The sequence below is a fragment of the Autumnicola tepida genome (genome assembly GCF_031846485.1).
GTDB lineage: Bacteria > Bacteroidota > Bacteroidia > Flavobacteriales > Flavobacteriaceae > Autumnicola > Autumnicola tepida.
Genome location: NZ_JAVRHQ010000018.1, coordinates 1 through 57,671 on the forward strand (window position 1 = coordinate 1; position 57,671 = coordinate 57,671).

Consider the following 57,671-nt stretch of genomic DNA (forward strand, 5'->3'; position numbering starts at 1 on the left):
ACTTCCCACTTTCCACTCCCCACTCCCCACTCTTCACTAAAAATCAGCTTTTTTCCTCCTTATTAAAATAAACCAGGTAATAATACATCTGTTTTTCTTCATCCCATCCTTTTTCCACGAATTTTTCAGCAGATTCCGGATTAACGAAATCCATTTTAATCTGGATATTGGTGTCTAAATTTATCACATTTTTGATTTTCTTACGGGCGGCAGTTACGGCAGTGTTGGCGATAGGAAAATCTGATAAATCTTCGATCTTATATTTCGGAGCTTTTTCAACTTTATAATTCTGGAATTCCGGTACCAGCTGCGGATTATCAATTACGGAATTCAGGAAGTTGCTTTCTTCAAACTTGTCATTTTTAGCGAAGTAATCCATACTCCGGTTCATAAACATGACTTCTTCTTTTTTATCTTCCGCAGGTAAAACCACGTCTTTAGCGAAATTCTTACAGAAGTTGAGGTAATTTTTGGTATTGAAGTTTTCATCTGCCAGCACATCTACGCCCAGAAAATTCTCCAGCCAGTATTTCGTATCATATCGGTTAGAATCCACTGAAAGGATCTTATAACCTTCAGCCCTGTTTTTATTAAAAATCAAGGCTCCTTTGTCCAGTTTGTTGAGGTTAATTCCCTGCTGTACGATCATATCCAGCACGCTTCCTTTTTCTTCAAACTGAAGAAAATCATGCTTTAATTCAGATTTAAAGATACCAATAGCAGGCATTTTCTCATTGTCCAGCTGCATGTTGTCAAAATAAACCACATATACTTCCCCGCTTTTGATGTGAGGGTGAGAAGATTGTTCGAATAACAAGGTTGTTATCTTTTTAGAAACTTCATGGATCCGGTCCGAACTATCAAAAACAGCGTTTGCGAAATTATAGAGTTCGTTGAATTCCAAATCTGCTTCATGAACAAAATGGTAATAGTTTTCTTCCTTTTCCCGGAAAGATTTCAGGAAAAATTCCTTGATAAGCGGTTTAATTTCATCTTCCAGGTTATAAGGACTGGCAGAAAGGAATATTCCCTCATTCCTGCTCTTGTTTCCTACTCGGTGAATGGAAAGCGATTCAATTTGGGCATTAAAAAGGTTGATCATTAAAAGTCGAAAGGTTAAAAGTTATAAGTGAAAAGTGAAAAATTAAGGCTGTAATTTAAAAAAAAGGTTCAGAGAATTTGTTGAAAACTTCAATTTACAAATGGGTTTTCCTTTTCTGCCAAACACAAATTGTAAATGTTTTTGAAAATTTTAGATGAAAACTATAAAGCTGCGTATAGATGCTGGAAAGGGCTTATGGCTAATTCCAGTTTTCATCAAAGGAGAGGTTGTCGTAATCGTCAATGTCAAAATCATCATCAAAATCGGCACTTCCTTCTTCCTCTTCAGCAACAAACTCTTTTTCCGGGGCATTGGCAGGAATCTGTCCGTGTACAAACATCAGGTTTGGGTAGTCTATAGTGTCTTCCGGTTCGGCAATTTCAGCTAATTCCACTAAAAAAGTCCACATATTAAAGAAGTCGTAAACATAGATCAATCTGGTGTCATCTTCAGAAAGTATACTATCCAGGCTGGTTTCGTTCATAAGGCGAACTTCCCCGCCCATGTCAAACTGAGAAAATTCTTCTCCCTGGTTCCAGTCTTCATCACTTGCATAAAAAGAAGCCATCTCTGTACCATCAAAACCAAAAGATTGTACGATGGTATTGTGGAGGTCTTCCAGGGTGCTGTCCTGCAGCAGCTCTATGTCTCTAAAAACGTCTTCCTCTGCATCAAGAATCACTCTAAATCTATAAACCATAGCTGTAAATTTTAGGTTGCAAAGTTACGAACTTTTGTAGTTTTTAGGGGCATGAAGGCATTCCATTAACATATAGAACTGTACTCCAAAAAACAGCGATGCAATAACCAGGTGCAAAGGCTGACTAAGGTAAGGGAAGTGGAAATTGAACATGGCTATACCGGTGGCGATCTCGCACAGGATCAAAAAGACAATCCAGTTAATTTTAGAAAAATTTAAACCGAATTTCCTGTTTTGCCACCAAAGTAAAAAATTAATCAGCAGGACGAGCAATGAAAAAGAACGATGAAAATAGAAGGTGAAATTTGGATTTTGAAGCCATAAATCTTCGGTGCCATATCCTAAGCTTCTTACCTGTTCATCTATAAAATGCCGTACCTGTGTGCCTATTGCTACCTGCACCAGGGTGAGAATTATGGCAAAAATGAGCAGATTTTTAAAACTGTTTTTGCTGAAGTGTTCCCTGTTTTTTTCAGAAGAAATATAGATGAGATAAAGCAGGATGGCAACAATAAGTAAAGCCATGAGCATGTGAATGGTGATTTTGGCCGGTGCTAAAACGGAGTATACCACAGTTGCCCCCAGCCACGCCTGAAAGCCCATAAGAAAAACAGTAAGCCAGGAAAGAAGGGGAATTCTTTTTTTTGACTTCCATTTCCGGAAAGACAAAACTGCCATTATCAGTACCGCGAAACCTGCCAGTGCGCCTGCCAACCTGTTAATATATTCTACCCAGGTATGGATTGGATTAAAAATAGCGTAATCATGTTTGGTGTAATTCTCCCAGTTTTCGGGATTATATTCTGCGGAAGAAGTAAAGTCTGATGCAGCCATTTTCAGGCTTTCATCCACAATAATTACCTGCCCTTCTCTGTATTCTTTTTGCGGCTGAAATAAAAGTTCAGATTCTTCAGTAGGAGGGATGTAATAGCCGAAGCATTTTGGCCAGTCCGGGCAGCCCATTCCGGAACCCGTCATTCTTACTACCGCCCCGGCAATGATCACCAGATAAACCAGGACGAGCGCTATTTTTACAGATTTTCGATACACTTTTTCAGCTGAAGTTTTAATTTTGCTCACTACTCACTGGTTTTAATCCCAGCTTTTCGCCTCTTTTCAGCATAAAGTTGCGGGCGGCATCATATTCGTTGGGAATTTCTCCTTCCAGAATAGCTTCCTTAATGGCGTCTTTAATAAGCCCCACTTCCCTCGAAGGTTTGAGGTTGAATGTTTCCATTATCTCTTCTCCACTTACCGGCGGCTGAAAATTGCGAATATGGTCTCGTTCTTCAACTTCTTTTATTTTTTGCCTTACAATTTTAAAGTTATTGTGGTAGCGGTTAAAACGCCTGGGATTCTTCGTGGTAATATCGGCTTCACACAACGTCATGAGGTCTTCAATATTATCACCGGCATCAAATACGAGGCGGCGTACTGCCGAATCTGTGGTATTATCATCTACAATGGCGATAGGGCGGGAGCTCATTAATACCATTTTTTGGACAAATTTCATTTTGTCATTTAACGGCAACCTCATTCGCTTAAATAGTTTAAAAACCATTTTGGCGCCTACAAATTCATGCCCGTGAAAAGTCCAGCCTATTTTCTTATGGAATTTCTTTGTTGGCGCTTTGCCAATGTCATGTAAGAGCGCAGCCCAACGCAGCCAGAGATCATCGGTATTTTCTGAAATATTATCCACAACTTCCAACGTATGCCAAAAGTTATCTTTATGCCGCTGGCCTTCAATTTCATCTATTCCTTCAAGAGCGGTAAGTTCCGGCAGGATTAGTTTTAAGAGTTTTGTTTTATGAAGCAGCGCAAAGCCTATGGAAGGTTTTTCTGAAAGAAGGATTTTATTCAGTTCTTCTACAATACGTTCTTTTGAAATGATCTTGATGCGGCTCCTGTTTTTCCTGATCGCGTCCAGGGATTCTTTTTCAATTTTGAAATTGAGCTGGGAGGCAAAACGTATTGCGCGAAGCATGCGCAGGGGATCGTCAGAATAGGTAACGTCCGGGTCCAGCGGTGTCCGGATGATTTGGGATTTCAAATCCTGAAATCCGCCAAACGGATCGAGAAGATCACCAAAATTTTCTTTATTCAGGCTAAGAGCAAGGGCATTAATGGTAAAATCGCGCCGGTTCTGGTCGTCTTGCAGGGAACCATTTTCCACAATGGGATTGCGGCTGTGTTCGCGATAGCTCTCTTTCCTGGCACCCACAAATTCAATTTCCATATTAAAGGCGCGCAGCATGGCTGTGCCATAATTTTTAAAAACCTGAACCTTTGGTTTATGAGGTAGCAATTCCGACACTTTTTTAGCAAGTTCAATGCCGCTTCCCACAGCAACCACATCGATGTCTTTGGGATCTCCCCGCTGTAAAAGGTGGTCTCTAACAAAACCGCCAATTACATAACTTTCTACTTCTAATTCTTCAGCAGCAAGGGAAATCACCTTGAAAATTTCGTGTTGTAAGGCTTCTTTATAATTTTTCACTACTTGGGATTCTTTTTAAAATTTAAACACGAATAACGAATATATGTTTGAAGAAACCTCCCAGGTTTTAAAGACCTGGGAGGTTTGCTTTCGCTTAAAATAAATTCGTGGTAAAAAAATTATTTTCTTACCACTTTTACCTTACCATCGTTGCTTAACTTAATAATTGCTGAGGGTTTAGCGGATTTTTTTGACTGCTGCAAATTTACTACATAGTCCACACCTTTTAAAATTTCCGGGCTGATTTGAGAGAAGGATTCCGGGGTTTTTTGTCCACTAATATTTGCCGAAGTAGAAACCAAAGGCCTCCTGAACCTTCTGGTCAATTCTTTGCAAAATTTATCCTTTGTCACCCTTATAGCAAGGGAATTATCTTCAGCGATAAGATTTTCAGCCACTCTAATGGGATCATCGTAAATAATGGTGGTAGGTTTACTGGCATACTTGAGAATGTCATAAGCAACTTCAGGGACATTTTCTATGTATTCATTCAGCATTTTAAAATCGGAAACCAGGCAAATAAGCGATTTGGATTCACTTCTTTTTTTCAGTTGAAAAACTTTATCTATGGCATCGGGATTTGTTGCATCGCACCCAATTCCCCAAACAGTATCAGTAGGGTAAAGTATTGTGCCGCCGCGTTTGAGAACTTTGATGGTTTCCTGTATTTCAGTTTTAAATTCGTCTTTCATTTAATACGTCTTTATATTCTTGCAGGGTTTCCCTGGCCATTTGTTTAGTGGTGAAATTTTTCAGCAGGTTCTTATGAGCCGCTTCAGTAAAAGTTTTTGCTGTTTCTTTATTTTCTAACATAAAGATGATCTGTTCAGCAAGCTTTTCAGCATTAAAAGCATCGGCTAAAAGCCCATTTTCCATATGGCTCACAATTTCGGGAATTCCGCCAACATTTGTGGAAACAATGGGAATTTTATGAAAAGCAGCTTCATAAATCACATTTGGTAAACCTTCACTTTTGGAAGTGAGGATTAAAACATCAAAAGCGGGCAAACAGGAAGAGGCGTCAGGTAGAAATCCATAGAAGTTTAGATGTTCTTCCAGCCTTAGTTCTTTCAGTTTTTTTTGAAGCCCCGGAGTTTCCCTGTCAAAACCACCAATTTGAACAAAATGCACATCTTTGCGGTCATTTTTATGGATGAGGTGGTGCGCCACTTTCAGGAAAGTTTCAAGATTTTTCGGCCAGGTATGATTAGCGATATTGCCTATAATTTTTTTCCCCTCAGGAATTTTTAAGGTTTTCCTTATTACTTCCGGTTTTAGAAGCTGTTTTTCCCGTTGCGGCCTGAAACCGTGATATATTTGCTTCAGTTTAAATTCCTCAACAATACCGGACATTACTTTTTTGCTTTCTTCTGAAACACACAAGATGCGCCGTATTTTAGGATAATTGTATTTGTATAGCGTGCTTTTCCTGTTTTTGATGGGAAAGGAAGTTTTTTTGCTGAAAATAAAAGGTGGGAGATTGGTGAATTTATCTGCAGCAATGGCCAGTGCAAGGGCTTTGGGATCATGAATATGTATAATATCAATATCTTCCTTTCTGCAAACCACCATTATTTTTAAGGCGTACCGAAAGTCGAAATTGGTAAAAACGGGAGAAGTGCAATGCCTGATATTTTGCTTTTGCAGGCTTTGCTCAAAAAGGTCACCTTTCCTGCACAATACAATATTGGTCGCTTCCGGATGGTGCTCAGCCATTTCCAGGCACAGGTTTTCGATATGTTTTTCCCCGCCGCCCCAACTTCTAACTGCAGATAAATGAAGGATTTTCATTAGGTCTTTCTCTTTTTCGTTGAAGCAATGGTTATATTTGCGAAGGTATAATAAATCTTTTCTGTAATTGAATTGAACGGCAAATGAGTGCCAAAATAGTTATTTAATCTGCCATTTTTGGAAGGTATGAGAGGATTAATTCCGCAACCTGAATTGGCCGGGTTTGCTTGCGCTTTGGATTTACTTATTTTACAGATTCACCGAAAATTGTAAGCCTTGAAAGATTATAGTGGTAAAAAAAAAGCTATAATTTCTGAAGCTTAAAGTTAATGCAAACTCAAAAAGGTAACTTTGCTGAAAATTTCGGGAAAAAATATGAAAGTAATCATAGATGAAGCATATTCTTCTAATAAAGAAGAAATTTTTAAGGCTCTTGACAACTTTGAAAAGGAAGGGCGCAAAATTGGTCCAGGCAAAAGAAATATTATTAAAGCAGTGTCCCTTGATGAGAAGGAATTGAACATCAAATCTTTTAAAGTTCCCAATGCTGTCAACAAAATTGCCTACCGCTTCTTCAGGAAATCAAAAGCCGAAAGATCCTTCTATTATGCTCAGGAACTTATAAATAGAGGAATAAATACCCCGGCTCCTGTAGCCTACGCCGAAGAAGTTACGCCAATGGTTTTATTGAAGAGCTTTTATGTGAGTGAACAGCTTCATTACGATTTGACCTTTAGAGATCTGGATACTGAAAAGGAGGGGCATGAAGAAATTCTGCGGGCTTTTACTCATTTTACTCATGAGCTACATGAAAAAAATATTGAATTTTTAGATCATTCCCCGGGAAATACCCTGATCCAAATTAAAAATGACAACTTTCAGTTTTATCTTGTTGATCTAAATAGGATGAATTTTAAAGAATTGAGCTATACCGAAAGACTCCGCAACTTTGAGCGGCTATCAAGAGAGAAGGCGGTGTACGAGATTATGGCTCATGAATATGCTAAAATCATCAACCAACCTGCTGCGGAAGTTTTTGAGCAGATGTGGCATTATAATCAGGTGTTTTTTGCTAAGCGAGTTAAAAAAACCAGGCTTAAAAATAGATTGAAGAGGAATTAGACTGCTTCAATTGACGATTGAAAAAATTAGAGAAATGATTTTTTCAGGTCAAGAATCATACATCTCTTCATTATTTTTTAAGAAATTCTTTCAAAATTTTACACTCTGCTGCTTATTTTTTGCGCTCATCTAAATTCTAAACCTTAAATTATTCGTTGTTCCACCTCTAATTTAACCTGATAATTTTCCCAAACCTTTTCCTGAATAACGTTAATTAATTTTATTATATCCTGTCCAGAAGCGTTATTGTAATTAACAATAAAACCTGCATGTTTTTCAGAGACTTGTGCGCCACCGATTGATAAGCCTTTAAGACCCAGTTCTTCTATCATGGTTCCAACATAATATCCCCTAGGCCTCTTAAATACACTACCTGCATTTGGAAAATCTTTTGGTTGTTTTGCCCATCGACTTTCTTTGATCCTCTCCATGTCCTGTTGGATTTTAGCAGGATCTCCGTTTTTTAAACGTAACCATACTTTCAGGATAATTTTATCTAAGTTTCGCTGAAAAAAGCTATTACGGTATTCGAACCCAATCTCTTCATTTAAAATTTCCTTTATCTGTAAATCTTTTAAATCTAAGTAGCGAACTTTTGTTAGTACATCCTTTATTTCAATTCCACTGGCTCCTGCATTCATTACAACAGCCCCTCCTAAAGAACTAGGTATATCATAAAATATTTCCAGACCCACAAGAGAATTAGCTTTTGCAAGTTCGCTAAGGGATTTCATATCTAACCCGGCTTCCGCTTCAACAATTGTTTCATCAATAATATTGGAGCTGGAAAAAGCCGGACCTATTATAATAAAATCTTCTTCATAAAATGGTTTTGACAGAATAACATTGAAACCTCCTCCCAGAATAACTTTTTTTCTATCAGCATAATTCCTGTAAATCGTCACAAAATCTTTTTCAGTTTCGGGGAAGAATGCTCTTCTACATCGTGATGCTACTCTATAACTGTTATAAAGCTTGAGTTCCTGATCATTAGTGATTATCATTGATTGTTCTTTACAATTAACCTTCAATATTTATTTCCACCCCTAATTTTTGCAATTTTTCCTGAAGATTGTTATAACCTCTAAGAGCCATTTCAACCTTGTTGATGGTGGATTCACCTTCGGCGAGTAAAGCTCCTAACACCAAGGCCATGCTTCCTCTTAAATCTGTAGAAACCACCGTTGCACTGACTGGGACGGTATTTTTGCTGCCCTTAGTAGTAATCTTACCTGTTTCCCAATCAACCTTGTCTGGATACATTTTTATTAGTTCTTCACAGTATTTTAATCTTTTCGGATACCGGTAATCAAATATTCTACTAATTCCATCTGCATGTAATCCTAAAAGGACATAAAATGGCTGCATATCAGATATAATACCAGGATGAGTTCCTGTGGCTAATTCAAATGGTTGTATAGCTCCGTTTACTAAACAATTGGGTGAAATATGTATATTCCGGCTATTTTTATAAAAATCAATTCCTGCTTCCTTGAGGTGCCGAAGTGGTATCTCCATTGTATTAAATGGAACATCTTCTATAGTGATATCTCCTTTGGACAACACTCCGTACACAATCCAGGTAAGGGCTTCAATTCTATCGGGCATTACCTGAAATATGGAACCTTGCAAATAATCTTTTCCCGTAACCTCTATAAAGCTATTCCCGATTACTTTAATCTTTACTCCAAGAGTTCTCAGAAATTTGATAAGGTCTTCTACCTCTGGCGATATATAGGCATTTTTGATTATTGTTGTTCCTTCAGCTATTGAAGAACAAATCAGTGCACTTTCAGTCCCACCTATAGTTGTGATAGGAAAATCAATTTCACCTGCTTTTAAACCCATTTTGGCACTAACTTCAATGTAGTCCTGTTTTTCGACAACTTTTGCACCCAATCGTTCCCAAACCATAATATGAAGATCATAGCCCCTATCACCAATCTTGCAACCTCCAGGATATGGTATTTTTGCATTACTCGATTTTTTTAACAATCCGGGTACCAATAGATAAGTGGTTCGAATTGGATAGTTATAATCATTGAGTAGTTTGTCTTCCAAAAGAGTAGGGTCAACAAGAACAGTTTCCTCTTTCCTGTTTACCTCTACCCGTCCACCACATGCTCTTATAAAATCGAATTTGTGGTTTGCATCCACAAGTTCAGTAGGAAAATTTTCTAGTCTCACCTCCTCATCCGCAATAAGGGATGCAGCTAATAACCGGGTAGCGGAGTTCTTTGCACCACTCACCTTAATTTTTCCCTGGGGCACTTGTTTTCCTTTTATTATTGCAGTGAGATTTTCCATTTAGAATTTAAAAATTTTAGAAATTAAAGAATTATTAATGCTTTTCTAGTTACTCTAACAGCTTAAAAAATCTAGAGTTTATTAAAATATTCTAATTTTTACAGGTATAAAAGCTGTTTTTTTACTTTATGATCAGTAACATCTTAATTTTTACTTAATCTTGATTCTATCCAAGATAATATGTAGTCCAGGATTTTATCATTTGCCATATCCAAACTTTGAAATGTGATGAACAGTTTATTCTCGTCTTTTTTAAACCGCTCCAACTTTAACTTAGTCAACCATAAATTTTTGTACGATCGAAAGTATGTTAATTGTGAAGACTTCTGGTGACGATAAGTGCCGTTTTTTATTTCTAAATGCTCAGATAATGAAGATATAAGAAATTGATTTTTATTTCTAAACCTGTGTTTTATGTTATTTCTAAGTAAAGTAGGATCCTTTTTAAAGAAGTTCATTAGGGTCGATTTTCTTACACTAACCGGAGTGTGAAAACGCCTGACATATTTATCCATTTGGGCTAATTTCGCGCTATTTTGTTGACGCTCCTTAAAACTGATTTTGCCGTTTTTTATAGGAATGTTTAAAAAAGTCAAAATTTCACGGTAGAATTTTCTTAATGTTCTATTTTCATTAAAATGTTGCCATTTACCTCTTATAATGGGTTCTCCATTAATAAAGAAATCATTTACCGATACTTCTTTCATGATAAAAAAATCATCATTTAAAATGATAAAGTGCTCAGATAAGTTGGGTATTCTAAATAACATAGAGATAATAGAGGACGAGTTGAAGGTGGGTAAATATTCTTCATATCCGTGAAAGATAACTTTATGATCAACCAGTTCTAAGTTTATACTTTTTTCCTGAGCTAAGGATTTTAGAGAATCGAAGGAGTCAGGCGACTGATTATCGGTAACTAAGAAAATATTCCTAATAAATGGAGCAAACTTAATTATAGACTTAATCGCAATGTCAATTTCCCCAATGGAATTATATCGTTTAAGGTGATTTTCAGAAGAGAAATTTATTTTCTTTTCAGAATAAGCATTGATTTTTCCCTGCCAGTTTTTGTCGTTTCCGTTGACCCAGGTTATAACGGCATCAACTTGAATATTTTCTACAGGTTCTGTCATTCGATAAGAGTTTAAATAGCTTCCTGGAATAAGAATTAATTTTTTCTATACTAAGTCTAATTTTCAGATTTTGAATGGCACAAAAAGTCTGTAAAATCTAACAAGTTAAAATAACTTCTCCATTTCAATGCTGAAAATTGCAAAATTAGTTTTCAATGTTTTATTGTAGGAGGTTTCCATTATGTTTTGAGCGATAAAAACCAAGTTTTCTTCTAACCTTGAATTTCCTAATTAAATTAAGAGGTTTCTTTTTCAGATGGGATCTATCGCTATTTAAAAAATCGATACAACTATTAATCACACGTTGGCTTGAATTACCATCGTAATAAGGGTGAGTAACATCAATATAATCCTGAATTGCTTCCATAAGAGGTTGCGGACTGTTTAAAGCTTTGGAAATGGCATCTTCAATTTCGACAACTTTAGTAATATTAATAAGGTGCTCTCCTGGCTTATTATTTTTAAAAGTTACTACAGGTTTTTTCTGAAGTATAAACTCGGTGATTGCAGAAGTTGTATCAGAAAACATAATATCTGCCTGTTTAAAGAGCGGTATTATATCTGTGGTGTCATAATAAGTAAGATTTTCATTTTGAATAGACTTGAAAATTTCTATCTTATCCTTAGCCAATTTTGGATGTAAAACGACCTTGAATTCCCATTTTCCTTTTTTAGATAATCTTTTTATTTCATTTATGACCTCTTCTACATATGTCAGGCTATATTTAGGGGAGAAGGTCGAAGAGATCAAAATTACAGGTTTTTCTGTAGAATTTTTCTCTATTGGGAATAAAGGATCTACTTTAGACCAACCTGTTTCTATAACCTCAAAATGTTTGTGTTTCTTCTGTAACTTCTTGAATGGTTCTGTGGTAGAAGGTCCTTGAGTGCAGTACAAGTCAAAAAATCCTCTAATTCTGAAATGACCTTTTTTGAAACTATGTTTGTTAGCCAAGAAACCATGAAAAATCTGAACTTTAATTCCAGGAATAAAATCGGCAATGCTGTCTGTAATACTTAAAACAATATGTGGCTGGTACCTAATGGCTTCCCGAATGTCCGGCACCACTTCTTTCTCATTACTAAATTTCCTCCTTGTTTCCTCCTCATCGGCAAACCATTTTACTTCATAACCTCTCCTGAGAATTTCCTCTTCCAGGGGTTCTCCTATAGGAAAAGCATAGGAATAACTAATGTAGATAAGGAAGCGGTAATTCATAGATCAAGATTTTTAAGAAAAGATTCCAGCTTTGGTTCTATTAGTTCCGGCTTGAATAATTTATAAAATTTGCGGTTTTTAGCCCTGATTTCCTTTTCTTTTTTATTCTGAAAAAGTTCCGGTTTGTAATCTTCCAGATGAACAGAAACTTTATCCTTATCATTACAGTAGATTCCCCAGTAATTCTTTTTTATAGAAGGAGAATGTATGGAGAAAGTAGGAATTGTAAGTGCTTTGGCAATGTTTGCCGCTCCACCTTCATTTCCTATAAAAATATCACAGTTGGCACAATTCGCGATAAAATCTTTGAGTTCACTGGCATAAAGCTTTAAAAAAATCTTTGATCTGGTTCCCGCAGAACAAAGATCATAAATGGCTAAGGCTTCTTTTTCCTGTGACGGAGAATAATTGAGCAAAATCTGACCATCCTTTACCTGTTTTACCACTGTATCCAGTATTTTGGCCATATAAGCAGGAGGATAACTTTTGTTCCCGGAGCTTCCCACAATTCCGCACATGATAAGAGAATTTTTATGGCAAATCCCGCCTTCTTCAAGATGATTAGCAGCTTTTTCTTTCTGAAATTGGTTCAGGTATATTTTTGGGCGGGCGTGCATAGGAAAATCCTTATGAAGCGCCTGCAGAAACTGCATCCGGTTTTCTATGGCAAGGCCCGCACAGGTCGCCGGATTTTTTATATGCTGAAATGTTTGTGTGTAGAAATGGCTGGTATAATTTTTCTGATAACTCAGCCTGGAAATTGCTCCTGAAAATAATGAAATGATCCCCGTGCTTATTTTGGAATATACATCTATAACATCTGTATAATTTTCCTGCCTGATGCGATTTACAAATTGAAGGAATTTTACCGGGTTTTTATTGAGTTTGGGGTTGTAGAGAATAAATTTATCAATAAAGGGATTGTTTTGAACAACCGGAAGGGTATGGGGCTGAATAAGATAATGCAGCTCTGCCTCAGGAAACTTTTTTCGAAGGGCTTCAAAGAGGATTGAGGATGTAAGCACATCCCCAATCATTTTCTGCTGTATTACGAGTAATTTCATCCCTTCCTAAATTCCTCGAAAGGAGGAACCTTTTAATTATTTTAGTAGCTGTTGTTTATTCTCCCCCTTAGGGGGAGTTAGAGGGGGCTCTTATACCGCAACATCATATTCTCTTAATGCTTCATTAAGAGAGGTTTTCTTATTGGTGCTTTCCTTCCTTTTTCCAATAATTAAAGCGCAGGGCACCTGGTACTCTCCCGCCGGAAATTTTTTAGTGTAGCTTCCCGGAATAACCACAGATCTTGCCGGAACATAACCTTTAAATTGTTTAGGCTCATCTCCCGTTACGTCAATAATCTTAGTAGAGCCGGTAAGCACCACGTTGGCTCCAAGCACAGCTTCCTTCTCAACCCTTATGCCTTCAACCACGATACTTCTTGAGCCAAGAAAAGCATTATCTTCAATAATAACCGGTGCGGCCTGCAAAGGTTCCAAAACACCACCAATTCCAACGCCGCCGCTTAAATGCACATTTTTGCCAATCTGGGCACAACTACCCACGGTGGCCCAGGTATCTACCATAGTGCCTTCATCTACGTAAGCACCAATATTCACATAGCTGGGCATCATGATCACGCCGCTGGAGATATAAGCGCCATGACGCGCCACAGCATTTGGTACCACCCGGATTCCTTTTTCTTTATAACCTTTTTTCAGGGGCATTTTATCGTGATATTCAAAAATTCCTGCTTCCAAAGTTTCCATCTTCTGAATGGGAAAATATAGTACCACGGCTTTTTTCACCCATTCATTTACCTGCCAGCCATCGGCAGTAGGCTGGGCTGTTCTAAGTTTTCCCTGGTCCAGCAGTTCTATTACCTCCCGGATAGCATCGGTAGTTTCTTTATTTTTTAGTAAGTCCCGGTTTTCCCAGGCTTCTGTTATTTTAGCTTCTAATTGGTCCATTCTGAAAATTTTTTAGCAAATATAACAGCTTATGTCCAATTTTTAGGGGCATAGGGATATAAACCTTACCTTTGCAGAAATTTCTAATATGCCTAGAATTTTAGCTTTGGATTATGGTGTAAAGCGAACGGGAGTTGCGGTTACAGATGAGATGCAGATTATCGCATCTGGCCTTACTACTGTGCCTACTAAAGAATTGCTGCCTTTTCTGGAAAAATATTTTCAGCAGGAAAATGTAGAATTAGTTTTGGTGGGAGAACCAAAGCAAATGAATTATTCAGCTTCAGAGAGTGAAGTTTTAATTCAGAAATTTTTGCAGCAATTCGCTGAAAAATTTCCGCAGATGGAGTTGAAGAGGGTAGATGAGCGTTTTACTTCAAAAATGGCATTTCAGAGTATGATAGATAGTGGAATGAAGAAGAAAAAAAGGCGAGATAAAGCCCTGGTAGACGAGATAAGCGCTACGATTATTTTACAAAGCTATCTTTATAAATGATTAATGATAAAGGCCTAAGGTTTAGTAGGGAAATTAATTGTTAATGCAGAAAGATCTAAAACTACGTTCAAAAGATTTTGCCCATTTGTGTGTAAAAATTGCTGTATCCCTGCCTGAATCTGCTTTGGGAAGGCATATTAAGCACCAGTTGATAAGATCCTCAACTTCAGTAGCGGCAAATTACAGAGCTGCAAGCCTGGCCCAGAGTAAAAAAGCTTTTATTTCAAAGTTAAGCATTGTTGTAGAAGAGGCTGATGAATGTGTTTTCTGGATGGAATTTCTTAAAGAAGAAGGTTTGGCAACAGGCATGGAATTTGAATCAACATTACAGGAAGGACGAGAATTAACTGCTATTTTCGTTTCTTCCCGCCGAACAGCAGAGAAAACAAATAACAGATAAGTATAGAAGGTTATTATAATAGACCTTTAACAATAAACATTAGAAGATGATTTTACCTATTGTAGCTTATGGAGATCCTGTTTTAAGGAAAAAAGCAAAGGACATTCCTGAAGATTACCCAAAACTGGATGAACTTGTGAACAGCATGTGGGACACCATGTACAATGCCTATGGAGTTGGCCTGGCCGCGCCACAGGTGGGACTGCCTTTAAGGATGTTTGTTATAGACCCCGCGCCTTTTGCAGAAGATGAAGAGCTGGATGAAGCTGAAAAGGAACAATTAAAGAACCTTCGCAGGGTCTTCATCAACCCTAAAATAATTGAAGAAGAAGGGGAAGAATGGGCTTTTAACGAGGGTTGCCTGAGCATTCCCGAAATAAGAGAAGACGTCTTCAGAAAACCTGATATAGTGATTGAATACCAGGATGCTGAATTCAACACCTACAAAGAAGAATACACAGGTTTAGCGGCGAGGGTTATTCAGCATGAATATGACCATATTGAAGGAATTTTGTTCACAGATAAGCTTTCCAGCCTTAAAAAGAGGATCATAAAAAGCAAATTGAGCCAAATCTCCAAAGGAAAAATTAAGATCGATTATAAGATGCGCTTTCCGGAGATGAAAAAAGGCAGATAATCATTTTGATAATTAAGGCAGGGATGAGATATTTGCCAGCCAAATTAAATAAACTATGGGCTTAGAAAAAATATTAGCAATTTCGGGAAAGCCGGGATTATATGAGATGAATGCGCAAACCCGGGGCGGATTTATTGCCACTTCTATCGTGGACGGAAAGAAAATTTCTGTAAACCTGCGCCACAATGTGAGCGTGCTTAGTGAGATTGCCATTTATACCTATACCGAGGAGGTGCCGCTAGGAGAGGTTCTCAATAAGATAAAGGAAAAGGAAGATGGGGGAGAGGCCATAGACCACAAATCTTCAAAAGCAGAATTGGAGCGTTATTTTGCTGAAGTTTTGCCAGATTATGATGTGGACAGGGTTTATGCGAGCGACATAAAGAAAATTATCCAGTGGTATAACCTGCTTGTTAAAAACGGGATGACCGATTTTTCTAAAAAGAGCAAAGAAGAGAAAGGCAAAGACGAAGAAGAATAGCCTTTTGAAATATTTCACCGGCCGGGCCTAAATTTGAATTTCCGCGAATGAATTCAAAGCTTTTGCCCGGCTCTTTCTTTTCTTCTTTCGGTAATACTTTTCTTCAAAAAATTATAAAACAGTTAATCGTCAGGAGTTGAATTTTTTCTTGATCCTGTCCAGCTTCCTTTTGCTCTCCCGGTTTTTAATTGTTTCCCGCTTGTCATAGATTTTTTTACCCTTTGCCAGCGTGATTTGTAGTTTTGCCAGTCCACGGTCATTTATGAACAATCTCAGTGGAATAATGGTTAACCCGGAATTCTTTACTTCTTTTTCCAGCTTTCGCAATTCCCGCCGCTGTAAAAGAAGCTTTCTTTCGCTCTTGGGATTATGGTTAAAATGAGTGGCGTGCGAATACTCTTCAACATGCATATTAATCACAAAAAGTTCGTGATTCTGGAATTCGCAAAAACTTTCGGCAATAGAAGCTTTTCCCTGTCGAATAGCTTTTATCTCGGTACCGGCCAGTTTTATTCCAGCCACATACTTATCGAGAAACTCATATTCAAACTTCGCTTTGCGGTTTTTTATGTTGATGGTATTCGAATTCTTCATAGACCTACAAAAATAGGAAGCTTTATTAAGAAAAGTGTATAATGTTTATTTAAAATTTGGCTATACTTCCAGGAGCTGATCAGAAAATCAATTCCCGACAAGTTTCTTTAAAAACTTATCTTTGCAGCATATTTTACTGGCTTATGAAGAATTTTATTTTCCTAATATCAATTTTGGCAATTCTGTGCAGTTGCAATAATACTTCAGAAGATCCGGAGGCGCAGAAAATTGTAGATAAAGCTATAGAAATTGCTGGCGGGGAGAATTATGAACGTGCCAGGATTGACTTTACTTTCAGGAATAAAACTTATAGAAGTACCCGAAATCACGGCGGAGAGTTTAGCCTGGAACGTACAGTTGTGGATTCTATGGGAACAGAAACTCGGGACGTACTTTCCAATACCGGTCTAAAAAGATTTAGGAATGATACGGCGGTTAAAGTAGCCGATTCCCTGATCAATGCTGTGAGCAACAGCGTAAATTCCGTACACTATTTTTTGCAGCTCCCGTTTGGCCTCAATGCTCCTGCAGCCAATAAAAAGCTGGTTGGCCGCGATACTATAGATAATGAAGGTTATTATGAGATAAAAGTGACTTTTGATAATGCCGGTGGCGGGACAGACCATGAAGATGAATATCTCTACTGGATTAATGACGATACTTATACTGTAGACTACCTCGCCTATAATTATAAGGTAAACGGTGGCGGAGTAAGGTTTAGGAAGGCTGTTAATCCCAGAGTGATCAACGGCATCCGCTTTGTAGATTATGAAAATTTTAAATACAAAGATCCGGGCGTGAAATTACAAAAATTGGATAGCCTTTTTACGGCAGGGGAGCTTACACTTGTTTCACATATCCGTACTGAAGATATTGAAGTAGAACTTACCGAATAACCTCTATTTAATTAATGTAAAGCATTTGGGAAGTTGGGTTTCCCTGGGGGTCAATATTTACAATAAACAAAGCGCCATTTTCATCATCGGGTAAATCCTCGTACTTTCTTTGCTGTAAAATGGCGTTGACGAATTGGGGAGTGGTGTTGCTGTGTCCCACTACCAGGACCTTTTTTCCTTTAGTTCTATTCTGAAAATCCTCATCGTACAGATTATGGTGATCGTATGTGTTAATGTCTAGATTTTTGCTTTTTGCCACTTCCTTTGCAGTTTCCCTGGTACGGGAAAAATCTGTACTGTAAATTGCATCTAAAGGGACATCTGCTAAAACTTCAGCCCATTTTTGCGCCCTTGCTTTTCCTTCTTCATTTAACGACGGATTATTATCGGCAGGATTGCTGCGGTCTTTTTCAGCATGGCGGATAAGAAAATAGGTAGTGCCTTCATAAGTTTGTGAGAGCGCCTTTTTAACTGCGATATTTCCTTCGGCTGAAGTATTTATATTCATAAAATTAGCAAGGAACAGCAAACTAAGAATAAAGAAATTTTTCATGGCTCATTAATTTCAGATAACATTCCATATGTCTGCGGAATCAATTACTTGTTACAGAGTTAGGAATTTTATTGAAGAAATTTTAATTCCAGGAGAATAATTTGTGAGATTTGTGTGCCTATGCTGTTAAAATTGTTATCCGATATTAAAATAAGCGATTGATTTCCGTTTGCCAGTTTAGGGCCAAAGGCCATCCCTTCAATATTGTCAATAATCCCTTCTTCCAGCTTATCTTTTATCGTTTTAAAATCAAAGAGCAATTCTTTTTCCGTAAAACGGTAATCGGCAGTTCTAAGTTGAGGAATTTTTAAAGTATTTGTGGCATTGGCAGCGTTTGCGGCAAAAATCTTTACCGTATTGCCATTGCTGCCATGGCCCGAAGAATACGCCCGTTCCAGCACCAGGAATTTGTCGTTTTTATATTCCAGGATTTCCGTTACCCCGTTCACCGCAAAATAGAGAAATGGAATTTTAGAAATGCCGTCCAGTTTATAGGCAAATTGTTTTATGGCTTTATTTTCTTCGGAATTGAATAAAGTAATCCTTACGGGAGATTTTGTGGGGAATAGTTTGGGTTTTGGTCCGTCCTTTTCCAGCGGAAGCTCTGTGGATGTCCAGTATCCGCTGCCATCATAACTCAGGCTAAGGCCTTCAAAAACTCCATTATTTCGTGGTTTTTGCTCCCCTGAAGCCAAAAAATAATCGGGAAGGGGATAAGTTTCAAGGAATTTTCCATCTTCAGAAATCTTGAAAATACCAGGGTCTTTGCCCTTGTCAATTTGTCCTTCGCTGCTTATAAGCACCGCATCTTCTTGAGGTAAATGCCGGATCGATTCAGGGTCCAGATAAACATTCTTCAATTCTGCAGACTGATCTAATTTCACCACCTTATTTATGGTAACTGTATCAATAGAATTTTCCTTCAGTTTTATATCAGCTATGTAATACCTGGGAGTAGAAGGCTGGTCGCAGATGAGGTAATATTTTCCTTCAGAATAATCTATTCCCGAAAGGCCTCCAACTTTGGTGTTGTCGACTTCTAGATTTCCAGGTAACACAAAATCATCAAGATAGTTTAATTCAGCAATATCGTTTTTGATTTTATTGGTGGTCGCGCAGCTGCATAAGAGAAGAAGGGCAACAATGGGAAAAATCTTTTTCATAGAATTTTAATGGTAAAAATAACAAATCCTTAAGAGAAATATGGCATTTTCTTGAGAGAGATCGGTGTATTATATAGGTACCTTTAATCATGTTAACCAATAAATATAGATTATGAACAACGATGAGTTAGAAGGAAAGTGGAAACAGGTTAGAGGTAAATTTAAACAACAATATGGCGATATTACCGATGACGACACTACTTATTCCGAAGGAAAATTTGACGAAATGCTGGGAAGACTACAGGAAAAAACCGGCAAAAGTAAAGAGGAATTGAAAAAGGAAATCGACAGATTGTGATTTAACTTTCATATAAACAAAGCTGCTATTTATGGCAGCTTTTTTTTGGCCTTAAAATTAAATAATTACCAACCTTTAAAAACAATGAATTATGGCAGAAATTGAAATTGAAAAAAAGAAGCCAGTATGGCCATGGATTTTGCTTGCAGTATTAATTATTGCGGCAATCCTCTATTTTCTGGTATTCGCAGATGATGACGAGCCAGAAGAAATAGAAGAAGTAACCACCGAGCAGGTAATAGAAGAAGAGCCTGAAGAAAGCACAAATATGGGCAATATGGCGGCTGTTGCAGAATATAGCAACTATATTGATAATCCGGATATGGGAATGGATCATGAGTACACGAATGGTGCGCTTTTGAAACTCATCTCAGCCGTGGAGGCTACTGCAGACAGTGTTAATGTGAATGTGGATGCAGATATTTCTGAAGCCAGGTCTAAAGCACAGGATATCACTGAAGATGCTTCCGAGTTAACCCATGCCGATAAAATCAAGAGTTCGGGTGAAATTATTGTGAGGGCGTTGCATACCCTACAAACCAAAGAGTTTCCTGATCTTCAGGAAGAATATTCCGAAGTGGAAACTGCTTTAGGCCAAATACAGCCGGAGCAGGAAACGCTTAATCAGAAAGAAGCCGTTAAAGGGTTCTTTGATAAAGCAGAACAATTATTAACCTCAATGAAATAAGGACATTATGAAAAATGGTAAAAAGCATTTATTTTATTTAGATGAACTTTCAGATTACAAAGTAAAAAGCCATGACCCCGATGTACGTGGCTGGAAAATCCACGATAGGGAAGACCGTGTAATAGGAAAGGTGGATAACCTTTTGGTAAATAAACAAGCCGAAAGAGTGGTTTATCTTGATGTTGAAGTGGACTCTTCAATAATAGAAGCCAATCATGATCCATACTCTGGAAAAGCGGAGAGTGGAGTACATGAATTTATAAACAAAGAAGGGGAAAACCACTTGATAGTACCAATAGGATTGGTGAGCCTGGATGAAGATAAAAAGATCGTCCGTACCAATGAAATTGACCATCGCACTTTTGCGGAAACCAAGCGTATGGAACGTGGAAGAACAGTGGACCGCGGTTATGAAATAATGGTTTTGGATTCCTACAATCGTGATGAGGAAGTGGAATATCCTGAAGACGAAACTCTGTACGACCGCAGGGAATATGACAGGGGTAATTACCGCAACTCCTAGGTTCTAATAACCTTCAAAACAAAAAAAGCCGGCTGAAATTTTTCAGCCGGCTTTTTGATTATAAATTAGCCTGGTTTGTTTCTGCCAAATGTTCCTGATTTCGGAAGACCAGGTTATCATTAAATTCATCAAGTAAAATAATGCTATCGGTATGCACTTTTCCCGCAAGGATCTCTTTGGAAAGTTTGTTCAAAACTTCCCGCTGTACCACCCGTTTTACCGGCCGTGCCCCAAATTGTGGGTCAAAACCGCGTTTGGCGAGATATTTAATTGCTTCATCTGTGGCATCCAGGACAATATTCTGTTTTGCCAGCATCTTCTTCACGCCCCGCAACTGGAAGTCCACAATTTTGCGGATATCTTTTTGGGTAAGCGGAGTAAACATCACGATATCATCTATCCGGTTAATAAATTCCGGCCTTACGCTTTGTTTCAATAAGCCTAAAACTTCAGTTTTTGCAGCTTCCATGGCCGTGTCCGGATCAGCAACCGCTTCAAATTTTTCCTGAATAATATGGCTGCCCATATTGGAGGTCATAATGATAATTGTATTCTTGAAATCAGCTAAACGGCCTTTGTTATCTGTAAGCCTTCCTTCATCCAGTACCTGTAACAAGATGTTAAAGGTATCGGGATGGGCTTTTTCAATCTCATCAAGCAATACTACAGAATATGGTTTTCTCCGAACAGCTTCTGTGAGCTGGCCACCTTCATCATAGCCAACGTATCCCGGGGGCGCACCTACCAATCTGCTTACGGAGTGTCTTTCCTGATATTCGCTCATGTCTATTCTGGTCATAGCCGATTCATCATCAAATAAATATTCGGCTAAAGCTTTGGCCAGTTCAGTTTTACCAACACCGGTTGTACCAAGAAAAAGGAAAGAGCCAATTGGCCTGTTTTGATCCTGCAGACCGGCGCGGCTTCTTCTTACCGCATCGCTCACCGCCTGTATGGCTTCTTCCTGCCCCACAACCCTTTTATGAAGTTCGTCTTCCAGTTTTAATAGTTTTTCCCGTTCGCTTTGAAGCATTTTAGTAACAGGAATTCCCGTCCATTTCGCCACGACTTCAGCAATATCATCATTGGTGACTTCTTCCTGGATCAGGGATTTTCCATCCTGCCTTTCCGCTACCTGTTGCTGGAGTTTTTCCAGTTTTTGCTGGGCTTCCTTAATCTTTCCATAGCGTATTTCAGCTACTTTTCCGTAATCACCTTCCCTTTCAGCCCTTTCAGCTTCGAGCCTGAAGTTTTCAATGTCAGATTTGGTGTTCTGGATATTATCTACCAGTTCTTTCTCGTTTTTCCACTGGGCGTTTAATTCATTTCGCTCTTCCTTCAAATTTGCCAAATCTGACCGTAAGGTTTTTAATTTGGTTTCATCTTTTTCACGCTTTATCGCCTCAATCTCTATTTCCAGCTGCATGATCCTCCTGTCCAGTACATCAAGTTCTTCCGGTTTGGAGTTGATTTCCATCCTTAATTTTGATGCTGCCTCATCCATAAGGTCTATTGCTTTATCTGGCAAAAACCTGTTGGTGATGTAGCGTTGGGAGAGCTCTACGGCCGCAATAATAGCCTCATCTTTAATTCTTACTTTGTGATGGGTTTCATATTTCTCTTTTATTCCCCGAAGAATGGAGATGGCGCTTTCCACATCAGGCTCCTCCACGGTAACTTTTTGGAACCGGCGCTCAAGAGCTTTATCTTTTTCAAAATATTTTTGATACTCATCTAATGTAGTTGCGCCAATGGCTCGAAGTTCACCTCTGGCAAGCGCAGGTTTAAGGATATTTGCCGCATCCATAGCTCCCTGGCCGCCTCCCGCACCAACAAGGGTGTGGATTTCGTCTATAAACAAAACGATATTACCATCACTGCCGGTTACCTCTTTTATCACCGCTTTAAGGCGTTCCTCAAATTCTCCTTTGAATTTAGCGCCGGCAATAAGTGCTCCCATATCAAGGGAATAAATTTTCTTGTCTTTAAGATTATCCGGAACATCTCCATCTACAATCCGATGTGCAAGTCCTTCTGCGATGGCGGTTTTACCGGTTCCCGGTTCTCCAACCAGCATTGGGTTATTTTTGGTCCTTCTGGACAGGATTTGCAGAATCCTTCTTATCTCTTCGTCCCGCCCTATAACAGGGTCCAGTTTTCCTTCTTCTGCCATTTTGTTGAGGTTATTGGCATATTTGTCGAGAGAATTGTAAGTCTCTTCTGCGCTTTGGGAAGTTACCCGATCCCCTTTTCGCAGTTCTTCAATAGCTGCCTTCAAGCCTTTTTCAGTTGCACCCTGGTCTTTTAAAATTTGTGCAACTTTACTGGAAGATTTAAAAATGGCCAAAACAAGATGTTCAACAGAAACATATTCGTCGTTCATCTTTTTAGCGATGCTTAACGCTTCATTTACCGTTTTGCCCGCTTCCCTGGATAGCATAATATCCCCACCGCTTACTTTTGGAAAGCTTTGGAGGGTGTTATCCAGAATCTGGTTAAAAAGGCTAACGTTAATATTCAGTTTTTTCAGCAAAAAGGGAGCTACATTTTCATCTACCACAGTGATAGCTTTAAAAATATGCTCGTTTTCAATTTGCTGATGGCCCATTTCCTGAGCAAGCTGCTGAGCTTGCTGGATAGCCTCTTGTGATTTTATTGTAAAGTTATTAAAGTTCATCTTTTTCTGTTTTTCTTCAGAAATAGCAATTTATGTACCTTTCAGGATAAGCGACATTTTGACGCAAGAACTCTTGTATTAAGCTGTCAAAATGGCGTTATTGTTAAGTTTATTAAAAAATCATCCCGAAATGCGCTATTAAAGTTATTAAGAATTAATTTTACGAAAAAGAGAAACTATGGGATTATTTAATAAAGTGTTTAAGAGCGAAAGGGATGTTGCGAAGGAAGAAGTAAAACGTGTTCCATGGAACGAATTAACATCTTTAGAACAACTAAATGAAATAGAAAAGGAATCTGAAGAACACCCGGTGGCTATCCTTAAGCATTCCACCAGGTGTGGGATAAGCCGAATGGTACTGAAGCAATTTGAATCTGATTATAAAGATGATTACCGTAGGGTGAAGCTGTATTTTCTGGATTTACTAAGTCATCGCGATGTTTCCAATGAAATTGCTTCCCGATTCCAGGTGCGCCATGAAAGTCCGCAATTAATCATATTAAACAATAAAGAGGTAGTGCACCATTCTTCTCACCAGGATATCAAGGCAGAGACTTTGGAAACTATCAATTAAATATTTTCATAGCTTTAATATTTATTGTTAAATAATATTAATCTAAAGGCTTTAATATCTGATGATTTGTATTTTCATGTAAACTAAATGAAAAACATGGACAAGGAAATTGATATTAAGGAACTTGAAAAGAGATGGGAAGTTATAAAAAATGCCGATAAAGACCGGCCGAGGAAAGAATTTCAGGATGCGACCCAGAAAAAAGAAGATCAGGAAATAAAACGCAAAGCCGAATCTGATAAAGTTAAATCAGAAAGGGAAAGCGATGTGGATTTTCAGGATCTAAAGAGGGAAGAGGATAATAGATAGAAATAGGAAAGCTGCCAAATGGCAGCTTTTTTTCTAAATAAATTTTAGCTGGATCAACTATTTCTTTTTATGTTCAAAAACGGGTAGCAATTTAGTGCGTACTTCGCCAAAACCTATTCTGCGGCCTTTACTTTGGCAGTATCCACGCATGATAACGGTATCATTATCTTCAATAAATTTTCTTTCGCTCCCGTCTTTTAATTTAATTGGTTCTTTTCCACTCCAGGTAAGCTCCAGCATAGAACCATAAGAATCCTTATCGGGGCCTGAAATGGTGCCGGAAGCCATCATGTCCCCCGAATTTACAGGGCAGCCATTTACAGTATGGTGGGCCAGTTGCTGACTCATATTCCAGTAAAGATACTTGAAATTTGATTTTGAAATGGTAGTTTCTTCGCTGCCTTCCGGTTCCAAAGCAACTTCAAGGTTGATGTCAAAACTTTTCTTTCCTTTATATTGAAGATATGGCAATAGTTCTTTTTCAGGTTTCGGGCTTTCAGTCCTAAATGGTTCCAGCGCATCCATAGTTACAATCCATGGGGAAATAGAGGAGGCAAAGTTCTTTGCCAGGAACGGGCCAAGGGGCACATATTCCCACTTCTGAATATCACGTGCGCTCCAGTCATTAAAAACAACCATTCCAAAAATATAATCTTCAGCTTCATCTACCGGGATGGGTTCTCCTAAGGGATTTGCATCTGTGGTGATAAAAGCCATTTCCAGTTCAAAATCTACTCTTTGTGAGGGGCCGAAAACCGGCTTATCTGCATCGGCTGGCATTGTTTGACCTTTCGGACGGTGAACAGGGATCTCACTGGGAATAATAGAAGAACTCCTCCCATGATAGCCAACAGGAATATGAAGCCAGTTTGGTAAAAGGGCATTTTCGGGATCACGAAACATTGTTCCCACGTTGGTAGCATGTTCTTTGCTGGAGTAAAAATCGGTATAATCCCCCACCTGAACAGGCATCTGCATTTCTATTTCATCTAAAGTAAAGAGTACCGTGGAGCGGTGGTCTTTATTTTCTTTTAATTCTGAATTTTTTTCATCAAAAATATCCGCAATACGATTTCTAACCAATCTCCAGGTTTTTTTACCATCAGAGATAAAATCGTTTAGCGTGTCCTGTAAAAATATATCATCGGTAAGGGGAATACCCTCAAAATATCCTAATTGGTGCAGCGCGCCCAGGTCTATGGCGTAATCTCCTATTCTGGTCCCGATAGTAATAATATCATCCCTTGTAAGGAAAACGCCAAAAGGGATATTCTGTATAGGAAAATCGGTGTCCTCAGGAATATCAAGCCAGGTTTTTCGCCCCGGATCGTTAGCGGTAATTGACATATATTTTTTGGTTTTTTGTTAAAATCTAAGGTATTCAAATATATTATTTTCCACTAATTAACCGAATGTATTTGTTATTTTTGATGAATATTTAACGTAAAAAATAGAAATGCAACGAGACACAGAACTTTTTAATCTAGTACAACAGGAAAAAGAACGTCAATTAAATGGTTTAGAGCTTATTGCCAGTGAAAATTTTGTTAGTGAGCAGGTGCTGGAAGCGGCAGGATCTGTACTTACCAATAAATATGCAGAAGGTTATCCCGGCAAAAGATATTATGGCGGGTGTGAAGTGGTAGATAAAGTAGAGCAGCTTGCCATAGACCGCCTAAAGGAACTTTTTAATGCCGAATATGCCAATGTGCAGCCACATTCCGGCTCCCAGGCCAATACCGCGGTATTTGCAACCTGCATGAAGCCCGGCGATAAATTTCTTGGTTTTGACCTTTCGCATGGCGGGCATTTAACCCATGGTTCTCCTGTAAATTTCTCCGGAAGGCTTTACAATCCGGTTTTTTATGGAGTAGATAAAGAGACTGGTCTTATTGACTACGATAAAGTTTCTGAAATTGCTGAAAAAGAAAAGCCTAAAATGATTATTGCAGGTGCTTCGGCATATTCCAGGGAAATAAATTATAAGAGGTTCCGTGAAATAGCCGATAGTGTTGGTGCCATTTTGTTTGCCGATATTGCGCATCCTGCCGGCCTAATTGCCAAAGGACTTCTAAGCGATCCAATCCCGCATTGCCACATTGTGACTTCCACCACTCATAAAACCCTTCGCGGGCCCAGGGGCGGTATTATATTAATGGGTGAAGATTTCGATAATCCTTTTGGGGAAAAGCTGAAGAATGGAAAGCTCAAGAAAATGTCGGCAATGCTTAACAGCGGTATATTCCCGGGAAACCAGGGCGGGCCATTAGAACATATTATTGCTGCAAAAGCCGTGGCTTTTGGAGAGGCGCTTACCGATGAATTTCTTCATTACGCAGTAAGGGTGAAGAAAAATGCTGCGAAATTAGCCGAAGCTTTTGTTGCCAAAGATTACCAGGTAATTTCCGGCGGAACAGATAACCACATGATGCTGATAGACCTTCGTAACAAAAATGTGAGCGGGAAGGAAGCTGAAGAAGCCCTGGTAAAAGCAGATATTACGGTAAATAAAAATATGGTGCCTTTTGATGATAAGTCGCCGTTCGTAACTTCCGGAATCAGGATTGGTACCGCAGCGGTTACCACCCGCGGATTGACCGAAGAAGATATGCCTAAGATTGTAGAACTTATCGATAAAGTTATTTCTAATATAGACGATGCGGCAGAATTAGGTAAAGTAAAAACAGAAGTGAATTCTTTAATGCACGGAAGGCCACTTTTTAAAGCTTAAGTTTTCAGTTTTAAGCCTCATTTTAATATAAAAGCCACGATTCAAACTTCGTGGCTTTTTATTTTTTGGAATTCTTTTTTCTGAAGCAAATTTATTTTAAGGTTCACCTAAGAAAAACCTGTTTTAGTTCTTCAGAAATTTTGGAAATTTTCTTTGTGTCCTTGTTCATAAGACACCAGGTGGTTTTAGCTTCTACAAGAACTTTTCCTGTGTTGGCATTTTTGATGTTGACGTGCCTTACAGAAGTAACATGAGTGGTTTCCCCAACATAGGTTTCCAGGATTAATTCTTCATCTAAAAAAGCCTGCTGCTTATATTTTATCACGTGTTCCACAACCACCCAAAAAAAGTCTTCCTGCTGTTTTAGAGTAGATTTATGAAGCCAGTGCGCCTTAGCCACATCCTGCACCCACTGCACATATTGTACATTATTAACGTGCTGCTGCTCGTCCAGGTGCTCAGGCTTTACTCTTATTTTCTGTTCAAAAATGTCCTGGGTGGCTGCCATTATTTTTCTACAATTTCAACTTCAAAAATTTTGTCCCAGTTTTTCCCGGTCACGTACAGCCTATCCGTATTTGGATTATAAGCGATACCGTTTAGAACATCCAGTTTTGCATGCTGGGTAACCTTTTCCCGAAGGCCGCGAAAATCTATGACTCCTTCAATAATTCCACTTTCCGGATTAATAATGGCAACTCCATCCTTTTGATAGGTATTTGCGTAAATTTTGCCATTTACCCATTCCAGTTCATTTAATTTTGAAGAAAGACCAAGATGATGGGCAGGCTGAATGTAAGTTTCTTCGGCTAAAGTCTCCGGATTCAGAATCCAGATTTTCTCGGTACCGTCACTTTTATATAATTTCTCGCCATCATTGCAAAGGCCCCAGCCTTCTTCACTCTGGTTATAAGCAAAGGTGCCGGTTTTCTCAAAATCGTCCAGGTTGTAAACCAATCCTTCACCTTCCCGCCAGGTAAGCTGGTATATTTTGTTGTTTAAAATAGTAAGGCCTTCCCCAAAATATTGATCGTCCAGGGAGATTTTGTTCAGCACTTCTCCTGTCTCAAGATTCACTTTTCTTAAGCTGGAACTTCCATATTGGCCGGTACTTTCATATAAGGTGTCGTTATGGAATTCCAGGCCCTGGGTATAGGCATCCTGATCATGCGGATAAGTGTTTATAATATTATAGGTATAAGAAACCGGGGCTTTATTGCTTAATACTTTAATGGTTTTAGTGATTTCCTGTTTTTCACCTTCAGCGTAAATATCTGCTTCAATTTGCTGGTTTCCCACCTTATAATCCTGAAGTTTGAAACGAGCACTCCTTCCATTGTTTTCCGCGGAAAGACGCTCGCCTTCAAAAAAGAAGGATACGGAATCAATTTCTTTGTTTTTGGAGTTTTTTAAAGAGACCTGTACCTCTTCTCCCAGTTTATATTCGGCTGTTTTTTCAGAAGTAACCAGGGAAAAACCTGAAGATTTTTTGTCGGAATTACTTCCGCAGGAAAAAGCTAAAAAAGATAAGGTAAAGAGTGCCAGTATTTTAATGTTTTTCATTTTTAAAAGCTGTAAAATAATGGCCTAAATTAACCATTTCTCATGAAAAAACGCTTGTGAGAAATCTTAAAGGTTGTATATTTGCACCGGCAAGTCCCACACAACCAGCTCCTGCTGAATCCCCCAGGGCGGGAACGCAGCAAGGGTAGGCGGTCGTAGCGGTGTGATGTGGGTCGCTTGCCATTTTTTGTTTCCGCTATTCTCAATATTTATCGCATCTTTGTGCTTATGAAAACAGATGCTCTTCCTAAAAAAGTAGTGCTAATTACCGGCGGATCTTCAGGAATTGGAAAATCTATAGCCGAATATCTTCAGAAAAGGAATTTTATTGTCTACGGGACCAGTCGTAATCCGGAGAAAATTACCGGAAGTTCTGTGCCTTTGGTAGCATTGGATGTTACTAAAAAAGAAAGTATTGCCAATGCGGTTGAGGAAGTGCTGCAAAAAGAAGGAAAAATTGATATTCTTATAAATAATGCGGGGGTAGGGATTACAGGCCCTCTTGAGGAAACTCCAGAAGAAGAAATCCAAAAAGCCTTTGATACCAACTATTTTGGTCCTTTAAATATCATAAAAGCCGTGTTGCCTCATATGAGAAAAAATAAAGGCGGCCTTATTATTAATATTACTTCTATTGCGGGATACATGGGATTGCCTTACCGGGGAATTTACTCTGCTACCAAAGGGGCACTGGAAATTACTACCGAAGCTTTCCGTATGGAGCTGAAAGACTTCAATATAAAAATGACCAATATCGCACCCGGGGATTTTGCCACCAACATCGCGGCGGGAAGATACCATGTGCCGGTGCGGGAGGAAAGCCCATATAAAGAGCCTTACGAAAATACTTTAAAGCTGATGAACCAACACGTAGATGCTGGCAAAGATCCTGAATTGATGGCGGAAGCGGTTTATAAAGTAATTTGCGAAAAGGATCCCAAAGGACATTATAAAGTAGGGGAGCAGCTTCAGAAAATCTCGGTTGGATTGAAAAGAATCCTTCCAGATAAAGTTTATGAGAAGATGCTTTTAAAATTTTATAAATTGTAAATTTGTGGAATTCAACTTTTTCAATCTTTTGGAAAATAACGGATTAAAACTTAAACCAATTTAAAACTAAAAAACAAAATGAAATTTTTTATTGATACTGCAAACCTTGATCAGATTAGGGAAGCTGAGGAATTAGGTGTTCTGGATGGGGTAACCACTAATCCTTCGCTAATGGCGAAAGAGGGAATTACCGGGAAAGAAAACATACTTAATCATTATAAAAAAATCTGTGAAATTGCCACCGGAGATGTGAGTGCGGAAGTGATCGCAACAGATTTTGACGAGATTGTAAAAGAAGGGGAAGAGCTTGCAGCCCTTCATGAAAGGATTATCGTTAAGGTGCCTATGATTAAAGAAGGGGTGAAGGCGATAAAATATTTTAGCGACAAAGGAATTAAAACCAATTGTACGCTTGTATTTTCTGCAGGCCAGGCATTGCTTGCCGCTAAAGCAGGGGCCACTTATGTATCTCCATTCATAGGGCGCCTGGATGATATCTCAACAGATGGGCTAAACCTGATTGGAGAGATAAGGCTTATATACGACAACTATGGGTTTGATACTGAAATACTTGCGGCTTCCATCAGGCATACCATGCATGTTATTGATTGTGCTAAAATTGGAGCAGATGTAATGACGGGGCCACTTTCGGCTATTGAAGGCCTGCTGAAACATCCCTTAACAGATATTGGGCTGGAGAAATTTCTTGCCGATCATAAAAAAGGAAATCAATAATTTTTTCCACAGAATTAATAAAAGGCTGTCTCAAAAAGGCAGCCTTTCTTGTTCCTGTAGTTTAAGATAATCCTATAAGCCATTTCTTATAATTCCGTAATTTTCTTCTTTTGAAAGTTGATCAGCAAAGTTTTTCGGTTTTTGAAATTACCCCTTTTATAACTTCATCCAGCTCATTTGCAGATATAAAAAGATAGTCCAAAAACTCCTTTTGTTCTTTTTCAGTATTTATTTCAGGCAATAAATCTATAAGGCTTAAAATTCGGGAAAGAGGTGCCCGCACTTCATGGGATTGCATCCAGGTAATTTCTTTAAGGAGTTTATTTTGTTGCTGGATTTCCTGTATCATCAATTTTGAACGGGTCACGTCTCTGGCGGCACCTACCACCCGGATAGCTTTTTTATTCTTGTCCCTCACTATAAATGCCTTATCTGAAACGTAAGCGATTTCCCCATCGGCCTTATAGAAGCGGTAATGCATTTTCCACTTCTTCCTGTGTTTACTTTCTAAAGTTTTGGTAAGGGAGTTTATGACTGCAGCCCGGTCTTCGGGATGTACATTTTTAAACCAAAAATCCTGCAGCGAAGTTGCAGCAGAACTTTTATAGCCAAAGATCTTCCGGTAACTTTTGCTTCGTATCACTTTGTCTGTAGAAAGGTCCCAGTCCCAAATCATTTCATCAGTAGCTTTCATGGCTATTTTATAGCGTTCATTGCTTACTTTTACCTGTAGGTCTTTTTCTTTATTTTCCGTGATATCCTGGATTACGCCATCCAGCCTAAGCGGATCGCCGTTATTGTTGGTTACCAGTTTTATACGTTGAAAAACCCATTTTATTTTTCCTGTTGGCGTAACAATGCGATGTTCAAAATCTTTAAATTGATTCTTTGGTAAATGGGCATCCAAAAGGTACCGGTCCTCGGGATGAAAGGCTTTCCTCACATTTTCCATGTTAGGTATAAAATCCTTTGGAGAGCGTTCAAAAAGTTTAAAAGTGGTTTTAGACCATTCAGAAATATCCTCATCTACCCGGCGTGACCAATAGCCTAACTTTGCTATACTTTGTGCGTACTCCAGTTTTTCGGTGCTTTCCTGTAACTGTAATGCTGCATGCTTGGAGGCAGTTATATCTTTTCCTACGGCATAAATAAGGTTTTCATCATGTAATGCAGCAGTGGTCCAGGATATCCATACTACCTTTCCATCTTTGCCAAGATACCTTGCTTCAAAATTGAGATCTGTAGTTTTCTCCTTAAAAGCTACAATTTTGTTTCTCACCTTTTCATAATCTTCCGGATGGATAAATTTTGTTATAGATTGTTGCATGACCTCTTCGGCAGTATATCCCAAAACATCATAAACGGCAGGATTAATTCGAAGAATTTGTCCGTCTAAGCCACCAATGCAAAGAATTTCCCTGGAAAGTTTAAAAAAGTTCACAAGTTCTTCTTCTTTTTTCTTGTGTAAAATGGTTAAGGCAATTTCTTCGTTAATAGCCTGAAGTACCTCTGAGCGCCTTTTGTCGCAGGTGTTTTTTGAAGTGGAAAAAAAACAAATAATGCCCACACATTTACCTGAAGAAAAAAGAGGTACCCCACAGGCGGAAGTGAAGCCCGGGTTTTTTACTGGTAAGGATTCCAGTTCTTCTTTGTTCCAGAAAAGTAATTTATCTTTAACTTCTTTTCCATAAATGCCTTCGCTTACCTGAAAGCTTTGGCTGTTTCCGGACTTCTCAATAAATTTTTTTCCTAATTCTGTAGTAGCGATGCGGGCCGAATGATGAATTTCATCACTGGCAGTAAGCCAGAGTTCTCCACAATCTGCTTCAGTATAGCTGCACAGGCGCAGCAGCATTTTAGGGAAGCTTTCCCCATTATGTGCAGAGCCTTGTAAATCAGATTTTATACCGGTCAAAAGTAGACTTTGTTCCTGCCTGTTTTCTTCTTCGGTTAAATCCTGTAAAGCTCCAACTAATCGAATGGCTCTGTTGTTTTTGTCCCTTATAATAAATGCCCGGTTGGATACTATAGAAATAGATCCATCGGCTCTCAGGTATCTGTATTTTTCTTTCCAAACCTGGCAATCCGGATCTTTTACTGCGGTTTTTAAGGAGTTAATTACGTTAGATACATCTTTAGGATAAATTTTGGTGTAATTTTCGGCATTATAAAGGTCGTAGTAGTAATTTCTCTTTTCATATCCAAAGATGGTCTCGTACCCTTCTCCCCAATGGATCTCACTGCTAATAAGGTCCAGGTCCCAAAGCGCATCATTTGTCGCCTTTTTGGCGAACCGGAAACGTTCATTCGCTTTTGCTAATTCCTCTCTTTGCAGGAATTCTTTAGTAATGTCCCTGGAATTAATTACAATACCATTTATTGCAGGATCATCTTTAAGGTTTGTAGCTACGCATTCCAACCATCTCCAGTTCTTTTTATTATCCTGAAACCGGAAAGCTTGTGGGCGCACCCGTCTGGAATTTTGCAGCTCAACAAAATTAGCGTACAAACGTTCTTTATCTTCAGGATGAATAAAATCAAAGGCATTTTTGCCAAGGAATTCTGAAGGGGGAATTCCCAGTATCTTTTCATTGTTCTCGCTGGCAAATAAAAAATTGGCATTTTCATCTATTATTGAAATCAGATCAGATCCCTCCTGCACCAGTGCCTGGTAGCGGCGGTTGTTCTTTTCAATTTCCAGGTTTTGCCTTATCTTATCGGTTATATCCAAAATCACGCCGTCAATATACAGCAGTTCCCCCTTTGGAGTAAAAACTCCCGCGCCTTGTTCTTCTACCCAAATAATAGTGCCGTCAGCACGTTGCAGGCGGTATTTTATTCTGAAAAAATTTCTTTGTTTGATTTGATCAAGGGCCTGGTAGGTGAGTTCCAGATCTTCAGGAAGTATAATACTGGAAAAGGTTCTTTTATTATTTTTGATGAAATCTGAAGCAGGATATCCCGTGATATCTTTAACCTTTGGGCTCAGGAATTTCATGGTCCAGTGCTCGTCTACTTTGCATCTGTACGCAACGCCCGGCAGGCTGTTCACCAGGTTATCCAGATAATTCCTGGCCCTTTTTCCTTCTTTTTGCTCCTGGATAGTTTCAGTTTTGTCTTCTATACACAGTAGAACCCTCGAAGGAGTTTCGGCAGAATCTAAAATTGGCCTTAGCTCTATTTCGTAGAAATTTCGGATGGTATCTGAATTTTCTTCTTCGGTAAAGGCAGAACAGGAAAATTTGATACTGGTCTTCTCTTCCCTAAGGCTTTTAAGAGATTTGAGGAACAGGGATCGGTTTTGTTGTAAAAAAGGAATATCTTCATTAAACAAATTTTCACCTTTAATTTTAGTCCTCCCCGCCTTCATTATGCAGGAGAATTTTTCATTTACAAGGGAGATGGTATAATGGTCGGGTGCTTTATAATCAAGAATAACAGAAGCAAGCGGAAACAGTTTGAAGACTGTGTGTAATTCCTTATTTTCCATAAAAATCCAGGTGCCGTATTGGGGTTGATTTCGGGGCTATGAGGGAGCCTTTCTGAAATTTTAATTTTTTTTTAACAATGTAATAAAATTCAACTTTTACACAATGTTTTTTGTCGATTTATTTATTTCTTTTGTGGAGCAGAGGCAGCAGTGACTACAATTCGGCTGGATGAGAAATGCCGAAGATTCATATTGCTCTTGCTCTTGAACAGCAATTAGAATATGAGAAAACCACACAGACAAAACAAATTTCTAAAGTTCAGTAGAAAATTTTTGAAGGAATTTTCGCTATTATCTGGACTATTCTAAAATCCCGTTATTTTTAAACCATGCTACTGCATCATCTACTGCTGTTTCTACAGGATGATATTTCATTCCCAACTCCCTTTTGGATTTTTGGTTAGAATAGTAGTTGGAAACGCATAGGATTTTCATATTAACAGAAGAAAGATCAGTTTTAATTCTAAAAAATCTTAACAGGTCTCCTAAATAACCTGCGGCAAGGAGTGCGATTTTTGGCACTTTTAGCATCAGGAAACTTTTTCTCTGGCTCTTTAGCTGCAGAAGTTCGAAGAATTTTTCATAGCTCATATTTTCATTTGCCATGAGATAAGCTTCCCTGTTTTTGCCATTTTTCAGTGCCTTTAAAATTCCCCCGGCCACATCCCGAACATCAACAAAATTCTTTCCGCCGGGAGGATAAAAAATCATTTTTTTATTAAACCCCATTAGAATTATCTGGCCTGAGCTTGGTTTTCCATCGTAAGGCCCAAGCATAAAAGTAGGGTTTACGCGAATAACCTCTATTTCTTCAGAAAAGGAAAGTAGTTTTTCCTCCGCTTCCATTTTACTTCGGGCATAAAATGCTTTGGTGAAAGGAGCTTTGGCTGGAGAATTTTCGGTACCGGGATTTTCCAGGCTGCCATAGCCCATGCTGTTTGCAGAACTAACGTAGATAAATTTTTTCACCTGCCGGGCAATGGCTGCCTTTATTATATTTTCAGCCCCGTGCACATTAATATCTTTATAAGCCTCATAATCCGGAATATCCTGGGAAGTAAGTGCAGCAATATGGATCACGGCATCACAGCTTTTCACAGCTTCCTGCACCCGGGGATAATCCAAAATATCTGCTTCAAACAATTCCAGTCCAGGTTGTGACGGGAGCAGGAACTTTTCTTTACTTCTAATCAGCCCGGTAACAGTATGCCCCTTTTCCAGGAAAAGCTTAATGGTGTTGGTAGCAAGTAAACCGTTTGCGCCGGTAATAAGTACCTTCATTGTTCAGCTCTTTCCAATTCCTTTTTAGCGTTGTTGCTAAGGATTGCCGATTTTGCAGATACCGGCAAAACATGTAGCAGGAACCATCCCAGCCTGTGGGCCCAGTTGAGTTTTATCACTTTTTTCCTGCGGAAGAGTTGCCTTAGGGAGATCCTGGCAATTTCAGAAGGGGGGATTAAAAGAAGTTTTGCAGCGAAACCCTGGGTTTCCAGCCTCGCAGAAACATCCCCGTTTGTTTTCATTGGGCCGGGATTGAGAACACTAAAGGAAATTTGTTTATCTGTAAATTCATTTTGAAGGCTTCGGGTTAAACTATACACAAATGCTTTGGAAGCGGGATAAACCGTTTTATAGGCAATAGGGCACCACGCGGCCATACTGGAAACATTCAAAACATAAGAACGTTCCCCTTTCAGTAAATTTGGAAGAAGCTGATGTGTGATCAGGGAAGTTGCCTTTACATTGAGGTCCAGCATTTTCCCAATGTAACCCGCATCTACGTCCAGGAATCTTTTGTTACCCCCAAAACCCACATTATTAATAAGGATGTCCAGTTCAAAATTATTTACCCAGGCAGTAAGTTCCATTACGTTGGCAGTTTTGGTAAGATCGGTTTCACGGTAATGTACCGTGCATCCCATTTCTTCGAGGCTTTTTGCCAGTTGCCCCAGGCCTTCGCCTGGTAAGCTGGTAAGGATTAAATTATGGTTTTTTTTTGCCAGTTCCATTGCAAAAGCTTTGCCCAATCCCTGGCTGGCGCCGGTAACTACTGCAAAATTTGCATTATTGCTACTGTTCATTGCTCTTTTTATGGTAAGGTTGATTTTTTGAAGTAAAAACGATCATATAAATTAAAATTAAAGAATGGAGCATTGTTATTCCTTAAAAAATCCATAAAACAGGAAATGATATTTCTTTCGATGATCTCATATCTTCAAAAAGGGCTGTTCCAAACTCAAAATTTGCATAAAAAGTAACCGATTCTGAGGATACGGAAATTTTAAAAGAAGAAATTTATATTAAATCCTGTATTTTTCATAATGGAAATAGCTCGCTGGCTGCAGGAAATAAATTCTTTTGAATAAAATCCAACTTCTGTTGTTGAAAACACAAAAGCTTCTGATATAATTTTTTGAGGCCTTTAAAAACGAGTTAAAAATCTTAGTTTTGATACTGAATTTTAAACTTCTGAAGACACATTTTCAGCATGAAAACCAAGACCAATTATGTAATAGATTTTGACAGTACATTTACAAAGGTGGAAGCCCTGGATGTATTGGGAGAAATCAGCCTGGAAAATGATAAAAATAAAGATCATCTTCTGGATGAGCTAAAATCACTGACAGATCGCGGTATGGAAGGAGGCCTTGCCTTCAGGGATTCCCTTAAGCAGCGCCTGGATTTGCTGAAGGCTGAAAAAAATCATCTCGATCCTCTAATTGAAAATCTTAAAGGAAAGGTTTCTTCTTCTTTTGTGCGAAATGAGGAGTTCTTTAAAGAAAACAGGGACCATATTTACATTATCAGCAATGGTTTTAAAGAGTTTATTGTGCCTATTGTTTCTGAATATGGCATAAAACCTGAAAATGTGTTCGCCAATACTTTTATTTTTGACGATGAAGGAAAAGTGATTGGATTCGATACCGATAATGTGCTTTCTTCCAATAATGGCAAAGTTGAACAGCTTAAAGCGCTGGAACTAAAAGGCGATGTTTTTGTAATTGGGGATGGTTATACTGATTATGAAATTAAAGCGGCCGGGCTGGCGAATAAATTTTATGCCTTTACCGAAAATGTGGAAAGGGACAGTGTCCTTAAGAAAGCCGATCATATTACCCCAAGTTTAGACGAATTTTTATACCTCCATAAAATGAACAAAGCAATTTCTTATCCAAAAAACAGGATTAAAGTATTACTTCTTGAAAATGTGCATGAAGATGCCGTGGCCATCATGAAAAATGAAGGCTATAATGTTTCTACCTATGGAGGCGGGATGGATGAAGATGAATTGGCAGAAAGGATAAAAGATGTATCTGTGCTCGGTATACGCTCAAAAACGCAACTCACAAAAAAGGTGCTGGATAATGCGCAGCGGCTTATTGCGGTGGGAGCATTTTGTATAGGCACAAACCAGATAGACCTGGACGAATGCCTTAAAAAAGGAGTGGCTGTTTTTAACGCTCCCTACAGCAACACCCGCTCTGTTGTGGAACTGGCCATTGGGGAAATTATTCTGCTTATGCGAAACCTACCGGACAGGATTGCCGAAATGCACCAGGGGAATTGGAATAAATCGGCTAAAGGAAGTTACGAGGTCCGGGGGAAAAAACTGGGAATTGTAGGTTACGGCAATATTGGCGCACAACTATCAGTAGTGGCTGAAGCTATTGGGTTTGATGTGTATTATTATGATTTAGTTGAAAAACTGGCCCTTGGAAATGCCACAAAATGCAGCAGTCTTCAGGAGCTTTTAAGTACTGTGGATATTGTTACGCTGCACGTGGACGGAAGAAAGGAAAATAAAAATCTTATTGGTGAGGAGCAGTTTCAGCAAATGAAAGAAGGGTCTTATTTTCTCAATCTGAGCAGGGGGCAGGTGGTAGATGTGGAAGCGCTTAGCAGGCATATTTCTTCCGGAAAAATAAAAGGAGCGGGAGTAGACGTTTTTCCGAAGGAGCCAAAAACAAATGACGATACTTTTGAATCTGAACTCTGTGGTCTGCCAAACGTGATTTTAACTCCGCATATTGGAGGAAGTACCCAGGAGGCCCAGGAAAATATCGGGAATTTTGTGCCAGGTAAGATCATAGAATATATCAATACCGGCGGAACCACTAATTCTGTAAATTTCCCGAACCTGCAACTGCCTACTCTGGAGAATGCCCACAGGCTGATTCATATTCACCATAACAAACCTGGAATTATTGCGCATATCAACAGGATTCTGGCAGACAATGACATTAATATTGTTGGGCAACACCTAAAGACCAATGAAACTATTGGATATGTAATAACAGATATCGATAAGGCATATGATGCCGAGGTAATTCAGGAATTAAAACAGATACAGGGAACAATTAAATTCCGGGTGCTTTATTAACAGGCGGTATTTTCCTGTTACAGCGTCAAATTTCTGTTAAAGATTTTGAATTAAGCGCTTCTTTTGTAGTCTTTTACAGAGATCAAACAAAAGAACTATGGCTAAAATCAATCCGCAAAATTCATATCCGCCTTTTGAAGAAAAGCTGAATGTGATTTCTCACGGTTTTGGCTTTGGCCTTAGCATTCTTGGGCTTATTCTGTTAATCCTTCGCGCCAATGATTATGGCGAAATGGTGCACCTGGTAAGTATTCTAATTTTTGGGACAAGCATGATCCTGCTCTATGCCGCTTCTACTTTTTATCATAGCGCAAGGGGCAAAAAACTCCGGTACCGGCTAAACATCCTGGATCACTCTTCAATTTATGTACTTATAGCGGGTACTTATACACCTTTTGCATTGGTAACACTAAATGGTACCCTAATTGGCTGGATAATTTTTGGTGTAATATGGAGTATGGCAATTTTGGGCATAATCCTGAAGCTTTTCTATACCGGCAAATACCAAACCCTTTCTACCATTATGTATGTGGTGATGGGCTGGGTTATCGTATTTGCAGTAAAACCGCTGGTGGAAAATTTAAGTTTTAACGGACTCCTATGGCTTTTTGCCGGAGGTATTTCTTATACTATAGGAGCGGTGCTGTTCAGTCTGGACAGGATAAAATTTAACCATGCGATTTTCCATCTTTTCGTACTGTTCGGGACCTTTTCACATTTCCTTTCCATCTATTACTATGTTCTCCCTTCTGAATGATCTTTAACCTATTTTAGTTTGAATTTACTGGTGGTTTTTCATTCCGGGAGCTTCTGTTCTCCTCGCGTTGTTTAGTGTAAACAGTAAAATGTATATGGTAGATGTAGCCTAGAGGCTAATCCACCTCCAACACCCCGGTTTATTGATTATTATCCTTAACCCACAACCCACAATCCCCAACTCCGAACTGTAAACTGCAAACTCTAAAAGCCTTTGGGTATTGTCCGTTCAAATTAAATCTAACCTCTCACTTCTAAACTACTGTATCCCTGTCCGTTTCTTTTTAGCTGGATTTGAGTGGCAATCCTTTCCTTAAGCGAATCTACGTGGCTTATAATACCTATGGTTTTTGAAGATTCTGCCTGCAGTTTTTCAAGGGTATCCAGGGTTTGGTCCAGGGTTTCAGGATCCAGGGTCCCAAAGCCTTCATCAATAAACAGGCTGTTAATTTCCACGTTTTTGGAAGCAAGGTCAGATAGTGCCAGGGCCATGCTAAGGCTCAGGATAAAAGTCTCCCCGCCAGAAAGTGTTTTTACTGATCGTCTCTGGCCGCCCATATGTTCGTCTATGGCCACCAAACCATCATCTTCATCTTCGGCAGGCTTATCTATGCTATACCGGTCACTAAGATCTTTAAGCCGTACGTTCGCCAGCCGTAGCAGTTGTGTAAGGCTAAGGTCCTGCGCGAAATCATTAAAGTTTTTCCCCCGGGAGTCACCTATAAGCTCATTCAGCAATCGCCACCTCCTGGTTTCTTTCTCCTTTTCGGCAATTTGGTTTTTCAGTTGGGTAAGTCGCTCCAGGTTTTCCTCATGATTTTTAAGCAGCCGGTGAATTTCCTTACATTCATCGCTTATATTTTTGAATTTTTCCTTTTTTTCCTCCAGTTCCGTGTGCAGCATATTTTTTTCTTTTTCCACATCCATTTTCTTTGCCGTTTCCAGCTGGGAATGCAACAGTTTTAAGGTGGCTGCCGAATGGTCTATTTGCTTTTGGATGTTGGCCTTTTCAGTGCGCAAGGCATTACATTCTGCATCGGGCATCAAAGCAGCAAATGCTTCAGCAGTATTTGGGAAGCCTTTTTCGGTTATTTTAGATGCCAAGTCGTTTTGTAATCTCTCCTTTAAAGCCCTTTTTTCTTCAGAAGCCTTAGCTATTTCCTTTGCCCGCTCCCGGTAATTTTTCTGCTCTGCACGTAAATTTATCCAGGTAGTTTGCAGTTGCCGGCAATCCCTCTGGATATTATCGCCCGAATACAGTTGCGATAATTGCTCTTTAAGCTGCTTGCCTTCTTCCAGTATTTCCTGGAGATTTTTTAAAAGCGGAAGACCGGCCGCGACAGATTCTGACTGCTTCTGCGTTTGCAGGTAATCTTCCAGAAATTCCAATTGCTGCTCAATAGAATTACAGGATTTTTCCCAACCGGCATAATTTTCTGCTTTTGGAAGTGCAGCGTATTTTTCAGCAAATTTTGCCTGTTGTTCGTCTGCAGCTTTTTCCAGCTGCCGGGAATTTTCCTCCAGTTCCTTCAGCCGGTCTGTAATATTCTTAAAATTAAGATTATAAGCATGCAATTTTTGATTCCATTCCTGTAGCAGCGCCTCAGTTTCTTTTATCTGCCTGTCCTGTGCAGGATCTTTTTCCGGCAGACCTTCCGCGAAAGGATGCTGCGTAGCGCCACATAAAGGACACGCTTCTCCTTCCTTTAAATTATGACGGTGCTCTTCCAGGCTGGCCCGTAACAGCTGGTTTTCTTTCTGTAAGTTCAGGTTTTCAAGTCGGCTTTTATAAAGTTTTACCTGTTGCTCCGCATCTTTTAGTTCCCCGGGAAGTGTTTCTAGTTGAGGCTCTAATTTCCCTTTTTCGAGCTTCAGCTTTTCTTTTTCTTCGGAAGTTTTTTCAATGCTGAAAAAATCACGGGTAGCTTCCCTGGCAAGTTTCAATTTTTGCTGAAGTTGTTCCTTTAGTTTTTGTGGGTTTTCCAGGTCCAAACCTGAAAGAGACTCCTTTAAATCCTCCGCCTTCCTGAAAATTTTATGCTGAAGCTCCCTTAATTCTGTTTCATTTTCCTGAAGGTTTCGCTCATTCAGCTGAAAGGGCAAATCCTTTGTTTCCGAAAGAAATTCGGACCTCCTGATCTTGTATTCGTTTTGCCTGTTCTGCTTTTTTGTCTCTGTTTCTACGACCTTATTTTGGAATAACTGAAGTTTTTGTTCCAGGTCTTTCGCAGCAACCTCTTCTTTTATAAAAGTAGAAACTCTACTTTGAAGCTTTTCTATTTCAGCGGAATTTTCCGCAGCTCTTTTTTTGTTATTGCTGAATTCATTCTCCAGCTTTTCCATTTCAATTTTCAACAGATTCCACGACCTTAATTCATCTGAAAAATCCTGGACTTTTTCATGCTGTTTTAAAGGGAAACCATGTTCTTTTTCAAAAGTTTTAAGCTGTTCGTCCGCTTGGGATTTTTGCTTTTCCAGCCGCCGGATTTCCTGCTGTTGTTTTTCAATATGTTCCTTAAGTTCTATTGCTTTTTGTAATGTGCCAATTTCCTTTTCAAAATTTTCACAGGCCAAATTTTTTTGCTCAAACTGCTTATTATGTTCTTTCAGCTTTTCTTCTTCCAGCAGGTTTTGCTCAATAATCTTTATCTCATTCTGTTGGGATTCGATGTCGCGGTTTGCCTCCCGGTTTTTTTCGAATGCTCTTATTCCCAGCTGCCGGTATATGCCCGTACCGGTAATTTTTTCCAGCAGTTCGCCTCTCTCGTCTTTTTTCGCCCTTAAAAACTGGGCAAATTCGCCCTGCGCCAGTAAAACCGCTTTGATGAACTGGTCGTAATTCAGCCCAATGAGCTCTTCATTTTTAGCAGGAACATCAGATTTTTTTAAGTCCTGTACTGTATTGGCTGTAACATCGGCAATTTCCATTTCGTAATCCCGCAAATTGTTATTGCGGTTGGTGGAAATACTCCATTGGGAAGCAAAAATTCCGCTTTTACTTTGGTAGGTCACCCGGGCAAACGCTTCTTTCTGGTTACGGGTAAGAATCGCGCCTTTAGAAATAATTTCTCCTTTGGAAATTTTCCCCAATCTTGGCACCTGGTTAAATAAGGCAAGGGAGATCACATCTAAAATGGTACTTTTCCCGCTACCCGTTGGGCCGGTGATGGCAAAAAGGGAACTGGCGGTAAAAGGGGCCGCCGTAAAATCTATATGGTGCGTTCCCTTTAAGGAATTGATATTCTGGAATTCTATTTTTAAAATCTTCATGCTTTAGCGTCTTCACTTTGCTGAACTTCCTGTAGAAGTTCGTTAAAAGCAGCAAGGAGTTCATTTTGCGTTTCAGCATCATATTGCTGCTTTTCTATAAGTTGTGAAAAAATATCTTTTGGGGTTAAATCTTCTAGCTGCTGTGAATTTTTGTACAATTCGGTAGCACCCCTTGTTTGCTGAAGAAAGGTGGCGCGATGTTTTACAATCTCATACCCTTCTTTCTTGAAGTTTGAGATAAGTTCATCCAGCTCAAATATTTTCTGCGCATTATAAGTTTCTTCTTTCAGCTCCACTTCAATTAAAGAATCCAGCTCATAATGATCATCCAAAGAGGCGAGTTTTGTTTTTAGTTCCTTTAGGCTTCCGCTAATCTTAAGGAGCTTTCTAAAAACAGGTACCGGGATACTTTCCGGATTCCATCCTTTTTCAGTATCTATTAATAAAAGCCGTTTTTCATCTTTTCTTTCACTAAAGGAAAGCGGGATTGGCGACCCGCTGTAGTATGCCGGTACTAACGCAGAAATTTTTTGGGGCTTGTGGATGTGGCCCAGGGCGATATAATTAAAGTAATCGCCAAATTGCAAAGCATTAAAAGCAGCCTGGTTTCCTATTTGTATATCTCTTTCACTCTCTGAAGTTTCTGAGCCGGCAGCAAACAAATGTCCCATGGCAAGGGCGGGAACTTCAGGGTAATTCCTTTTGCAAATTTGCCCAACCTGCTCAAAAGTGTACTGGATACCTTGGCGGATTGCCTCCAGCCGGTCCTCGTAAGTATAGCCTTCCGAAGCATTCCGCAGATCCGAATCCCTTAAATACGGAATGGCGGCTATAATAATTTCGGTTTTTCCGTGCCTGGCAATGGGAATAACACAGTCTTCCAGTTTTTCAGGAAGGCCGCCAATCACATGCATGCTGAGCTCCCTTAAAATTTCCCTGGGCGCATCAAGCATCGCCGGGGAATCATGGTTTCCCCCGGTAAGGATGATTTCGCAATCCAGTTTTCGCAACTGCATTAAAGTTCTGTAATACTGTTTTCTTGCCAGGGAAGAAGGGTTCGCAAGATCAAAAACGTCTCCTGAAACTATTAAAAGGTCTATTGAATTTCTACTGATGCAATCACAAAGCCATTTTATAAAGAGATCAAAGTCTTTATAAAGATCATGTTTGTGTAATTTTTTACCAATGTGCCAGTCGGCCGTATGAAGGATTTTCATGTGTTCTTTCTGCAATTATTGGAGGAAAATTCTGAGACGGAAAGATATTATTTAAAAATCAGTCTTTAAAAAATGGAGAGAAAAGAATTCTCCTGCCTCAGATTTTTAGGCGGTATACAAAGTAAGAAGAACAGGTACAGGAATTTAATATAAACGCAACAAAGCTTTATGCTCTATTTAACTGAAATGGCAGTAAGTCCTCGCTAACTTTATCAAATAACCGATAAAATCGAATCGTAATGAAAAATTTGGAAGATTTATTTGAACATCAGCTAAAAGACCTTTACAGTGCAGAGTCGCAGCTGATTGAAGCACTGCCAAAAATGGCTAAAAACGCTAGCGACAGCGAATTGAAAAAAGCCTTTGAAAGCCATCTAGAGGAAACCAAAGGACATAAAAAACGCCTTGAGGAAGTTTGTAAAGAACTGGGAATTAAACCTACCGGCGAAGAATGTAAGGCAATGAAAGGGCTTATTAAAGAAGCCGAATCTTTCCTTAAAGAAGATGTCGATGATGATGTACGGGATGCCGGATTAATTGCAGACGCCCAAAGAGTTGAGCATTATGAGATTTCAGGTTATGGTACAGTAGTGCGATATGCCAAGGAACTAGGTCATGATGGACTCGCCAAAAAGTTACATGAAACCCTTGAAGAAGAATACGGGGCAGATGATAAGCTGAACAAATTGGCTGAAAGCAGGTTGAATCGCGAAGCTAAATAGACCGAGGAAAGTAGTAACCGGGGAAAATGTGTAAGGGCAGAAAAAGCGCTCAACTTAATTTCCCGGAATTTGCTGCCGGCCTGTTAATTACTTTATGATTTGTTGAATGAGGGAAATATGGAAGTGGAGAAAATTGATAAGATTATCAATTGTTTTTTCTCTTTTCTGATGCACAACTATGCAAGGATTTCAAAAGTTTATTTTGCAGTTGCGGCAATGAAAATGCCGGTACCGGAATAAACCATTTCCTGCGTTTTAAGTAAGGTATTTGCCTTTGCATGAGGAACGGAGGTAGGAAAAACATTAATTTTAAAATCTTTTGAATCAATTTGCAACAAGCAATTTTAACATTTTTTAAGAAAAATATCTTGTTTTTAACAAGCCTGGCAGACACTCGGTTTTTTTCTTAATTTTTTGAGAAAGATGAAATTCCTTGCTAATTAAAGGAATTGAGGAAGAACAAGTATTGTCACCTGATATCCTGCTCAATTTATGTGGGTTAAAAAAGTTAAAATACTACATATTGGCTATTTATGGGGTTAAATTTCAATAGGAATTTTTCAATAAATTCTACGAAAAATTATAACCACCGAAATAATTTTAATGCCATGGGATGTCGGGAAAAAACGATCAGGATCCTGGATAAATTAAAAGCCAGAAACCTGGAACATCAAAAAGATTATCATCATGTAGCGCGTCACACCAGAAAGCTTATGATTAAGTCTTTCTTTTTGAAGCTAGCAACTCAAAAGAAAGAATTCGCAGCAAAATTGGAGCGAGAAATGGAAGCTCTTAAAAAAGAACTGCTGCCTGCTGAAAGGTTTCAATTGGAAAGAAGCGTGAGTGGAGATTGTCCTGCATTGGTCCATGTTTCAAGGTATGAAAGACAGGGCCTGATTAAAGAATGTTACAGGAGGGAAAAACAAAGCCTCCAGTTTTACAATTGCGCACTTTCACAGGTAAATCGTGGAAGTACGCGTGAAATGTTACTTGCTCATAAGCACAAAATTTATATGTGCCTTAGGGAGATAAAATGTATGGGTATCAGGATTTACGAGATTGAAGATGAATCTGAAGAAGTTTCATTTGAAATTGAAGAAAATGTAGAAACCTGAAAGTCCATTTAATTGTTTGTCAAAGGCCTGTACTAATATCTAAGACAGGCCTTTATTTTTTGTTTAATATAAAATTAAATTCATGGTAGAAGGATCTTTATGGAATTCGTATTCAGATGAAAATATTGCTTATCCCCGCTTAGAGGGAGACATCGCAGTTGATATAGCAATAGTCGGTGGTGGAATTACCGGTATTAGCACGGCACAATTACTTTCTGAAAGAGGGTATAAAGTTGCTGTCCTCGAGGCAAAACGCGTGGGTAAAGGGACAACTTCCCACAGTACCGGTAATCTTTATGTGATTATTGATCAATTGCTCTCTTCACTTAAATCAAAATATAATGAAGAGATTGTAAAAAAGGTGATTCTTTCCCGGTGGGATGCGTTAAAAAAAATTGAGCAGAATATTGACCATTTTCAGATAGACTGCGATTTCAAAAAGCAGCCTTTGTTTTTATTTGAAGATGCCAATACCGTAAAGATGCTGGAAGAAAAAAAAGTAGCGAACAAAATTGATCTTGCCTTTTTTGAACTTTCGAAAACATTTCCTTTGGATTATGATGATGGTTTGCAATTTGAAGACCAGGCGCAGTTTAATCCTCTGCTTTATATCCAGGGGCTGGCAAAAGCAATTGAAAGTGAAAATTGCAAAATATATGAGCACACCATTGTAAGGGCGATTGAGGAAGAGGAAGAAAGGGTGCTTGTACATACTCCTGATGCCATTGTTTCAGCCCAATATGCCATTCACGCCACACATACTCCTAAAGGAATGGAAATGCAGTACCACACAACCTTAGGGCCGTACCGGGAATATGGTATTGCTGCAAAACTAAATTCAGTTAATTATCCCGAAGGGATTTTTTGGGGATATTACAGCGATAAAAAATACTCTGTCCGCTCTTATTCCAGGGGAGGGGAAAATTACCTGATTGCCGTTGGAAGTCCGCATAAAGTGGGACAGGCAAAAGATAATAAAGAGCATGTGGAAGACCTTAAAAATTTTGTGCAGAAGCGATTTGATATTGCCAAATTTACCCACGTGTGGGGCGGGCAAAACTATAAACCAGCCGACCTGTTACCCTACATTGGCAGGAAAAAAACCAATTCAAGGGAATTTGTGGCAACCGGATTTTCTACAGACGGGCTGGTGTACGGGAGCCTGGCGGCAATGATATTGACAGATGAGATTGAAGGAAAATTTAATCCTTATGAAGATATCTACAGAGCTGCGCGCAGTAACCCTGGGAAATCTGCTGAAAAATTTATTAAAGAAAATGCGAATGTCGCGGGGGAATTTTTGAAGGACCTTAGCTTTAAAGGTGATGATCAGGACCTTGTTGGAATCCCGCCAGGAGAGGCAGCCATTGTTACCCGAAATGGGGAGAAGATCGCTGTTTACAAAAAAGAAGATGGTTCCTTAAGTATTCTCTCTGCTCTTTGCACGCACATGGCCTGCATGGTGCATTGGAATAATTTGGAGAATAGCTGGGACTGTCCCTGCCATGGAAGCAGGTTTGACACCCGTGGGGAAGTAATAGAAGGCCCTGCATTTAACCCTTTGAAGAAAATTGAAATCGATAAATAAAAGAGTTATGGACGAGAAGATGAAGCAAAGCGATGATAGTATGTTCATACCAATGACTTCTTTTAGAAGTGGAAAAGGAGATGAAATACGCGATGATGTTTATTACTACACCAATCAGATTGTAAACATTGTGATGATTGGGAAACCCGGAACCGCGGATTGGGTGCTGATAGATGCCGGCCTCCCCAAATCTGGTAAAGAAATAGTAAAAGTAGCTGAAAAAAGGTTTGGAAAGGAGACAAAACCCAAAGCAATTATTCTTACTCACGGCCATTTTGATCATGTTAGTAACCTGGTTTATCTTATAGATCACTGGAATGTTCCGGTTTACGCACATCCCCTGGAATTTGGATATCTTACAGGAGAAAAAAAATATCCGGAACCAGATTCTTCCGTGGAAGGAGGTCTGCTGGCAAAAATTTCTTCGGTTTATCCTCATGAACCTATTGATATAACAGCGGCTCTAAGAGAGTTGCCGGCAGATGGAGAGGTACCGGAACTACCGGAGTGGAAATGGATTCATGTTCCCGGGCATGCTCCCGGGCAGATAGCCCTCTTCAGAGAAAAAGACAGGACACTTATTGCTGCAGATGCTTTTGTAACGGTAAAACAGGATTCATTCTACAAGGTGCTGGTCCAAAAACGGGAAATAAATGGTCCGCCTGTATATCTTACCACCAGTTGGGAACAGGCAGCAGAATCTGTAGCTAAGCTGCAGGCGCTGGATCCGGAAGTAGCAGTCACCGGCCATGGAGAAGCCATTGGAGGAAAAGAACTGAAAGAAGGTTTGGCAAATCTAAACCAGAATTTTCAGGAACTTGCAGTTCCCTCCCATGGGAAATTTGTAAAGGATGAGAGGAAAGAGTAAGTTTTACATCTTTTTTTGCTTATAAGTGACTATTTCTTTTGAGCTTTTTTAACAATTTTTTAAGAGGAAATTAGAAGCTTCAGGTGCAGCAGCTACCGCCAGCAAAGGCTTCATGAACTTTTTTAGGATCTATAACATCTAATGATATTAAGAAATGTTTAGAAATGCTTTAGGAGTATTTATTATACATCTAACCTAAATTTGGAAGTCAAAGAAGGTCAGTAGCTTCCGAAAGACAAGGGATTTTAGCTTTTTTGGCTGTTTTTCTTTTTCTTTCGGATATATAAATTTTGAGGTTTTTGGAATTCCACAGATGGATTTACCAACGGTCCCAGGCTTACAGTTTTAGAAGATCTCTCAATAGCTTTTAAGTTTAGTTAAAGAAATTAATGCAGGCAGGTAATTTATCCGGAAACATATTAATAACTGGAGGGGCAAACGGCATCGGTTATGCTGTTGCCAAGAGATTTTCTAAAGAAAATTACAAGGTTGCTATTGCAGATATCGAAAAACCACAGTATGAAGATGAAAATATCTTCTTCAGTAAAGCAGATATTAGTAATCCTAAAGATATAGACAGCCTTTATGATGATGTTATCAATGCCATAGGGCACCCGGAAATACTGGTCCTTAATGCCGGAAGGGGAATTCAGGAGAAACTCTTTGAAGGTGATCCTGAAAAATGGCAAAAGGTAATAGACACCAATTTAATGGGTGCTCTCAGGTGCATTAGGGCGTTCGTTCCGCAAATGATGGAACGTCAGAACGGTCATGTTATAGTTGTCTCCTCGGTTTCTGCTAATCAGCCGCATCCTTCAGGCGGAATTTACGCGGCTTCAAAAACTGCTCTTGAAGTCATTGCCGAAACGCTTCGGCTGGAAACACTTCCGCATATAAAAGTAACCGTAGTTAGTCCGGGTATAACGGACACGAAATTCTTTGAACATCAGATTTCAGGCTATACGAGCGTGGCTAATCTTGAAATGGGTAGTATCGCGCCCGAAGATATAGCTGAGGATATTTTTTACGCCGTTAATCAGAAAGGAAGAAGTATCAATAAAATAATAACCAGGCCATTAAAACAAAGTTTTTAATCAACCAAAAACCAATAGATGAGTAAAAAGATATTAATAACCGGAGGAGCAGGATTTATTGGCTCTCACCTCGCAGACGAACTACTTAATGAGGGTTACGAAGTGCGTGTGCTGGATAATCTCTCTGAACAGGTGCATGGGAAAGACCGTAAAAAACCTTCTTATTTGAACCCGCAAGTAGAGCTTTTAATAGGAGATGTTAGGGATAAGGAAGCAGTAGAAAAAGCTTTGGAAGGAGTGTACGCCGTTTTTCATCTTGCCGCCATGGTGGGAGTGGGGCAAAGCATGTACCAAATAAGGGATTACACTGAAGTGAATAATGTTGGAACTGCCACTCTTTTAGAAGCCCTTATTAATCATCCTGTAGAAAAACTGGTGGTGGCCTCCAGTATGAGTATTTACGGGGAAGGTCTTTATGAAGATGAAGGCGGAAACCTTGAAATGGAATGTGAGCGCCGGCTGGAAGATCTTAAAAATGACCGTTGGGAAATGTACAAAAACGGAAAAGAATTGCAGCCCGTCCCAACTCCTGAAGGCAAAAAGCCAAATCTTGCCTCGGTATATGCTCTTTCAAAATATGATCAGGAAAGGCTGAGCCTCATTACCGGGAAAGCTTATAATATTCCTACTACCGCTTTAAGGTTTTTTAATGTTTACGGAACGCGCCAGGCATTATCCAATCCATATACCGGAGTACTGGCCATTTTTGCATCCCGTTTGCTGAATAACAATCCGCCTATGATATTTGAAGACGGAAAGCAGAAAAGGGACTTTATCCACGTAAAAGATGTGGCCAGGGCCTGCAGGCTTGCCATGGAAACACCTGAAGCAGCCGGGGAAGTTTTTAATATAGGAAGTGGAAATCAATACACTATCACTCATATTGCTGATAAACTTGCCTCTGTGATGGGTAAACATATTTCTCCTGAAATTACCGGAAAATACAGAATTGGGGATATTCGCCATTGTTTTGCCGATACCGCGAAAACAAAAGAAATTTTAGGTTTTGAACCTGAGGTTCAGTTTGAAGAAGGATTGTTTGAACTTGCTGAATGGTTAAAGGACCAGATCGCTACCGATAATGTGAGCAAGGCAAGCAGCGAACTTTCTTCAAGAGGATTAACCGTATAAACCAACCTGTTATGCAAAAGAAAACTGATACTCACACTCCTGTTTTAGGAATTCTCGAATGGTTTCGGCCGGGAGAATACCAGGAAGTGGAGAATACCATAGAAGATCTTAAAAAACTCAATATTACCCATTTAAGAACAGGAGTTTCCTGGGCTGACTGGTATGTTGAAGGTACTGAAGAATGGTACGACTGGCTTTTTGCCTCTCTTGGAAAACATGTGGAAATCCTGCCATGTTTCCTTTACACTCCACCATCTATAGGAGAAGCTCCAAAAACTTCTTCCCCGCCCAAGTACTTAAAATCCTATGCTGATTTTATCGATCTTATGATCAATAAATACGGGGAATATTTTGAGTGGGTAGAGCTTTGGAATGAGCCTAATAATAAGGTGGAATACGATTATACCATGGATTTTTCCTGGCATAAATTCACCAAAATGATAGATATGGCCGCCTACTGGGCCAAGGAAAAAGGTAAAAAAACTTTATTGGGAGGGATGAGCCCGATAGACCCTAACTGGCTGCAAATGATGGCCGAAAGGGGAACGCTGGAAAATATAGATGCTGTGGGAATACATGGTTTTCCCCATGTTTTTGATCAGCAGTGGAGTGGTTGGGAAGAGAACATCCGGCAGGTGAAAAAAGTTTTAAGCCGCTTTGACCTTGAGAAGGAACTATGGATTTCTGAAGTTGGTTTCTCTACATGGCAGGATGATGAAGTGAAGCAGTATGAAGAATTTAAAAATGTATTAAACACCGCTGCAGACCGTGTTTACTGGTATAGCCTTAATGACCTTCATCCAAAAAATCCTACCGTAGGAGGTTTCCATCTAGATGAAAGAGAATATTACTTCGGTTTAAAGAAAACAGATGGAACAAAAAAATTGCTTTACAAATTATTGGAAAAGCATGGCCTCGAGAATATTCATAATCACCCTTACATCAGTAAAAAATACAGGATAGAGAGTGATGAGAAATATAGCCTTATAACCGGTGGTGCAGGTTTTATAGGAACAAACCTGGCAAAAAGGCTGTTAAGTGAAGGCAAAAAAGTGATGATTTTTGACAGCCTTTTCAGAGATGGCGTGGAAGAGAACCTGCAATGGCTTCAGAAGAAATATGGTGATAAACTGATTGTGCAGATCGCGGATATTAAAGAAAAATGGGTGCTGGAGCAAAGCGTAAAGTATGCTAATGAAGTTTATCATTTCTCCTCACAGGTTGCAGTTACAACTTCTCTTACCAACCCTGTGCTGGATTTTCAGGTAAATATGGAAGGTACTTTTAACCTTCTGGAAGCCATCAGAAAATCTTCACACCAACCGCCGCTTCTTTTTACCTCCACAAACAAGGTTTATGGGGACTTGAACGATCTGGAAATGAAGCCAAATGAAACCCGCTATTACCCTGCAGATAAGGAAATAGAAAAAAATGGGGTAAGTGAAAGCAGGTCCCTGGATTTTCACAGCCCATATGGCTGTTCCAAAGGAGGGGCAGATCAATACATTCTCGACTATTCCCGTTCCTATGGGCTAAAAACAACGGTTTTCAGAATGAGTTGTATTTATGGCCCTCACCAGTTTGGTACAGAAGATCAGGGTTGGGTGGCACATTTTCTTATAAGTGCGCTGGAAGATAAGCCTATCGTGATCTATGGTAATGGAAAACAGGTAAGGGATATCCTATTTGTTGAAGACCTGGTGGATGCTTTTGTACTGGCAAGGAAAAATATCGATAAGATTTCAGGAGAAGTCTTCAATATAGGAGGAGGCCCTTCAAATACGGTAAGCCTCATTGAAATTCTTCAGATTATAAAAGAGAAGACGGGCAAAGAAATGGAAATTTCTTTTGAAGACTGGAGGACAGGAGACCAACATTATTATGTTTCCAATACTTCAAAATTTGAGAAGGCAACCGGCTGGTCGCGTAAACATTCCGTAGACCAGGGAGTACAGAAATTGCTCAACTGGCTTTGCGAAACCCGAAATATTAAACTTGAAGATAAATCCCAATCATCTGCAAAAGCAGTAGCATTATGAGAATAAGTAGAACAGTACAGGAAATGCCTGTACTTCCAAAGGAATCTGAAGAATATAAAGCAGCAGTTGTAGAGGAACCTGGAAAAATTTCTGTAAAAGCAGCTGAGATTCCACAACCTGGAGAGGACGAGGTAAGGATCAAACTGCAGGGCAGCGGAGTTTGCGCTTCCAATATTCCGGTTTGGGAAGGACGGGATTGGTTTAATTATCCAGTAGAAGAGGGCAATCCCGGCCATGAGGGCTGGGGAATAATAGATGCCGTGGGAGAGGAAGTAAAAGGTTTTACAGTAGGAGAGCGGGTAACGGGTTTAACTTATAACGCCTATGCTACCCATGATGTTGCAAAACCGGAAAATCTGGTGAAATTACCAGATTTTTTAGACGATAAACCCTTCCCCGGTGAACCTCTGGGCTGTGCGATGAATATCTTTTCCCGAAGTGATATTAAGAAAGGACAAACTGTAGCTATCGTGGGCTGTGGCTTTTTGGGCCTAATGCTTGTTCAGCTGGCAAAATCTAAGGGGGCAAAGATAATTGCCATTTCCAGGCGCCAGTTTTCCCTGGATGCGGCAAAGTCTGCCGGGGCAGATGAATGCATAGCAATGGATGATCATTTTAAGATCATAGAAAAGGTAAAGGAATTGACCCACGGTAACTTTTGTGAACGCGTAATAGAAGCCACGGGAAAAGAGTGGCCTCTAAACCTTTCTATAGAATTAACGGGGGAAAGAGGAAAACTTATTGTAGCTGGTTTTCATCAGGATGGGATGCGCAATGTAAACGTGCAGATGCTTAACTGGCGCGGGATTGATATGATAAGTGCCCACGAGCGGGATTCCCAAAAATATATAGATGGAATTAAGGATGCAATTGTCGCTATTCAAAAAAACGAGATGGATCCTTTTCCATTTTTTACGCACTCTTTTGAACTTTCTGAAATGGAGGAAGCATACCGGCATCTTACCCAACGGCCGGACGGCTTTATAAAAGCCATTATTGTAAATCACGGCTAGAACCACATAATTAACCAACCAAAAATTAATGATAACCACCAAACCAACAATAGAAAATAAAAAGCCACTTGCACTGGGATTTATAGGTGTGGGCTGGATTGGCCGCAACAGGATGGAAGTCCTGCTGAAAAACGCCAATACCAGCGCACTGATGATTTCTGAACCTTCTGAAGAAAATTCTGTGGAAGCATTAAAAGTAGCAGAATCAGCAATGCGCACATCTTCTCCTTCAGAAGTTTATGAGAATAAGGAGCTTGACGGGATTGTAATTGCCACCCCAAGCGCAATGCATGCAGAACAGGCCATAGAAGCTCTTAAATCTGGAAAGTCAGTTTTCTGCCAAAAACCACTTGGGCGCACGGCTTCAGAAGTTAAAGAAGTAGTAGAAGCAGCCAAAGAAGCAGATAAATTACTTGCCGTAGATCTTTCTTACCGTTACACCAAGGCATTTAAGGCAATATATAATCTTATTCAAAGCGGCGAAATTGGAGAAATTTACGCTGCAGATCTGGTATTTCACAATGCATACGGCCCAGATAAAGAATGGTTCTACGATATTAAAAAATCAGGTGGCGGCTGCGTGATGGACCTGGGAATTCACCTTATAGACCTTGCGCTATGGACGCTGGATTTTCCGGAAATTAAAGATGTGAAAAGCCACCTTTATCACAAAGGCAAGAAACTTACTTTTTTTGATGAACATGTGGAGGATTTTGCTAGCGTTTCTATTACTTCAGAAAAAGACACACATATAAACCTTGAATGTTCCTGGAATGTTAGTGCAGGCCAGGACGCGGTAATCGAAGCCCGTTTTTACGGAACAGAAGGCGGGGCTGCATTTAAAAATGTAAATGGCTCGTTCTACGATTTTACTGCGGAAAAGTACAAGGGTACTTATGCTGAAACACTTGTTTCTCCTCCGGATGACTGGAGTGGCCGTGCCGGAGTGGTTTGGGCAGAAGCCCTTGCCGAAGGCCAAAAATTTGACCAGGAATCTGCCGAAGAATTTATAAAAACAACCAAAATAATAGACCGTATATATGGGAGATAGCAGGATGAAAGTATTGATGACCACCGATACCGTTGGTGGCGTATGGACCTATTCGGTGGAATTGTGCCGGGCGCTTATTGAGCATGGAGTAGAGGTGCATTTGGCGGCAATGGGAGCGTGGCCATCCAAAGCCCAGCAGGAAGAAGCTTCCCGGTTGCCTAATGTAATTTTATATAAAAGTGATTATAAACTGGAATGGATGCAGGATCCGTGGGAAGATGTTGAAAAGGCACATAAATGGATCACTTCCATTTACCAGACCATCCACCCCGATCTGGTTCATTTTAATAATTATGCGCATATCGAGAATTTCTGGTCCTGCCCCGTAGTGACCGTTTTTCATTCCTGCGTACAAACCTGGTGGCAGGCGGTAAAAGGCACAGAAGCGCCAGCATCATGGAGCCGTTATACGGGAATTGTGAAAGATTCGCTGAATGCTTCAGACGTGGTGGTAAGCCCTACCGAATCCCTGTTGAAGAATGCCATTCGCATCCATGATATTTCTTCCCATACGGAAGTTATCCATAACGGCAGGGATATCAATTTTTCCGAAGATAGGGAAAAGGAAAATATTATATTATGTATGGGAAGGATTTGGGATGAGGCCAAAAACCTGAAGGCTCTTTCTGGAATAGCCAAAAATTTGCCCTGGCCGGTGTATATCGCGGGCAGTAATGTTAATCCCGGGACAGGTGAAAAAGTAGAAATTGAAAATGTTCATTTCCTTGGCGAATTATCTTCAGAAGAAGCGAAAAATCTAATGGAACGGGCGGCTATTTTTGCCAGCCCTACAAAATATGAACCTTTTGGCCTGGCGATCCTGGAGGCTGCCAAAGCGGGATGTGCCCTTGCCTTAAGTAATATAGATACGCTAATCGAACTTTGGGGTACAACCGCGGCATTTTTTAATCCTGAAAACCCGGAGGAAACTGAAAAGAAAATTCTGGAGCTTATAGAGGATGAAGAACACCGAAACCGTATGGTCCAGAAATCCAGGGAAAAATCTAAGGATTACAATCTGGAAAAAATGGGAGCGGAATATGCCTCCTTGTACAAACGCCTGATAGTAAGCAGAAAAACAGACTTAAACCGACTAAGCCCAAGCCTATGAAATTTGTAATGTTCTACCATTCTTTATATTCCGACTGGAACCATGGCAATGCCCATTTTTTAAGAGGTATAGTAAAGGAATTGCTCAAAAGGGGGCACGAAGTGGATGTTTATGAACCGGAAGGAGGTTGGAGCCTGAATAACCTAATTAAAGATCACGGGGCGGAAAAGCTGGATGAATTCCGTAAATATTATCCCACTCTAAATCCGCAGTTTTACAATCCTGCAAAACCTCTCAATTACGAGAATATTCTGGGCAATGCAGATGTGGTGATAGTACACGAGTGGAATGAACCTGAAATGGTTGCCGAAATCGGGAAGAAAAAAGAGCGCTATGGCTATAAATTGCTTTTCCACGATACTCATCACCGCGCTGTTTCTGAGGAAGCGAGTATGGCAAAATACGATTTCCAAAATTATGATGGCGCCCTTGTTTTTGGAGAGGTGATCAGGAAGATTTATAAAGATAAAGGATGGGTGAATAAGGCCTGGACATGGCACGAGGCTGCTGATGCTGAACTTTTCAAGCCTGATCGCGATGCAGAGAAGGAAGGAGATTTAGTCTGGATAGGCAACTGGGGAGACAACGAACGTACAGAAGAGCTGATGGAATTCCTGGTGGAGCCTGTTAAAGAACTTGGGCTAAAAGCAAAGGTTTACGGCGTACGCTATCCCGATGAAGCCAAAAAAGCCCTTAAAGATGCCGGTATAGAATACGGCGGCTGGCTCCCCAATTACAAAGTGCCGGAGGTTTTTGCAAAATATAAAGTAACCGTGCATGTGCCACGCCGGCCCTATGTAGAAATGCTGCCTGGGATCCCCACCATTCGCCCTTTTGAAGCGCTTTCCTGTGGGATACCATTAGTGACTTCTCCCTGGAAAGATGCTGAAGGATTATTTACCGCCGGTGAAGATTATCTTATCGCTAAAGACGGAAATGATATGGGTTACAGGCTTTCAGAAGTGCTTAAAAGTGCACAACTGGCTCAAAGCCTTTCTGAAAACGGACGCGAAACAATTCTGAAGAAACATACCTGCGCCATAAGAGTGGATGAGCTTGAAAAAATTATTAATGAAATAGAGTCTCCAATGGCTAAAAACATGAAGATAAACAAATGATTAAAGAGAAACTGAATATTGCTTTTTTCGGCTCCAGTATCGTTTCTGCCTACTGGAATGGTGCGGCTACTTACTACCGCGGCATCGTGAAGGCTCTACATAAAATGGGGCATGAAGTTACATTTTATGAACCCGATATTTTCGAAAGACAGCAACACAGGGATATTGAAGATCCCGATTGGTGCAATGTAATTGTCTATCAAAAAGATAAAGTAAGCCTGCGCGGCTTATTAAGAAAAGCTCAGGAAGAGGCCGATGTTATTATAAAAGCCAGTGGAGTAGGTGCTTTTGATGACTTTCTTGAGGAAGAAGTTGCTAAAATGAAGAGTGACCATAATCTCGTAATATTTTGGGATGTAGATGCGCCTGCCACTCTGGACCGTATTGAAAATGATGAAAATGATCCTTTCAGGAAGCTTATTCCGCAGTATGATTTTATCCTTACTTACGGCGGGGGGCAACCCGTAATTGACGCTTATGAGAAAAACGGAGCTCAAAAATGTATTCCTATATATAATGCACTGGACACCGATACCCATTTCCCAGTAGATGCCGATAAAAAATTTGATGGTACGCTGGCCTTTCTGGGCAACAGGTTGCCCGACCGGGAGGCCAGGGTTGAAGAATTTTTTCTGAAGCCGGCCGCAGATCTTCCAAAGCACCAGTTTCTTATTGGCGGAAGCGGCTGGGGAGATAAACCCATGCCCGAAAACGTGGAATATGTGGGGCATGTTTACACCAAAGATCATAATGCCTTTAACTGCACGCCAATGGCCGTTTTAAATATCAGCCGGGACAGTATGGCGAAATATGGTTTTTCTCCAGCCACAAGGGTATTTGAGGCAGCCGGTGCCGGTGCCTGTATTATCACCGATTACTGGAAAGGTATCAATACTTTTTTTGAACCAGATGAAGAAATTATGGTGGTAAAAGATGGGGAAGAGATGAAAAAGGTTCTTTCTGAACTTACTCCTGAAAAAGCCAAAAAAATAGGAAAGGCGGCTTATAAAAAAGTACTTGCAAAACATACTTATGAGCATCGAGCAGAATTACTGGAATCTGTAATTTCCAGAAAACTGCATCATCAAACTGAAGAAGTAAAACCTTCATAAAACCTGAAAAATGAAATTTGTAGTCATTGGATTATCGATAACTTCATCCTGGGGAAATGGCCACGCCACCACTTATCGCGGACTTTTGAAAGAACTTTCGGCTTTAGGGCATGAGCTTCTTTTTTTGGAAAAAGATGTGCCTTACTACGCGGGCAACCGGGATATGCCAGAACCAGGTTTTTGCCGGTTAGGCCTGTACAAGACTAACGAAGAGCTTAAAGAAGAATATAAAGATGAAGTGGCCAATGCAGATGTGGTAATTGTAGGTTCTTATGTGCAACAGGGAGTAGAAGTTGGGAACTGGGCGGTAAAAACAGCCAATGGGATTACCGCATTTTACGATATTGATACTCCGGTAACCCTCGCGAAACTGGAGCGGAAAGATTATGAATATATAGATCCTGAATTGATTGGCAGGTATGATATGTATTTATCTTTTT

General features: G+C 39.6%; 53 protein-coding genes and 1 other RNA gene (1 of these 54 running past the window's edge). 30 read left to right on the forward strand and 24 right to left on the reverse strand.

Annotated elements, in window-relative coordinates; genetic code table 11:
- Window positions 1-43 precede the first annotated feature (43 nt).
- The 6 genes from RM553_RS13605 to RM553_RS13630 all read right to left on the reverse strand — a co-directional run bounded on the left by RM553_RS13605 (window position 44) and on the right by RM553_RS13630 (window position 6,093).
- Entirely contained in the window at window positions 44-1,102 is a 1,059-nt protein-coding gene (locus RM553_RS13605) for a nucleoid-associated protein (protein WP_311535489.1), read from the reverse strand.
- A 199-nt stretch (window positions 1,103-1,301) separates the two neighbouring features.
- Entirely contained in the window at window positions 1,302-1,802 is a 501-nt protein-coding gene (locus RM553_RS13610) for an IS1096 element passenger TnpR family protein (RefSeq protein ID WP_311535490.1), read from the reverse strand.
- A 24-nt stretch (window positions 1,803-1,826) separates the two neighbouring features.
- On the reverse strand, window positions 1,827-2,852 hold the full coding sequence (locus RM553_RS13615) for a COX15/CtaA family protein (RefSeq protein WP_311535572.1): 1,026 nt from the start codon (window positions 2,850-2,852) through the stop codon (window positions 1,827-1,829).
- Between the two features lie 16 nt (window positions 2,853-2,868).
- The gene (locus RM553_RS13620; protein WP_311535491.1) at window positions 2,869-4,302 is read right to left on the reverse strand and encodes a CCA tRNA nucleotidyltransferase; all 1,434 of its coding nucleotides are present in this window, start codon (window positions 4,300-4,302) and stop codon (window positions 2,869-2,871) included.
- 119 nt (window positions 4,303-4,421) lie between these two features.
- On the reverse strand, window positions 4,422-4,994 hold the full coding sequence (locus tag RM553_RS13625) for an L-threonylcarbamoyladenylate synthase (protein ID WP_311535492.1): 573 nt from the start codon (window positions 4,992-4,994) through the stop codon (window positions 4,422-4,424).
- On the reverse strand, window positions 4,978-6,093 hold the full coding sequence (locus tag RM553_RS13630; RefSeq protein WP_311535493.1) for a glycosyltransferase family 4 protein: 1,116 nt from the start codon (window positions 6,091-6,093) through the stop codon (window positions 4,978-4,980). The genes RM553_RS13625 and RM553_RS13630 overlap by 17 nt, the downstream gene beginning before the upstream one ends.
- A 315-nt stretch (window positions 6,094-6,408) precedes the next feature.
- Between RM553_RS13630 and RM553_RS13635 the strand changes: the two genes are divergently transcribed.
- The gene (locus tag RM553_RS13635) at window positions 6,409-7,155 is read left to right on the forward strand and encodes a lipopolysaccharide kinase InaA family protein (RefSeq protein ID WP_311535494.1); all 747 of its coding nucleotides are present in this window, start codon (window positions 6,409-6,411) and stop codon (window positions 7,153-7,155) included.
- 143 nt (window positions 7,156-7,298) lie between these two features.
- On the opposite strand, the gene murB is transcribed toward RM553_RS13635, so the two are convergent.
- The 6 genes from murB to RM553_RS13665 form a co-directional block, all read right to left on the reverse strand.
- Window positions 7,299-8,159: a UDP-N-acetylmuramate dehydrogenase gene (murB, locus tag RM553_RS13640; protein WP_311535495.1), complete on the reverse strand. Its 861-nt coding sequence runs from the start codon at window positions 8,157-8,159 to the stop codon at window positions 7,299-7,301.
- A 16-nt stretch (window positions 8,160-8,175) separates the two neighbouring features.
- Window positions 8,176-9,462, reverse strand: coding sequence for a UDP-N-acetylglucosamine 1-carboxyvinyltransferase (locus RM553_RS13645; protein ID WP_311535496.1), 1,287 nt, complete (start codon window positions 9,460-9,462; stop codon window positions 8,176-8,178).
- Window positions 9,463-9,605: 143 nt separating this feature from the next.
- Window positions 9,606-10,598, reverse strand: a complete 993-nt coding sequence (locus RM553_RS13650) for a Stealth CR1 domain-containing protein (protein ID WP_311535497.1) — start codon at window positions 10,596-10,598, stop codon at window positions 9,606-9,608.
- A 160-nt stretch (window positions 10,599-10,758) separates the two neighbouring features.
- Window positions 10,759-11,817 (reverse strand): CDP-glycerol glycerophosphotransferase family protein, encoded by a 1,059-nt coding sequence (locus RM553_RS13655; protein ID WP_311535498.1) that lies wholly within the window; start codon window positions 11,815-11,817, stop codon window positions 10,759-10,761.
- Window positions 11,814-12,881 (reverse strand): glycosyltransferase family 9 protein, encoded by a 1,068-nt coding sequence (locus RM553_RS13660; RefSeq protein WP_311535499.1) that lies wholly within the window; start codon window positions 12,879-12,881, stop codon window positions 11,814-11,816. The genes RM553_RS13655 and RM553_RS13660 overlap by 4 nt, the downstream gene beginning before the upstream one ends.
- 90 nt (window positions 12,882-12,971) lie before the next feature.
- Complete coding sequence (locus RM553_RS13665; protein WP_311535500.1) at window positions 12,972-13,787, reverse strand: 2,3,4,5-tetrahydropyridine-2,6-dicarboxylate N-succinyltransferase; 816 nt, start codon at window positions 13,785-13,787, stop codon at window positions 12,972-12,974.
- Between the two features lie 88 nt (window positions 13,788-13,875).
- Between RM553_RS13665 and ruvX the strand changes: the two genes are divergently transcribed.
- The 4 genes from ruvX to RM553_RS13685 are packed head-to-tail and all read left to right on the forward strand — an operon-like array spanning window position 13,876 to window position 15,801.
- The gene (gene ruvX, locus RM553_RS13670; RefSeq protein ID WP_311535501.1) at window positions 13,876-14,283 is read left to right on the forward strand and encodes a Holliday junction resolvase RuvX; all 408 of its coding nucleotides are present in this window, start codon (window positions 13,876-13,878) and stop codon (window positions 14,281-14,283) included.
- Between the two features lie 43 nt (window positions 14,284-14,326).
- Entirely contained in the window at window positions 14,327-14,683 is a 357-nt protein-coding gene (locus tag RM553_RS13675; protein ID WP_311535502.1) for a four helix bundle protein, read from the forward strand.
- Between the two features lie 46 nt (window positions 14,684-14,729).
- Window positions 14,730-15,320 (forward strand): peptide deformylase, encoded by a 591-nt coding sequence (def, locus tag RM553_RS13680; RefSeq protein WP_311535503.1) that lies wholly within the window; start codon window positions 14,730-14,732, stop codon window positions 15,318-15,320.
- Window positions 15,321-15,375: 55 nt separating this feature from the next.
- Window positions 15,376-15,801: a DUF5606 family protein gene (locus RM553_RS13685; RefSeq protein WP_311535504.1), complete on the forward strand. Its 426-nt coding sequence runs from the start codon at window positions 15,376-15,378 to the stop codon at window positions 15,799-15,801.
- A gap of 129 nt (window positions 15,802-15,930) precedes the next feature.
- Here RM553_RS13685 and smpB read toward each other — a convergent pair whose 3' ends face one another.
- Window positions 15,931-16,395 (reverse strand): SsrA-binding protein SmpB, encoded by a 465-nt coding sequence (gene smpB / locus RM553_RS13690; RefSeq protein WP_311535505.1) that lies wholly within the window; start codon window positions 16,393-16,395, stop codon window positions 15,931-15,933.
- 143 nt (window positions 16,396-16,538) lie between these two features.
- Between smpB and RM553_RS13695 the strand changes: the two genes are divergently transcribed.
- Entirely contained in the window at window positions 16,539-17,291 is a 753-nt protein-coding gene (locus RM553_RS13695) for a DUF6503 family protein (RefSeq protein ID WP_311535506.1), read from the forward strand.
- 7 nt (window positions 17,292-17,298) lie between these two features.
- On the opposite strand, the gene RM553_RS13700 is transcribed toward RM553_RS13695, so the two are convergent.
- Window positions 17,299-17,844: a SixA phosphatase family protein gene (locus RM553_RS13700; protein ID WP_311535507.1), complete on the reverse strand. Its 546-nt coding sequence runs from the start codon at window positions 17,842-17,844 to the stop codon at window positions 17,299-17,301.
- Window positions 17,845-17,912: 68 nt separating this feature from the next.
- Entirely contained in the window at window positions 17,913-19,007 is a 1,095-nt protein-coding gene (locus tag RM553_RS13705) for an esterase-like activity of phytase family protein (protein ID WP_311535508.1), read from the reverse strand.
- A gap of 112 nt (window positions 19,008-19,119) precedes the next feature.
- On the opposite strand from RM553_RS13705, the gene RM553_RS13710 reads away from it, so the two are divergent.
- The 3 genes from RM553_RS13710 (at window position 19,120) to RM553_RS13720 (ending at window position 20,516) form a co-directional block, all read left to right on the forward strand.
- Window positions 19,120-19,305, forward strand: a complete 186-nt coding sequence (locus tag RM553_RS13710; protein WP_311535509.1) for a CsbD family protein — start codon at window positions 19,120-19,122, stop codon at window positions 19,303-19,305.
- A 91-nt stretch (window positions 19,306-19,396) separates the two neighbouring features.
- Window positions 19,397-19,993: a hypothetical protein gene (locus RM553_RS13715; RefSeq protein ID WP_311535510.1), complete on the forward strand. Its 597-nt coding sequence runs from the start codon at window positions 19,397-19,399 to the stop codon at window positions 19,991-19,993.
- A gap of 7 nt (window positions 19,994-20,000) precedes the next feature.
- On the forward strand, window positions 20,001-20,516 hold the full coding sequence (locus RM553_RS13720) for a PRC-barrel domain-containing protein (protein WP_311535511.1): 516 nt from the start codon (window positions 20,001-20,003) through the stop codon (window positions 20,514-20,516).
- A gap of 58 nt (window positions 20,517-20,574) precedes the next feature.
- On the opposite strand, the gene clpB is transcribed toward RM553_RS13720, so the two are convergent.
- Window positions 20,575-23,193, reverse strand: coding sequence for an ATP-dependent chaperone ClpB (gene clpB, locus RM553_RS13725; RefSeq protein WP_311535512.1), 2,619 nt, complete (start codon window positions 23,191-23,193; stop codon window positions 20,575-20,577).
- 178 nt (window positions 23,194-23,371) lie between these two features.
- Here clpB and ytxJ point away from each other — a divergent pair, with 178 nt between their 5' ends.
- Together ytxJ and RM553_RS13735 are read left to right on the forward strand one after the other, a co-directional pair.
- A complete protein-coding gene (gene ytxJ / locus RM553_RS13730) occupies window positions 23,372-23,767 on the forward strand; it encodes a bacillithiol system redox-active protein YtxJ (protein ID WP_311535513.1) in 396 nt (131 codons plus the stop codon).
- A gap of 96 nt (window positions 23,768-23,863) precedes the next feature.
- A complete protein-coding gene (locus RM553_RS13735) occupies window positions 23,864-24,076 on the forward strand; it encodes a hypothetical protein (RefSeq protein ID WP_311535514.1) in 213 nt (70 codons plus the stop codon).
- Window positions 24,077-24,133: 57 nt separating this feature from the next.
- Here the strand turns inward: RM553_RS13735 and fahA are convergent, their stop codons facing one another.
- Window positions 24,134-25,423 (reverse strand): fumarylacetoacetase, encoded by a 1,290-nt coding sequence (gene fahA, locus RM553_RS13740; protein WP_311535515.1) that lies wholly within the window; start codon window positions 25,421-25,423, stop codon window positions 24,134-24,136.
- 109 nt (window positions 25,424-25,532) lie between these two features.
- Here fahA and glyA point away from each other — a divergent pair, with 109 nt between their 5' ends.
- Entirely contained in the window at window positions 25,533-26,807 is a 1,275-nt protein-coding gene (gene glyA, locus RM553_RS13745) for a serine hydroxymethyltransferase (RefSeq protein WP_311535516.1), read from the forward strand.
- 103 nt (window positions 26,808-26,910) lie between these two features.
- On the opposite strand, the gene RM553_RS13750 is transcribed toward glyA, so the two are convergent.
- Together RM553_RS13750 and RM553_RS13755 are read right to left on the reverse strand one after the other, a co-directional pair.
- Window positions 26,911-27,315, reverse strand: a complete 405-nt coding sequence (locus RM553_RS13750) for an acyl-CoA thioesterase (RefSeq protein ID WP_311535517.1) — start codon at window positions 27,313-27,315, stop codon at window positions 26,911-26,913.
- Window positions 27,315-28,370 carry a glutaminyl-peptide cyclotransferase gene (locus RM553_RS13755; RefSeq protein ID WP_311535518.1) on the reverse strand — a complete coding sequence of 352 codons (1,056 nt, stop codon included), beginning with the start codon at window positions 28,368-28,370 and terminating at the stop codon, window positions 27,315-27,317. Before RM553_RS13755 ends, RM553_RS13750 begins: the two co-directional genes overlap by 1 nt.
- Before the next feature lie 87 nt (window positions 28,371-28,457).
- Between RM553_RS13755 and ffs the strand changes: the two genes are divergently transcribed.
- The 3 genes from ffs to fsa all read left to right on the forward strand — a co-directional run bounded on the left by ffs (window position 28,458) and on the right by fsa (window position 30,155).
- An RNA gene (ffs, locus tag RM553_RS13760) (signal recognition particle sRNA small type) lies at window positions 28,458-28,556 on the forward strand.
- Between the two features lie 42 nt (window positions 28,557-28,598).
- Window positions 28,599-29,420, forward strand: coding sequence for an SDR family oxidoreductase (locus tag RM553_RS13765; protein WP_311535519.1), 822 nt, complete (start codon window positions 28,599-28,601; stop codon window positions 29,418-29,420).
- A gap of 78 nt (window positions 29,421-29,498) precedes the next feature.
- Complete coding sequence (gene fsa, locus RM553_RS13770) at window positions 29,499-30,155, forward strand: fructose-6-phosphate aldolase (protein WP_311535520.1); 657 nt, start codon at window positions 29,499-29,501, stop codon at window positions 30,153-30,155.
- A 121-nt stretch (window positions 30,156-30,276) separates the two neighbouring features.
- Here the strand turns inward: fsa and RM553_RS13775 are convergent, their stop codons facing one another.
- From RM553_RS13775 to RM553_RS13785, 3 genes are all read right to left on the reverse strand, one after another.
- Window positions 30,277-33,645 carry a PAS domain-containing protein gene (locus RM553_RS13775; RefSeq protein WP_311535521.1) on the reverse strand — a complete coding sequence of 1,123 codons (3,369 nt, stop codon included), beginning with the start codon at window positions 33,643-33,645 and terminating at the stop codon, window positions 30,277-30,279.
- A 300-nt stretch (window positions 33,646-33,945) separates the two neighbouring features.
- The gene (locus RM553_RS13780; protein ID WP_311535522.1) at window positions 33,946-34,926 is read right to left on the reverse strand and encodes an NAD-dependent epimerase/dehydratase family protein; all 981 of its coding nucleotides are present in this window, start codon (window positions 34,924-34,926) and stop codon (window positions 33,946-33,948) included.
- Window positions 34,923-35,726 (reverse strand): SDR family NAD(P)-dependent oxidoreductase, encoded by an 804-nt coding sequence (locus RM553_RS13785; RefSeq protein WP_311535523.1) that lies wholly within the window; start codon window positions 35,724-35,726, stop codon window positions 34,923-34,925. Before RM553_RS13785 ends, RM553_RS13780 begins: the two co-directional genes overlap by 4 nt.
- A gap of 407 nt (window positions 35,727-36,133) precedes the next feature.
- Between RM553_RS13785 and serA the strand changes: the two genes are divergently transcribed.
- Both serA and trhA read left to right on the forward strand, forming a co-directional pair.
- A complete protein-coding gene (serA, locus tag RM553_RS13790) occupies window positions 36,134-38,026 on the forward strand; it encodes a phosphoglycerate dehydrogenase (protein WP_311535524.1) in 1,893 nt (630 codons plus the stop codon).
- A 97-nt stretch (window positions 38,027-38,123) separates the two neighbouring features.
- Window positions 38,124-38,783: a PAQR family membrane homeostasis protein TrhA gene (gene trhA / locus RM553_RS13795; protein WP_311535525.1), complete on the forward strand. Its 660-nt coding sequence runs from the start codon at window positions 38,124-38,126 to the stop codon at window positions 38,781-38,783.
- Between the two features lie 239 nt (window positions 38,784-39,022).
- On the opposite strand, the gene RM553_RS13800 is transcribed toward trhA, so the two are convergent.
- Window positions 39,023-42,052 carry an AAA family ATPase gene (locus RM553_RS13800; RefSeq protein WP_311535526.1) on the reverse strand — a complete coding sequence of 1,010 codons (3,030 nt, stop codon included), beginning with the start codon at window positions 42,050-42,052 and terminating at the stop codon, window positions 39,023-39,025.
- A complete protein-coding gene (locus tag RM553_RS13805) occupies window positions 42,049-43,269 on the reverse strand; it encodes an exonuclease SbcCD subunit D C-terminal domain-containing protein (protein ID WP_311535527.1) in 1,221 nt (406 codons plus the stop codon). Before RM553_RS13805 ends, RM553_RS13800 begins: the two co-directional genes overlap by 4 nt.
- Before the next feature lie 239 nt (window positions 43,270-43,508).
- Here RM553_RS13805 and RM553_RS13810 point away from each other — a divergent pair, with 239 nt between their 5' ends.
- From RM553_RS13810 to RM553_RS13870, 13 genes are all read left to right on the forward strand, one after another.
- Window positions 43,509-43,991, forward strand: a complete 483-nt coding sequence (locus RM553_RS13810) for a YciE/YciF ferroxidase family protein (protein ID WP_311535528.1) — start codon at window positions 43,509-43,511, stop codon at window positions 43,989-43,991.
- A gap of 533 nt (window positions 43,992-44,524) precedes the next feature.
- Window positions 44,525-45,106, forward strand: coding sequence for a hypothetical protein (locus tag RM553_RS13815; RefSeq protein ID WP_311535529.1), 582 nt, complete (start codon window positions 44,525-44,527; stop codon window positions 45,104-45,106).
- Window positions 45,107-45,188: 82 nt separating this feature from the next.
- Window positions 45,189-46,694 carry an FAD-dependent oxidoreductase gene (locus RM553_RS13820; protein ID WP_311535530.1) on the forward strand — a complete coding sequence of 502 codons (1,506 nt, stop codon included), beginning with the start codon at window positions 45,189-45,191 and terminating at the stop codon, window positions 46,692-46,694.
- A gap of 7 nt (window positions 46,695-46,701) precedes the next feature.
- A complete protein-coding gene (locus tag RM553_RS13825; protein ID WP_311535531.1) occupies window positions 46,702-47,562 on the forward strand; it encodes an MBL fold metallo-hydrolase in 861 nt (286 codons plus the stop codon).
- A gap of 389 nt (window positions 47,563-47,951) precedes the next feature.
- Window positions 47,952-48,656, forward strand: coding sequence for an SDR family oxidoreductase (locus tag RM553_RS13830; protein ID WP_311535532.1), 705 nt, complete (start codon window positions 47,952-47,954; stop codon window positions 48,654-48,656).
- An 18-nt stretch (window positions 48,657-48,674) separates the two neighbouring features.
- Window positions 48,675-49,787 carry an SDR family NAD(P)-dependent oxidoreductase gene (locus RM553_RS13835; RefSeq protein WP_311535533.1) on the forward strand — a complete coding sequence of 371 codons (1,113 nt, stop codon included), beginning with the start codon at window positions 48,675-48,677 and terminating at the stop codon, window positions 49,785-49,787.
- Between the two features lie 11 nt (window positions 49,788-49,798).
- A complete protein-coding gene (locus tag RM553_RS13840; protein WP_311535534.1) occupies window positions 49,799-51,826 on the forward strand; it encodes a GDP-mannose 4,6-dehydratase in 2,028 nt (675 codons plus the stop codon).
- The gene (locus RM553_RS13845) at window positions 51,823-52,839 is read left to right on the forward strand and encodes an MDR/zinc-dependent alcohol dehydrogenase-like family protein (RefSeq protein WP_311535535.1); all 1,017 of its coding nucleotides are present in this window, start codon (window positions 51,823-51,825) and stop codon (window positions 52,837-52,839) included. The genes RM553_RS13840 and RM553_RS13845 overlap by 4 nt, the downstream gene beginning before the upstream one ends.
- 28 nt (window positions 52,840-52,867) lie before the next feature.
- A complete protein-coding gene (locus RM553_RS13850; RefSeq protein ID WP_311535536.1) occupies window positions 52,868-53,890 on the forward strand; it encodes a Gfo/Idh/MocA family protein in 1,023 nt (340 codons plus the stop codon).
- The gene (locus RM553_RS13855; protein ID WP_311535537.1) at window positions 53,880-55,001 is read left to right on the forward strand and encodes a glycosyltransferase family 4 protein; all 1,122 of its coding nucleotides are present in this window, start codon (window positions 53,880-53,882) and stop codon (window positions 54,999-55,001) included. The genes RM553_RS13850 and RM553_RS13855 overlap by 11 nt, the downstream gene beginning before the upstream one ends.
- On the forward strand, window positions 54,998-56,119 hold the full coding sequence (locus RM553_RS13860; protein WP_311535538.1) for a CgeB family protein: 1,122 nt from the start codon (window positions 54,998-55,000) through the stop codon (window positions 56,117-56,119). The genes RM553_RS13855 and RM553_RS13860 overlap by 4 nt, the downstream gene beginning before the upstream one ends.
- The gene (locus RM553_RS13865) at window positions 56,116-57,231 is read left to right on the forward strand and encodes a CgeB family protein (protein ID WP_311535539.1); all 1,116 of its coding nucleotides are present in this window, start codon (window positions 56,116-56,118) and stop codon (window positions 57,229-57,231) included. The genes RM553_RS13860 and RM553_RS13865 overlap by 4 nt, the downstream gene beginning before the upstream one ends.
- Window positions 57,232-57,241: 10 nt before the next feature.
- Window positions 57,242-57,671, forward strand: partial view of a CgeB family protein gene (locus RM553_RS13870; protein WP_311535540.1) — the start only. Its footprint extends 644 nt past the window's final position; the window shows 430 of its 1,074 coding nt (coding positions 1-430); the start codon lies at window positions 57,242-57,244; the stop codon falls past the right edge of the window.

Bases quoted from the DNA above. Each gene is read 5' to 3' on its own strand.
- RM553_RS13785 (WP_311535523.1), bottom strand. From the start codon at position 35,726: ATGAACAGTAGCAATAATGCAAATTTTGCAGTAGTTACCGGCGCCAGC.
- trhA (WP_311535525.1), top strand. From the start codon at position 38,124: ATGGCTAAAATCAATCCGCAAAATTCATATCCGCCTTTTGAAGAAAAG.
- RM553_RS13610 (WP_311535490.1), bottom strand. From the start codon at position 1,802: ATGGTTTATAGATTTAGAGTGATTCTTGATGCAGAGGAAGACGTTTTT.
- RM553_RS13675 (WP_311535502.1), top strand. From the start codon at position 14,327: ATGCAGAAAGATCTAAAACTACGTTCAAAAGATTTTGCCCATTTGTGT.
- ruvX (WP_311535501.1), top strand. From the start codon at position 13,876: ATGCCTAGAATTTTAGCTTTGGATTATGGTGTAAAGCGAACGGGAGTT.
- RM553_RS13800 (WP_311535526.1), bottom strand. From the start codon at position 42,052: ATGAAGATTTTAAAAATAGAATTCCAGAATATCAATTCCTTAAAGGGA.
- glyA (WP_311535516.1), top strand. From the start codon at position 25,533: ATGCAACGAGACACAGAACTTTTTAATCTAGTACAACAGGAAAAAGAA.
- RM553_RS13695 (WP_311535506.1), top strand. From the start codon at position 16,539: ATGAAGAATTTTATTTTCCTAATATCAATTTTGGCAATTCTGTGCAGT.
- murB (WP_311535495.1), bottom strand. From the start codon at position 8,159: ATGATAATCACTAATGATCAGGAACTCAAGCTTTATAACAGTTATAGA.
- RM553_RS13750 (WP_311535517.1), bottom strand. From the start codon at position 27,315: ATGGCAGCCACCCAGGACATTTTTGAACAGAAAATAAGAGTAAAGCCT.
- RM553_RS13605 (WP_311535489.1), bottom strand. From the start codon at position 1,102: ATGATCAACCTTTTTAATGCCCAAATTGAATCGCTTTCCATTCACCGA.
- RM553_RS13715 (WP_311535510.1), top strand. From the start codon at position 19,397: ATGGCAGAAATTGAAATTGAAAAAAAGAAGCCAGTATGGCCATGGATT.
- RM553_RS13625 (WP_311535492.1), bottom strand. From the start codon at position 4,994: ATGAAAGACGAATTTAAAACTGAAATACAGGAAACCATCAAAGTTCTC.
- serA (WP_311535524.1), top strand. From the start codon at position 36,134: ATGAAAACCAAGACCAATTATGTAATAGATTTTGACAGTACATTTACA.
- RM553_RS13650 (WP_311535497.1), bottom strand. From the start codon at position 10,598: ATGACAGAACCTGTAGAAAATATTCAAGTTGATGCCGTTATAACCTGG.
- RM553_RS13840 (WP_311535534.1), top strand. From the start codon at position 49,799: ATGCAAAAGAAAACTGATACTCACACTCCTGTTTTAGGAATTCTCGAA.
- RM553_RS13765 (WP_311535519.1), top strand. From the start codon at position 28,599: ATGAAAACAGATGCTCTTCCTAAAAAAGTAGTGCTAATTACCGGCGGA.
- RM553_RS13645 (WP_311535496.1), bottom strand. From the start codon at position 9,462: ATGGAAAATCTCACTGCAATAATAAAAGGAAAACAAGTGCCCCAGGGA.
- RM553_RS13705 (WP_311535508.1), bottom strand. From the start codon at position 19,007: ATGAAAAAGATTTTTCCCATTGTTGCCCTTCTTCTCTTATGCAGCTGC.
- RM553_RS13735 (WP_311535514.1), top strand. From the start codon at position 23,864: ATGGACAAGGAAATTGATATTAAGGAACTTGAAAAGAGATGGGAAGTT.
- RM553_RS13720 (WP_311535511.1), top strand. From the start codon at position 20,001: ATGAAAAATGGTAAAAAGCATTTATTTTATTTAGATGAACTTTCAGAT.
- smpB (WP_311535505.1), bottom strand. From the start codon at position 16,395: ATGAAGAATTCGAATACCATCAACATAAAAAACCGCAAAGCGAAGTTT.
- RM553_RS13865 (WP_311535539.1), top strand. From the start codon at position 56,116: ATGATTAAAGAGAAACTGAATATTGCTTTTTTCGGCTCCAGTATCGTT.
- clpB (WP_311535512.1), bottom strand. From the start codon at position 23,193: ATGAACTTTAATAACTTTACAATAAAATCACAAGAGGCTATCCAGCAA.
- RM553_RS13685 (WP_311535504.1), top strand. From the start codon at position 15,376: ATGGGCTTAGAAAAAATATTAGCAATTTCGGGAAAGCCGGGATTATAT.
- fsa (WP_311535520.1), top strand. From the start codon at position 29,499: ATGAAATTTTTTATTGATACTGCAAACCTTGATCAGATTAGGGAAGCT.
- def (WP_311535503.1), top strand. From the start codon at position 14,730: ATGATTTTACCTATTGTAGCTTATGGAGATCCTGTTTTAAGGAAAAAA.
- fahA (WP_311535515.1), bottom strand. From the start codon at position 25,423: ATGTCAATTACCGCTAACGATCCGGGGCGAAAAACCTGGCTTGATATT.
- RM553_RS13710 (WP_311535509.1), top strand. From the start codon at position 19,120: ATGAACAACGATGAGTTAGAAGGAAAGTGGAAACAGGTTAGAGGTAAA.
- RM553_RS13825 (WP_311535531.1), top strand. From the start codon at position 46,702: ATGGACGAGAAGATGAAGCAAAGCGATGATAGTATGTTCATACCAATG.
- RM553_RS13665 (WP_311535500.1), bottom strand. From the start codon at position 13,787: ATGGACCAATTAGAAGCTAAAATAACAGAAGCCTGGGAAAACCGGGAC.
- RM553_RS13805 (WP_311535527.1), bottom strand. From the start codon at position 43,269: ATGAAAATCCTTCATACGGCCGACTGGCACATTGGTAAAAAATTACAC.
- RM553_RS13630 (WP_311535493.1), bottom strand. From the start codon at position 6,093: ATGAAAATCCTTCATTTATCTGCAGTTAGAAGTTGGGGCGGCGGGGAA.
- RM553_RS13780 (WP_311535522.1), bottom strand. From the start codon at position 34,926: ATGAAGGTACTTATTACCGGCGCAAACGGTTTACTTGCTACCAACACC.
- RM553_RS13860 (WP_311535538.1), top strand. From the start codon at position 54,998: ATGAAATTTGTAATGTTCTACCATTCTTTATATTCCGACTGGAACCAT.
- RM553_RS13755 (WP_311535518.1), bottom strand. From the start codon at position 28,370: ATGAAAAACATTAAAATACTGGCACTCTTTACCTTATCTTTTTTAGCT.
- RM553_RS13810 (WP_311535528.1), top strand. From the start codon at position 43,509: ATGAAAAATTTGGAAGATTTATTTGAACATCAGCTAAAAGACCTTTAC.
- RM553_RS13635 (WP_311535494.1), top strand. From the start codon at position 6,409: ATGAAAGTAATCATAGATGAAGCATATTCTTCTAATAAAGAAGAAATT.
- RM553_RS13850 (WP_311535536.1), top strand. From the start codon at position 52,868: ATGATAACCACCAAACCAACAATAGAAAATAAAAAGCCACTTGCACTG.
- RM553_RS13660 (WP_311535499.1), bottom strand. From the start codon at position 12,881: ATGAAATTACTCGTAATACAGCAGAAAATGATTGGGGATGTGCTTACA.
- RM553_RS13835 (WP_311535533.1), top strand. From the start codon at position 48,675: ATGAGTAAAAAGATATTAATAACCGGAGGAGCAGGATTTATTGGCTCT.
- RM553_RS13775 (WP_311535521.1), bottom strand. From the start codon at position 33,645: ATGGAAAATAAGGAATTACACACAGTCTTCAAACTGTTTCCGCTTGCT.
- RM553_RS13700 (WP_311535507.1), bottom strand. From the start codon at position 17,844: ATGAAAAATTTCTTTATTCTTAGTTTGCTGTTCCTTGCTAATTTTATG.
- ytxJ (WP_311535513.1), top strand. From the start codon at position 23,372: ATGGGATTATTTAATAAAGTGTTTAAGAGCGAAAGGGATGTTGCGAAG.
- RM553_RS13845 (WP_311535535.1), top strand. From the start codon at position 51,823: ATGAGAATAAGTAGAACAGTACAGGAAATGCCTGTACTTCCAAAGGAA.
- RM553_RS13855 (WP_311535537.1), top strand. From the start codon at position 53,880: ATGGGAGATAGCAGGATGAAAGTATTGATGACCACCGATACCGTTGGT.
- RM553_RS13830 (WP_311535532.1), top strand. From the start codon at position 47,952: ATGCAGGCAGGTAATTTATCCGGAAACATATTAATAACTGGAGGGGCA.
- RM553_RS13820 (WP_311535530.1), top strand. From the start codon at position 45,189: ATGGTAGAAGGATCTTTATGGAATTCGTATTCAGATGAAAATATTGCT.
- RM553_RS13655 (WP_311535498.1), bottom strand. From the start codon at position 11,817: ATGAATTACCGCTTCCTTATCTACATTAGTTATTCCTATGCTTTTCCT.
- RM553_RS13815 (WP_311535529.1), top strand. From the start codon at position 44,525: ATGGGGTTAAATTTCAATAGGAATTTTTCAATAAATTCTACGAAAAAT.